This window comes from Pantoea sp. F_5 (assembly GCF_008631595.1).
In the GTDB taxonomy this organism is placed as follows: domain Bacteria; phylum Pseudomonadota; class Gammaproteobacteria; order Enterobacterales; family Enterobacteriaceae; genus Pantoea; species Pantoea gossypiicola.
In genome coordinates this window covers 1-56,429 of sequence record NZ_VWUO01000008.1, presented here as the reverse complement: position 1 = coordinate 56,429, position 56,429 = coordinate 1, and the positions used below count along the sequence as shown (strand labels likewise).

The 56,429-nt window shown below is 55.5% G+C and carries 56 protein-coding genes, 2 tRNA genes and 1 pseudogene; 34 read left to right on the top strand and 25 right to left on the bottom strand.

Annotated features, from left to right (window positions below; all coding sequences use genetic code 11):
• The first annotated feature begins 81 nt into the window (after positions 1–81).
• Positions 82–801: a monofunctional biosynthetic peptidoglycan transglycosylase gene (mtgA, locus tag F3I44_RS12370; RefSeq protein WP_150011849.1), complete on the top strand. Its 720-nt coding sequence runs from the start codon at positions 82–84 to the stop codon at positions 799–801.
• A 3-nt stretch (positions 802–804) separates the two neighbouring features.
• On the opposite strand, the gene npr is transcribed toward mtgA, so the two are convergent.
• The 11 genes from npr to F3I44_RS12315 form a co-directional block, all read right to left on the bottom strand.
• The gene (gene npr, locus F3I44_RS12365; protein WP_010251923.1) at positions 805–1,077 is read right to left on the bottom strand and encodes a PTS phosphocarrier protein NPr; all 273 of its coding nucleotides are present in this window, start codon (positions 1,075–1,077) and stop codon (positions 805–807) included.
• Positions 1,074–1,928: an RNase adapter RapZ gene (rapZ, locus tag F3I44_RS12360; RefSeq protein WP_010251920.1), complete on the bottom strand. Its 855-nt coding sequence runs from the start codon at positions 1,926–1,928 to the stop codon at positions 1,074–1,076. The genes npr and rapZ overlap by 4 nt, the downstream gene beginning before the upstream one ends.
• A gap of 47 nt (positions 1,929–1,975) precedes the next feature.
• Positions 1,976–2,455: a PTS IIA-like nitrogen regulatory protein PtsN gene (gene ptsN / locus F3I44_RS12355; protein WP_013359876.1), complete on the bottom strand. Its 480-nt coding sequence runs from the start codon at positions 2,453–2,455 to the stop codon at positions 1,976–1,978.
• Positions 2,456–2,605: 150 nt separating this feature from the next.
• Positions 2,606–2,893, bottom strand: a complete 288-nt coding sequence (gene hpf, locus F3I44_RS12350) for a ribosome hibernation promoting factor (RefSeq protein ID WP_013359877.1) — start codon at positions 2,891–2,893, stop codon at positions 2,606–2,608.
• Between the two features lie 21 nt (positions 2,894–2,914).
• Complete coding sequence (rpoN, locus tag F3I44_RS12345; RefSeq protein WP_150011847.1) at positions 2,915–4,348, bottom strand: RNA polymerase factor sigma-54; 1,434 nt, start codon at positions 4,346–4,348, stop codon at positions 2,915–2,917.
• Positions 4,349–4,396: 48 nt separating this feature from the next.
• Positions 4,397–5,122 carry an LPS export ABC transporter ATP-binding protein gene (gene lptB / locus F3I44_RS12340; protein WP_009092467.1) on the bottom strand — a complete coding sequence of 242 codons (726 nt, stop codon included), beginning with the start codon at positions 5,120–5,122 and terminating at the stop codon, positions 4,397–4,399.
• Between the two features lie 5 nt (positions 5,123–5,127).
• Positions 5,128–5,679 carry a lipopolysaccharide ABC transporter substrate-binding protein LptA gene (gene lptA / locus F3I44_RS12335; protein WP_033731276.1) on the bottom strand — a complete coding sequence of 184 codons (552 nt, stop codon included), beginning with the start codon at positions 5,677–5,679 and terminating at the stop codon, positions 5,128–5,130.
• Complete coding sequence (gene lptC, locus F3I44_RS12330; protein ID WP_013359880.1) at positions 5,654–6,226, bottom strand: LPS export ABC transporter periplasmic protein LptC; 573 nt, start codon at positions 6,224–6,226, stop codon at positions 5,654–5,656. Before lptC ends, lptA begins: the two co-directional genes overlap by 26 nt.
• Positions 6,223–6,789, bottom strand: coding sequence for a 3-deoxy-manno-octulosonate-8-phosphatase KdsC (gene kdsC, locus F3I44_RS12325; protein ID WP_150011845.1), 567 nt, complete (start codon positions 6,787–6,789; stop codon positions 6,223–6,225). Before kdsC ends, lptC begins: the two co-directional genes overlap by 4 nt.
• Before the next feature lie 13 nt (positions 6,790–6,802).
• Complete coding sequence (kdsD, locus tag F3I44_RS12320; protein ID WP_150011843.1) at positions 6,803–7,786, bottom strand: arabinose-5-phosphate isomerase KdsD; 984 nt, start codon at positions 7,784–7,786, stop codon at positions 6,803–6,805.
• Between the two features lie 16 nt (positions 7,787–7,802).
• The gene (locus tag F3I44_RS12315) at positions 7,803–8,783 is read right to left on the bottom strand and encodes a calcium/sodium antiporter (RefSeq protein ID WP_150011841.1); all 981 of its coding nucleotides are present in this window, start codon (positions 8,781–8,783) and stop codon (positions 7,803–7,805) included.
• A gap of 227 nt (positions 8,784–9,010) precedes the next feature.
• Here F3I44_RS12315 and mlaF point away from each other — a divergent pair, with 227 nt between their 5' ends.
• The 7 genes from mlaF to murA all read left to right on the top strand — a co-directional run bounded on the left by mlaF (position 9,011) and on the right by murA (position 13,817).
• Positions 9,011–9,826 (top strand): phospholipid ABC transporter ATP-binding protein MlaF, encoded by an 816-nt coding sequence (gene mlaF / locus F3I44_RS12310; protein WP_150011839.1) that lies wholly within the window; start codon positions 9,011–9,013, stop codon positions 9,824–9,826.
• A gap of 4 nt (positions 9,827–9,830) precedes the next feature.
• Positions 9,831–10,613 carry a lipid asymmetry maintenance ABC transporter permease subunit MlaE gene (gene mlaE, locus F3I44_RS12305; protein ID WP_033731283.1) on the top strand — a complete coding sequence of 261 codons (783 nt, stop codon included), beginning with the start codon at positions 9,831–9,833 and terminating at the stop codon, positions 10,611–10,613.
• 4 nt (positions 10,614–10,617) lie between these two features.
• A complete protein-coding gene (gene mlaD, locus F3I44_RS12300) occupies positions 10,618–11,163 on the top strand; it encodes an outer membrane lipid asymmetry maintenance protein MlaD (RefSeq protein WP_033731989.1) in 546 nt (181 codons plus the stop codon).
• A gap of 15 nt (positions 11,164–11,178) precedes the next feature.
• Entirely contained in the window at positions 11,179–11,814 is a 636-nt protein-coding gene (mlaC, locus tag F3I44_RS12295; protein WP_033731285.1) for a phospholipid-binding protein MlaC, read from the top strand.
• Positions 11,814–12,119 (top strand): lipid asymmetry maintenance protein MlaB, encoded by a 306-nt coding sequence (gene mlaB / locus F3I44_RS12290; RefSeq protein WP_010251883.1) that lies wholly within the window; start codon positions 11,814–11,816, stop codon positions 12,117–12,119. Before mlaC ends, mlaB begins: the two co-directional genes overlap by 1 nt.
• Positions 12,120–12,232: 113 nt before the next feature.
• Positions 12,233–12,490, top strand: coding sequence for a BolA family iron metabolism protein IbaG (ibaG, locus tag F3I44_RS12285; RefSeq protein ID WP_003851098.1), 258 nt, complete (start codon positions 12,233–12,235; stop codon positions 12,488–12,490).
• Positions 12,491–12,557: 67 nt separating this feature from the next.
• A complete protein-coding gene (gene murA, locus F3I44_RS12280; protein WP_009092454.1) occupies positions 12,558–13,817 on the top strand; it encodes a UDP-N-acetylglucosamine 1-carboxyvinyltransferase in 1,260 nt (419 codons plus the stop codon).
• A 72-nt stretch (positions 13,818–13,889) separates the two neighbouring features.
• Here murA and F3I44_RS12275 read toward each other — a convergent pair whose 3' ends face one another.
• Together F3I44_RS12275 and ispB are read right to left on the bottom strand one after the other, a co-directional pair.
• Entirely contained in the window at positions 13,890–14,174 is a 285-nt protein-coding gene (locus F3I44_RS12275) for a helix-turn-helix transcriptional regulator (RefSeq protein WP_150011837.1), read from the bottom strand.
• 237 nt (positions 14,175–14,411) lie between these two features.
• Positions 14,412–15,383, bottom strand: a complete 972-nt coding sequence (ispB, locus tag F3I44_RS12270) for an octaprenyl diphosphate synthase (protein ID WP_008925415.1) — start codon at positions 15,381–15,383, stop codon at positions 14,412–14,414.
• Between the two features lie 256 nt (positions 15,384–15,639).
• Between ispB and rplU the strand changes: the two genes are divergently transcribed.
• From rplU to cgtA, 3 genes are all read left to right on the top strand, one after another.
• Complete coding sequence (gene rplU / locus F3I44_RS12265; protein WP_008925416.1) at positions 15,640–15,951, top strand: 50S ribosomal protein L21; 312 nt, start codon at positions 15,640–15,642, stop codon at positions 15,949–15,951.
• Positions 15,952–15,966: 15 nt separating this feature from the next.
• Positions 15,967–16,224, top strand: coding sequence for a 50S ribosomal protein L27 (gene rpmA / locus F3I44_RS12260; protein ID WP_150011835.1), 258 nt, complete (start codon positions 15,967–15,969; stop codon positions 16,222–16,224).
• A gap of 244 nt (positions 16,225–16,468) precedes the next feature.
• Entirely contained in the window at positions 16,469–17,641 is a 1,173-nt protein-coding gene (gene cgtA / locus F3I44_RS12255; protein ID WP_013359890.1) for an Obg family GTPase CgtA, read from the top strand.
• Between the two features lie 72 nt (positions 17,642–17,713).
• Here cgtA and F3I44_RS12250 read toward each other — a convergent pair whose 3' ends face one another.
• Genes F3I44_RS12250 through F3I44_RS12230 form a run of 5 tightly spaced genes read right to left on the bottom strand, consistent with a single transcriptional unit; the run spans position 17,714 to position 22,578 of the window.
• Positions 17,714–18,133 (bottom strand): hotdog fold thioesterase, encoded by a 420-nt coding sequence (locus tag F3I44_RS12250; RefSeq protein WP_190285941.1) that lies wholly within the window; start codon positions 18,131–18,133, stop codon positions 17,714–17,716.
• A 2-nt stretch (positions 18,134–18,135) separates the two neighbouring features.
• The gene (dhbA, locus tag F3I44_RS12245) at positions 18,136–18,894 is read right to left on the bottom strand and encodes a 2,3-dihydro-2,3-dihydroxybenzoate dehydrogenase (RefSeq protein ID WP_150011831.1); all 759 of its coding nucleotides are present in this window, start codon (positions 18,892–18,894) and stop codon (positions 18,136–18,138) included.
• Positions 18,891–19,745 carry an isochorismatase family protein gene (locus tag F3I44_RS12240; protein ID WP_150011829.1) on the bottom strand — a complete coding sequence of 285 codons (855 nt, stop codon included), beginning with the start codon at positions 19,743–19,745 and terminating at the stop codon, positions 18,891–18,893. The genes dhbA and F3I44_RS12240 overlap by 4 nt, the downstream gene beginning before the upstream one ends.
• An 18-nt stretch (positions 19,746–19,763) precedes the next feature.
• Complete coding sequence (locus tag F3I44_RS12235; protein WP_150011827.1) at positions 19,764–21,380, bottom strand: (2,3-dihydroxybenzoyl)adenylate synthase; 1,617 nt, start codon at positions 21,378–21,380, stop codon at positions 19,764–19,766.
• 19 nt (positions 21,381–21,399) lie between these two features.
• Positions 21,400–22,578 (bottom strand): isochorismate synthase, encoded by a 1,179-nt coding sequence (locus tag F3I44_RS12230; RefSeq protein ID WP_150011825.1) that lies wholly within the window; start codon positions 22,576–22,578, stop codon positions 21,400–21,402.
• Positions 22,579–22,754: 176 nt separating this feature from the next.
• On the opposite strand from F3I44_RS12230, the gene fepB reads away from it, so the two are divergent.
• Complete coding sequence (gene fepB / locus F3I44_RS12225; RefSeq protein WP_150011823.1) at positions 22,755–23,723, top strand: Fe2+-enterobactin ABC transporter substrate-binding protein; 969 nt, start codon at positions 22,755–22,757, stop codon at positions 23,721–23,723.
• Here the strand turns inward: fepB and F3I44_RS12220 are convergent.
• Positions 23,718–24,612, bottom strand: a pseudogene (locus tag F3I44_RS12220) (MFS transporter). The gene fepB and the pseudogene F3I44_RS12220 sit on opposite strands and share 6 nt — an antisense overlap.
• Before the next feature lie 148 nt (positions 24,613–24,760).
• Between F3I44_RS12220 and fepD the strand changes: the two are divergent.
• Genes fepD through F3I44_RS12205 form a run of 3 tightly spaced genes read left to right on the top strand, consistent with a single transcriptional unit; the run spans position 24,761 to position 27,515 of the window.
• A complete protein-coding gene (gene fepD, locus F3I44_RS12215; protein WP_150011821.1) occupies positions 24,761–25,750 on the top strand; it encodes a Fe(3+)-siderophore ABC transporter permease in 990 nt (329 codons plus the stop codon).
• Positions 25,747–26,727, top strand: coding sequence for an iron-enterobactin ABC transporter permease (fepG, locus tag F3I44_RS12210; RefSeq protein WP_150011819.1), 981 nt, complete (start codon positions 25,747–25,749; stop codon positions 26,725–26,727). Before fepD ends, fepG begins: the two co-directional genes overlap by 4 nt.
• Positions 26,724–27,515 carry an ATP-binding cassette domain-containing protein gene (locus F3I44_RS12205; RefSeq protein WP_150011817.1) on the top strand — a complete coding sequence of 264 codons (792 nt, stop codon included), beginning with the start codon at positions 26,724–26,726 and terminating at the stop codon, positions 27,513–27,515. Before fepG ends, F3I44_RS12205 begins: the two co-directional genes overlap by 4 nt.
• A gap of 41 nt (positions 27,516–27,556) precedes the next feature.
• On the opposite strand, the gene F3I44_RS12200 is transcribed toward F3I44_RS12205, so the two are convergent.
• From F3I44_RS12200 to fes, 3 genes are all read right to left on the bottom strand, one after another.
• Positions 27,557–31,486, bottom strand: coding sequence for an enterobactin synthase subunit F (locus F3I44_RS12200; protein ID WP_150019430.1), 3,930 nt, complete (start codon positions 31,484–31,486; stop codon positions 27,557–27,559).
• Positions 31,479–31,700, bottom strand: a complete 222-nt coding sequence (locus tag F3I44_RS12195) for an MbtH family protein (RefSeq protein ID WP_150011813.1) — start codon at positions 31,698–31,700, stop codon at positions 31,479–31,481. Before F3I44_RS12195 ends, F3I44_RS12200 begins: the two co-directional genes overlap by 8 nt.
• A gap of 96 nt (positions 31,701–31,796) precedes the next feature.
• Entirely contained in the window at positions 31,797–33,008 is a 1,212-nt protein-coding gene (gene fes, locus F3I44_RS12190; protein WP_150011811.1) for an enterochelin esterase, read from the bottom strand.
• Positions 33,009–33,259: 251 nt separating this feature from the next.
• On the opposite strand from fes, the gene F3I44_RS12185 reads away from it, so the two are divergent.
• Positions 33,260–35,524 (top strand): TonB-dependent siderophore receptor, encoded by a 2,265-nt coding sequence (locus F3I44_RS12185; RefSeq protein ID WP_150011809.1) that lies wholly within the window; start codon positions 33,260–33,262, stop codon positions 35,522–35,524.
• 62 nt (positions 35,525–35,586) lie between these two features.
• Here F3I44_RS12185 and dacB read toward each other — a convergent pair whose 3' ends face one another.
• On the bottom strand, positions 35,587–37,020 hold the full coding sequence (gene dacB / locus F3I44_RS12180; protein WP_150011807.1) for a serine-type D-Ala-D-Ala carboxypeptidase: 1,434 nt from the start codon (positions 37,018–37,020) through the stop codon (positions 35,587–35,589).
• Positions 37,021–37,268: 248 nt separating this feature from the next.
• On the opposite strand from dacB, the gene greA reads away from it, so the two are divergent.
• Positions 37,269–37,745: a transcription elongation factor GreA gene (gene greA, locus F3I44_RS12175; RefSeq protein WP_150011805.1), complete on the top strand. Its 477-nt coding sequence runs from the start codon at positions 37,269–37,271 to the stop codon at positions 37,743–37,745.
• Between the two features lie 106 nt (positions 37,746–37,851).
• Here the strand turns inward: greA and yhbY are convergent, their stop codons facing one another.
• Positions 37,852–38,145 (bottom strand): ribosome assembly RNA-binding protein YhbY, encoded by a 294-nt coding sequence (gene yhbY / locus F3I44_RS12170; protein WP_010251809.1) that lies wholly within the window; start codon positions 38,143–38,145, stop codon positions 37,852–37,854.
• 127 nt (positions 38,146–38,272) lie between these two features.
• Between yhbY and rlmE the strand changes: the two genes are divergently transcribed.
• The 17 genes from rlmE (at position 38,273) to F3I44_RS12085 (ending at position 56,255) form a co-directional block, all read left to right on the top strand.
• Positions 38,273–38,902 (top strand): 23S rRNA (uridine(2552)-2'-O)-methyltransferase RlmE, encoded by a 630-nt coding sequence (gene rlmE, locus F3I44_RS12165; RefSeq protein WP_013359905.1) that lies wholly within the window; start codon positions 38,273–38,275, stop codon positions 38,900–38,902.
• Between the two features lie 113 nt (positions 38,903–39,015).
• Positions 39,016–40,941 carry an ATP-dependent zinc metalloprotease FtsH gene (gene ftsH, locus F3I44_RS12160; RefSeq protein ID WP_150011803.1) on the top strand — a complete coding sequence of 642 codons (1,926 nt, stop codon included), beginning with the start codon at positions 39,016–39,018 and terminating at the stop codon, positions 40,939–40,941.
• A gap of 79 nt (positions 40,942–41,020) precedes the next feature.
• Positions 41,021–41,854, top strand: a complete 834-nt coding sequence (folP, locus tag F3I44_RS12155) for a dihydropteroate synthase (protein ID WP_009092417.1) — start codon at positions 41,021–41,023, stop codon at positions 41,852–41,854.
• 2 nt (positions 41,855–41,856) lie between these two features.
• Positions 41,857–43,191: a phosphoglucosamine mutase gene (gene glmM, locus F3I44_RS12150; RefSeq protein ID WP_150011801.1), complete on the top strand. Its 1,335-nt coding sequence runs from the start codon at positions 41,857–41,859 to the stop codon at positions 43,189–43,191.
• A gap of 217 nt (positions 43,192–43,408) precedes the next feature.
• Complete coding sequence (gene secG, locus F3I44_RS12145; RefSeq protein ID WP_003851074.1) at positions 43,409–43,747, top strand: preprotein translocase subunit SecG; 339 nt, start codon at positions 43,409–43,411, stop codon at positions 43,745–43,747.
• Positions 43,748–43,784: 37 nt separating this feature from the next.
• Positions 43,785–43,871: transfer RNA gene (locus F3I44_RS12140), tRNA-Leu, on the top strand.
• Positions 43,872–43,930: 59 nt separating this feature from the next.
• A tRNA-Met gene (locus F3I44_RS12135) sits at positions 43,931–44,007 on the top strand.
• A gap of 211 nt (positions 44,008–44,218) precedes the next feature.
• Positions 44,219–44,671 (top strand): ribosome maturation factor RimP, encoded by a 453-nt coding sequence (rimP, locus tag F3I44_RS12130; protein WP_010251795.1) that lies wholly within the window; start codon positions 44,219–44,221, stop codon positions 44,669–44,671.
• A gap of 24 nt (positions 44,672–44,695) precedes the next feature.
• Positions 44,696–46,183, top strand: coding sequence for a transcription termination factor NusA (gene nusA, locus F3I44_RS12125; RefSeq protein WP_150011799.1), 1,488 nt, complete (start codon positions 44,696–44,698; stop codon positions 46,181–46,183).
• 17 nt (positions 46,184–46,200) lie between these two features.
• On the top strand, positions 46,201–48,894 hold the full coding sequence (infB, locus tag F3I44_RS12120) for a translation initiation factor IF-2 (RefSeq protein ID WP_150011797.1): 2,694 nt from the start codon (positions 46,201–46,203) through the stop codon (positions 48,892–48,894).
• Between the two features lie 65 nt (positions 48,895–48,959).
• Positions 48,960–49,367 (top strand): 30S ribosome-binding factor RbfA, encoded by a 408-nt coding sequence (rbfA, locus tag F3I44_RS12115; protein ID WP_033731320.1) that lies wholly within the window; start codon positions 48,960–48,962, stop codon positions 49,365–49,367.
• Positions 49,367–50,311, top strand: coding sequence for a tRNA pseudouridine(55) synthase TruB (gene truB, locus F3I44_RS12110; protein WP_150011795.1), 945 nt, complete (start codon positions 49,367–49,369; stop codon positions 50,309–50,311). Before rbfA ends, truB begins: the two co-directional genes overlap by 1 nt.
• 131 nt (positions 50,312–50,442) lie before the next feature.
• Positions 50,443–50,712, top strand: coding sequence for a 30S ribosomal protein S15 (gene rpsO, locus F3I44_RS12105; RefSeq protein WP_003851063.1), 270 nt, complete (start codon positions 50,443–50,445; stop codon positions 50,710–50,712).
• 310 nt (positions 50,713–51,022) lie between these two features.
• Positions 51,023–53,158, top strand: coding sequence for a polyribonucleotide nucleotidyltransferase (gene pnp, locus F3I44_RS12100; RefSeq protein ID WP_150011793.1), 2,136 nt, complete (start codon positions 51,023–51,025; stop codon positions 53,156–53,158).
• 129 nt (positions 53,159–53,287) lie between these two features.
• Positions 53,288–54,172 (top strand): lipoprotein NlpI, encoded by an 885-nt coding sequence (nlpI, locus tag F3I44_RS12095; RefSeq protein ID WP_150011791.1) that lies wholly within the window; start codon positions 53,288–53,290, stop codon positions 54,170–54,172.
• A gap of 105 nt (positions 54,173–54,277) precedes the next feature.
• Positions 54,278–54,334 carry a protein YrbN gene (gene yrbN / locus F3I44_RS24265; protein WP_098053093.1) on the top strand — a complete coding sequence of 19 codons (57 nt, stop codon included), beginning with the start codon at positions 54,278–54,280 and terminating at the stop codon, positions 54,332–54,334.
• A gap of 16 nt (positions 54,335–54,350) precedes the next feature.
• Positions 54,351–56,255: a DEAD/DEAH family ATP-dependent RNA helicase gene (locus F3I44_RS12085; RefSeq protein WP_150011789.1), complete on the top strand. Its 1,905-nt coding sequence runs from the start codon at positions 54,351–54,353 to the stop codon at positions 56,253–56,255.
• Between the two features lie 47 nt (positions 56,256–56,302).
• Here F3I44_RS12085 and F3I44_RS12080 read toward each other — a convergent pair.
• A partial coding sequence (locus F3I44_RS12080) for an integrase core domain-containing protein (RefSeq protein ID WP_150019289.1) occupies positions 56,303–56,429 on the bottom strand: 127 nt, incomplete at its 5' end.

Here is a 56,429-nt window from a genome sequence, read left to right as displayed (position 1 = left end):
GAAATTTGTGAAAAAGCTGCTTTTCTGGCAGTGATTACATGAGTGATTGATTAACGTCTGAAACAAGTGTGGGAAGATTGCATGAACAAGCATAAAGAAAGCGTCGGACAGCGTATCAGACGTATTATTGGCCGTATCCTGCTGGTGTGGCTGGGCGTATGGCTGGCGGGAATATTACTCTTTTCGTTCTTACCGGTACCGTTTTCAGCGGTGATGGCTGAACGACAGATTGGTGCCTGGTTACACGGTGACTTTAGTTATGTCGCCCATTCTGACTGGGTCGGACATGATGAGATTTCGCCATGGATGGGGCTGGCCGTTATCGCCTCAGAAGATCAAAAGTTTCCGGACCACTGGGGGTTCGATGTCGCGGCCATTGAATCTGTACTGGATAACAGCGATAGCCGGATGCGTGGGGCGTCCACACTGTCACAACAGACAGCCAAGAATCTGTTTCTGTGGGATGGCCGCAGCTGGGTGCGCAAAGGTCTGGAAGCGGGGCTGACAGTTGGGATTGAGACAGTCTGGACGAAGCGACGTATTCTGACCGTCTATCTTAATATTGCAGAGTTCGGGCCGGGTATCTTTGGTGTTGAGGCAGCTTCACAGCGTTATTTCCACAAGCCAGCCAGCCGGCTTACTGCAGCCGATGCTGCTTTACTGGCGGCAGTTTTGCCTAATCCTATCCGCTATCGTGCTGCTGCACCTTCAGGCTATGTCAGAGAGCGGCAGCAGTGGATAATGCGTCAGATGCGCCAGCTTGGCGGGGAAGGCTTCCTGCAGCGTAACAAGCTCGACTAAGCCTTAGTCCTCATCAAAACCCGCTTCAAACAGCTCAATGACCGCTGCCAGCGCCGGAATTTCCTCCGGGCCGCTGGCTTCAATCTCTATGTGGCCGCCTTTAGCCGAGTCGAGCATGAGCAGCGCAATCACGCTGCTGGCCTCGGCTTCCGTGCCCGCTTCGTTGCGCAGCAATACTTCGGCATCGAAGCTCTGCACCAGCTCAAATAACTTCATCGCCGGACGGGCGTGCATACCCAGCTTATTTTTGATTTCTACAGTTTGTCTGACGGTCATGATTTGCGCTTTTCCAGCGTGCGATGGCGTGACTGTACATTCTTACCGCGCGAACGGAAGTAATCCGCCAGCTGTTCTGCAATATAAACTGAGCGGTGTTTGCCACCAGTACAGCCAATTGCCACGGTAAGATAGCTGCGGTTATTGGTCTCCAGCATCGGCAGCCAGAGTTCAAGATAGCTGCGTGTCTGGTAGATAAAGTTGTGCACTTCAGTGTGGCGGTCAAGGAATGCCGCCACCGGACGATCAAGGCCGGTCATCGGGCGCAGCTTAGGATCCCAGTGGGGATTGGGCAGAAAGCGCACGTCAAAGACATAATCAGCGTCTATAGGAATGCCATGTTTGAAGCCAAAGGATTCAAATACCATGGTCAGTTCGCGTTCACGCTTGCCCAGCAGACGGGTACGCAGCATCTCGGCCAGCTCATGTACCGACATCTCTGAGGTGTCGATGATCAGATCGGCACGCGAACGCAGCGGCTCCAGCAGATCGCTCTCTTCATCGATGGCGCTCTCCAGTGACAGATTTTTGCTGGAGAGGGGATGCAGACGGCGCGTATCGCTGTAACGACGAATCAGGGTATTGCGATCGGCGTCGAGAAACAGCAACTGAGGTGAAAATGTGTCAGGCAGATTATTCAGCGCGGTTTCAAAAATTTCCGGGGATTCAGGCATATTACGAACGTCGATGCTGACCGCCGCCGAAATATTGCGTTCCGCCAGCGAGTTGGCTAACTCAGGCAGCAACACGACCGGCAGGTTATCAACGCAGTAGAACCCCATATCTTCCAGCGCACGGAGCGCCACTGACTTCCCCGAGCCTGAACGACCGCTAACGATCATCAGCACCATGACCTTCTCTCCCGTTTTAAAACCGGCACCGGGCCGGTAAAGCCGCGTTACTGCTCTGTCTGGACTTCCGTAATAATGGCATAGAGCTCTTCATCACTCTGCGCAGCACGCAGACGACGGCAAACCGTTTTATCTGCCAGACGTTTTGCCACCAGTGAAAGGGTGTGCAGGTGTGTTTTGCACTGATCAGCCGGAACCAGTAATGCAAACAGCAGATCGACCGGCTGGTTGTCGACGGCATCAAACGCAATCGGCTGCTCAAGGCTGATAAATACTCCTACCGCACGCAATGTATCCTCTTCCAGCTTGCCGTGAGGAATGGCTATTCCGTTACCTATACCGGTACTGCCCATACGTTCGCGGGTCAGAATCGCTTCGAAAAGCGTCTGGTGCGGCAGGTTGAGCTGCTTAGCGGCCAGTTCGCTGATGATTTCCAGCGCACGTTTTTTGCTCTGGCAGTGTACGCCGCTGCGGGTGCAGTCTGGCGAAAGCACTGTGCTCAATTCCAGTGTAAGATCGTTGTTCATTATCGTTTCACTTGCGTGTTCACCAGGCCATTCACCGCCAGCGCCCTGATATGTGCGACAAACGGCGCTTGCTCAGATGACAAAACGGGGCGGATTATCCGCCCCATACTGTCGGCTCTGCGCGCCAGGCGCGCGTAGCTAGCGTGAAGGTTAGTGTTTTTTCAGTTTATCTTTGTGTTTGGTCAGCTGGCGGGCGAGTTTATCAATCAGCCCATCAATTGCCGCATACATATCTTCCGCTTCGGACGTGGCGTGCAGCTCGCCACCGTTCACGTGGAGTGTTGCGTCAGCCACCTGTGTGACTTTCTCAACCTTCAGGACAATATAGACCTGATTGATATGTTCAAAATAGTGTTCCAGTTTGGCAAATTTACCGCTGACGAATTCACGCAAAGGTGGCGTGATTTCAACATGTTGCCCGGTCAGGTTCAGCTGCATAGGTCTTCCTTCTCATTTCTGTCAAACCAGCTGTTTACGCTGGTTCGATGGCGGGATGGATAAAGACTCACGATATTTGGCGACGGTACGCCGTGCCACCATGATCCCCTGATCGGATAACATGGAGGTCAGTTTACTGTCGCTCAAGGGTTTGGCTGGATTTTCCGCCGAAATTAATTTCTTCACCAGAGCACGGATCGCGGTAGAGGAGGCTTCGCCGCCACCTTCCGTATTAACGTGACTGGAGAAAAAGTACTTCAGTTCAAAAATGCCACGCGGGCTGTGCAGATACTTCTGCGTGGTCACACGGGAAATGGTTGATTCGTGCATCTCAACGGCCTGGGCGATATCGGCCAGCACCATCGGACGCATAAATTCTTCACCCTGCTCGAAGAACGCCTGCTGCTGCTCAACGATACAGCGCGTGACTTTCAGCAGCGTATCATTACGACTTTCCAGACTCTTAATCAGCCAGCGCGCTTCCTGCAGATTACTGCGAATGAACTGGCTGTCGCTGTCATTGCGCGTTGCACCGCCCATTGCCGCGTAGTGCTGGTTAATCTTCAGACGCGGCACGCTGTCGGCATTGAGTTCAACCGTCCAGCGGTTGCCAACCTTACGCACCAGCACGTCGGGGATAACATATTCCGGCTCGCCGGTGTTGATCGACTGACCCGGACGCGGGTCCAGCGACTGAATCAGCAGCATCGCCTCTTTCAGCACCTCTTCTTTGAGGCGCGTGACGCGCATCAGGCTGCGGAAGTCGTGATTGGCCAGTAGATCGAGATGTTCGCTGACAATCAGGCGCGCTTCAGCCAGCATCGGTGTCTCTGGTGCATACTGGGAAAGCTGAACCAGCAGACAGTCACGCAAATCGCGTGCGCCCACACCAATCGGGTCAAAGCGCTGGATGCGTTTCAGCACCGCCTCAACCTCATCCGCTTCAAGCTCATCGTTGCCGATGCTGTCGAGGATCTCCTCAAGCGAGACGGTGAGATATCCGGTGTCATCGATAGCATCGACGATAGAGGTTGCAATCGCGCGGTCGGTATCGCTGAAAGGCGTCAATTCGACCTGCCACATCAGGTAATCCTGCAGTGACTGCGTGGTTTCGCCCTGATAGACCGGCAACTCATCATCCTGATAATCGGTACCGGTGCCGGAAGGGGTGCCAGCGGTGTAGATTTCATCCCAGGTGGCATCCAGCGGCAGCTCATCAGGCATCTCTTTCTGCTCAAGCGCTTCACGAGTATCCAGCGCTTCGGCTTCCGACGATTCCCGGGAGTCAATTTCGTCATGCAGATCGGTCTGCTCAAGCAGTGGATTACTTTCCAGCGCCAGCTGTAACTCCTGCTGGAGTTCAAGCGTGGAGAGTTGCAGCAGGCGAATCGCCTGCTGCAATTGTGGAGTCATTGCCAGCTGTTGGCTGAACCTGAGTTGTAAACCTTGCTTCATAGACAGGATGGTAGTTCCCAGGTAAACATCGGTATTAACGACACCTTATCAGAGTCTGAACTCTTCACCCAAATAAACCCGCTTAACCTGCTCATCCGCAAGAATTTCATTGGGTGTGCCATGCGCAATCAGGTGGCCCTGGCTGACGATATAGGCCCGCTCACAGACCGCTAACGTTTCGCGCACGTTATGGTCGGTGATCAGCACGCCGAGGCCGCTGTCACGCAGATGCTCAATGATCTTCTTGATGTCGATAACAGAGATAGGGTCAACACCGGCAAAAGGCTCATCCAGCAGAATAAACTTTGGATTGGCAGCCAGTGCGCGGGCAATCTCAACACGACGTCGTTCACCACCCGACAGCGCCTGGCCCATGCTGTCGCGCAGGTGCTCGATGTGAAACTCTTCCATCAACTCTCGGGCGCGATCCTGGCGTTGCTCTTCGGTCAGGTCATCACGAATCTGTAATACTGCCATCAGGTTATCGTAAACGCTGAGGCGACGGAAAATCGATGCTTCCTGCGGCAGATAGCCGATGCCACGGCGCGCACGCGCATGCAGCGGCAGGATGCTGATATCTTCATCATCAATGACAATGCGGCCAGCGTCACGCGGGACAATACCGACCACCATGTAAAAGGTGGTGGTCTTACCGGCACCGTTCGGGCCGAGCAGGCCGACAATCTCGCCGGACTTTACCTGAAGACTGACATCTTCTACCACGCGACGGCCTTTATATGCCTTCGCCAGGTTTTCTGCGATTAATGTGGCCATAGCTATCAGTTACTCTTCTTTCCGCTGTTGGACGAACCTTTATCCTGAAGTTGCGACGGCACCAAAACGGTGGTGACGCGCTTGTTCTGGCCCTGGCTGTAAGCCTGCATTTTCTGCTCTTTTACCAGGTAGGTAATACGATCGCCTTTGATGTTGCTGTCCTGCTGTTCAATGAACGCATTGCCGGTCAGTTCAACGAAATCGTTAGCCAGTTCGTAGTGCAGTTTTGAGGCATGGCCCTGAACCGGCTTACCGCTGTCCTGCATCTGATAGAAAGTGGCAGGATTACCGTAGGCGTCAACGATGGTTTTCTTGCTGTCGCCGCCCGGACGGGTCACCACGACTTTATCCGCCGTGATTTTGATAGAGCCCTGCGTCACGATGACATTGCCGGTAAAGGTCGCGACATTGCCTTGCAAATCCAGCGCCTGATTCTGCGAGTCAATATTGACGGGCTTGTCCGAGTCACCGGTCAGGGCCAGCGCCGGTACGCTGGTTGCCAGTAACATACTGGCCAGTAAAATCTTCAGGCTATTTTTGTTCATTTTGAATTTCATAAGAGGTTTTGACCTTCTCGATTAACTCGGCGTTTTTTGTCCGTAAATTGCCGCGCATTTTCATGCCGGTGGAGTTAAAGCTGCGGCCATACAATGTCACCTGGTCATCAGAGGTAACGTCCTGAGTAACAAGGTTAATCTGTGCGTTATCAGTTTTGATCCGCTCAAGCTGGGAATCCTGCGTCAGCGTATTCAGCTCAACATGGCCATACAGATAAAGCATACGATCTTTGGTGAGCTTTGCTTTATCCGCGCGTAACGTCCAGGTGGGAATTTTGTTCTCATCAAAGGTGGTCATTACCGGATTGTCGAACCAGCTCAGCTCGTCATCCGAGAAATAGGTCACTTTGTCAGAGACCAGTTTATATGACAGCGCGCCCTGCGGGTTATAAACCACAGTGTGAGAATCATCACTGGTATAGGTCGGCGACTGACTATCCGTACCGACTGGCGTGCCATCGCCATCCTGGTTGGTAAGATTCCAGCCGATCAAAACCAGTGCAATCAAGGTCAGAATCAGCGTTATCCAACGCCTGCTTTTACTCATACTGATTGCCCTTTGGCATCCTCAAATTTGTTCTGCGCCATTAAGATCAGGTCACATACTTCGCGTACCGCGCCGCGTCCACCCGCAATCCGCGTGACATACTGCGCACGCGGCAACAGGATCGGATGTGCATCCGCCACCGCCACGCTTAATCCCACTTTCGCCATAACCGGCCAGTCGATCAGGTCGTCACCGATGTAGGCGACCTGATCATCAGAGAGAGACAGTTTATCCAGAAGTTCACGATAGGCCAAAAGCTTATCCGATTGTCCCTGATAAAGATGACGGATGCCGAGCGTTTTGCAGCGATCTTCCATCAGACGGGCATTGCGGCCGGTAATAATAGCCACTTCCACATCGGCGGTCAGTAAACAGCGTACACCGTAACCATCCCGCACGTTGAAGGCCTTCAGCTCTTCGCCATTGTTCCCCATGTAGATCACCCCGTCGGACATGACGCCATCGACGTCGCAGATCAGCAGACGAATGTTGCTGGCGCGCGCCATGACGTCAGCACTGACTGGTCCATAGCAGGTGTCAATCGTGGGAGTTGCCTGTTGCATTTTCTTTTCCTGTTCAGACTACGCCAGCGCGCAGCATGTCATGCATATGTACCACACCGAGCAGATGGTCGTCATCGGCCACCAGAATCGAGGTAATGTTTTTGGTCTGCATCAGGTTCAGGGCTTCAACCGCCAGCATATTTGGCGGGACGCGGATGCCGCCTGGCGTCATCACTTCCCCGATGGTGGCGCGCTGAAAATCGATGCCCATATCAAAGATGCGGCGCAGGTCACCATCGGTAAAGATACCTTCAATTTTCATCAGACCATCGACGATGACCGTCAGTCCCAGATTTTTGCGGGTAATCTCCAGCAGCGCATCGCGTAGTGAGGCGTCACGGGTGACGTGCGGCAGCTCATCGCCGCTGTGCATGATATCCGCTACATGCAGCAGCAGTTTGCGGCCCAGCGCACCGCCAGGATGGGAGAGGGCAAAATCTTCCGCCGTGAATCCACGCGCTTCAAGTAACGAAACTGCCAGCGCGTCGCCCATCACCAGTGTGGCTGTGGTGCTGGTGGTTGGCGCAAGGCCTAACGGACAGGCCTCCTGTGGAACATGGACACACAGATGCACATCGGCAACCCGGCCCATGGCGCTGTCAGGCCGTCCGGTTATGCAGATCAGCGTAATGTGCTGACGTTTTAACACCGGAATCAGCGCGAGGATTTCGTTCGACTCACCGCTGTTGGAGATGGCGATCACGACATCATTTTTGCTCACCATGCCCAGGTCGCCATGGCTGGCTTCGGCCGGATGAACAAAAAAGGCGGGCGTGCCTGTACTGGCAAAGGTCGCCGCCATTTTTTTGCCGATATGGCCGGACTTACCCATCCCCATTACCACCACTTTACCCTGACAGGCGTAGATCAGGGCGCAGGCACGGGCGAAATCGTCATTAATATATTGATCGAGCTGTTCCAGTCCCTCACGCTCGATGCGCAGGACGTTTTTTCCCGCCTGCTGAAAATTAAATGCTGTTGGTTGCTGATATGACATAGTGAGTCTGTCCTTGTTAGCCGTCCATGAATGTCGGCTGCATCCACAGCAGCGTCACCCAGACGAAGAAACCACAGAGTAAAATCAGGCCATTGATGCGGCCAACGCGTCGGCGACGCAGCAGGCAGAGCAGGGCAAACAGCACGCTGACGCCCAGCATCACCCAGTAATCACGGGCAAAGGCGTGATAGTCGATACTGCCGGGGTGAATCAGCGCCGGCAGGCCCAGCACAATAGCAATATTATAAATGTTGGCACCGATCAGGTTGCCTATCGCGATATCATCTTCACCTTTCAGTGCCCCGGCAATCACCGTCGCCAGCTCAGGCAGACTGGTACCCACGGCGATAAGCGTCAGGCCCATCACCAGTTCGCTGACGCCAAAATAGTCGGCAAAGGCGGTGGCATTGTCGATCACCATCCGGGTCGACATCGGCAGGATAATCAGCGCGACGGCCAGCCAGAGAAAGGCCACCGTGTTTCCGCTCTCTTCGCGGGGCAGCTCGGCCAGTTGCTCGCGCGTCAGGGTGTCGTTGTTGTCCCGTTCTGCTTTACGCGCAATGCGAATCACCACCATCAGATAAATAGCGGCGATGGCGATCAGGCCAATTCCATCCAGTCGACTAAGCTGATTGTCAAACAGCATGAATCCGCTGAGCAGGGTAACCAGCAACATCAACGGCAGTTCACGACGTATCAGATTAGAATGGACGCTGAGTGGATGCATTAGCGCAGCGGCACCCAGAATGAGTAAAATGTTGGTAATATTCGAGCCGATCGCGGTACCAACAGCCAGATCCATCTGACCATGCTGGGCCGCAGAAAAGGAGAGGATCATTTCTGGCAGCGAGGTGCCTATGCTGACCACGGTCATACCAATGATCAGTGGCGGGATGCCAAACGATCGACACAATATAGAGGCGCTAAACACCAGACGATCGGCACCATATGCCAGTAAAAGCAAACCGATAATCAGCAGTGCAGAAGCTACGAACATGAAAAATCCTTGCGTAAAAACCCGGGCCGGCAATACCTTTCCCGACCGGTTTAAGGTTCTGTTTGGCGAGACAGCCGCTGATTTTGACCGTCTGAACGGCAAAAGTAAATTTAATGACCATTTTCGCCAAATCTTAGCGGTAAGTTTCTGTAAAGCTATCGTGAATCAGGACCGAACACGCTACCATCGTACCCCATGTTTACGCCCGATCCTTACAAGAGGTAATAATGATCCAGCAGCAAACGAATCTGGTTGAGGTTCGTGGCGTGAGTTTTTCGCGCGGAGATCGCACCATCTTCGACGACATTTCGCTGACTGTGCCGAAAGGCAAAGTGACGGCGATAATGGGACCGTCAGGAATAGGGAAAACCACTCTGCTACGCTTGATTGGGGGTCAACTTCAGCCAACCAGCGGGGAAATCTTTTTCCGTGGCGAAAACATTCCGTCATTGTCTCGCGCTAAATTGTATGAAGCGCGCAAAAAGATGAGCATGCTATTCCAGTCTGGCGCGCTATTTACTGACTTAACGGTTTATGAAAATGTCGCCTGGCCGCTGCGCGAACATACCCGCCTTCCCGCACCTATTCTGCACAGCACGGTATTAATGAAGCTGGAAGCCGTGGGGCTGCGTGGTGCAGCTCAACTTAAACCGGCTGAGCTGTCGGGCGGAATGGCGCGTCGTGTGGCGCTGGCGCGCGCGATTGCGCTTGAACCGGAGCTGATCATGTTCGACGAACCTTTTGTCGGTCAGGATCCCATTACTATGGGCGTACTGGTAAAATTGATCGACGAACTTAACCATGCTCTGGGCCTGACCTGTATTGTGGTCTCGCACGACGTACCGGAAGTACTGAGTATCGCGGACTATGCCTACATCGTGGCCGGACAAAAAATTATCGCACACGGCACCACGCCGGAACTGCGAGAGAATAATGACCCGCGTGTCCGCCAGTTCATTGATGGCGATGCGGATGGTCCGGTTCCCTTCCGTTTTCCTGCCGGCGACTATCTCGCTGATTTAACCGGCTCAGGGAGTAACTAAACAGATGGTCTTGAAGGCGCTGGCGTCATTCGGTCGTCAGGGAATTGAAACGTGCGCCAGTTTTGGACGCGCAGGATTAATGCTGTTTCACGCGCTGGTAGGAAAACCCGCGTTTCGCAGACATTCGCCGCTACTGATTAAACAGCTCTATAGTGTCGGCGTGTTGTCGTTACTGATTATTGTGGTGTCTGGCCTGTTTATCGGGATGGTACTCGGGCTTCAGGGTTATCTGGTACTGACCACTTACGGTGCTGAAACCAGTCTGGGTATGCTGGTGGCACTGTCGTTGCTGCGTGAGCTGGGTCCGGTCGTGACCGCGCTGCTGTTTGCCGGACGGGCAGGCTCGGCTCTCACGGCTGAAATCGGTTTGATGAAAGCCACTGAACAGCTCTCCAGTATGGAGATGATGGCGGTGGATCCGTTGCGTCGCGTCGTTTCGCCGCGCTTCTGGGCCGGTTTTATTAGCATGCCGCTACTCGCACTGATCTTTACTGCCGTTGGCATCGCTGGCGGTGCACTGGTTGGCGTGAGCTGGAAGGGAATCGATCCTGGTTTCTTCTGGTCAGCCATGCAGAACGCGGTTGATTTCCGCACCGACGTTGTTAACTGCATCATCAAAAGCGCCGTCTTTGCCGTGACGGTGACCTGGATTGCTCTTTTTAATGGCTATGACGCGATTCCCACTTCCGAAGGGATCAGTCGCGCGACAACGCGTACCGTAGTACATGCTTCACTGGCGGTGCTCGGGTTGGATTTTGTGCTGACAGCACTGATGTTTGGGAATTGATGCAATGCAAAGCAAAAAAAGCGAAATCTGGGTTGGCATTTTTATGATTATGGCGTTGATCGCCGCATTGTTTCTCTGTCTGCGCGTCGCCGATTTAAAGTCGATGGGCACAGAGCCAACGTGGAAACTCTACGCCACGTTTGACAATATCGGTGGTCTGAAAGCCAGTTCGCCAGTCAAAATCGGCGGTGTGGTGATTGGCCGGGTAACGGACATTGAGCTTGAACCGAAAACGCTGCTGCCACGTGTCACGATGGAGATCAGCGATCAGTATGCGAATAAAATTTCAGACACCAGCTCGCTGGCGATTCGCACGCAGGGACTGCTGGGTGAGCAGTTCCTGGCGCTCAACTTAGGCTTTGACGATCCTGAACTCGGTTCGGCGATGCTGAAAGATGGCGATACGCTACGCGATACCAAGTCAGCCATGGTGCTCGAAGACCTGATTGGCCAGTTCCTTTATAAGAGCGGCGATAACAAACAAAACAGTGACAACAAGGATGCGCAGGAAGGCGACAGTGCTGCGCCTGCGGCACCGGCTCAACCTTAAAGAAGAGGGTATACCATGTTTAAACGTTTACTGATGATTGCCATGCTGGTGGTGGCCGTACCGCTGACGGCGACAGCGGCCGATCAAAGCAATCCCTACAAGCTGATGAACGAAGCGGCGGAAAAGACCTTTACCCGTCTTAAAAATGAGCAGCCTAAAATCAAGCAGGATCCAAACTACCTGCGTCAGATTGTGCGTCAGGAGCTGCTGCCCTATGTACAGATCAAATATGCGGGCGCGTTAGTGCTGGGCCGCTACTATCGTGATTCGACTCCGGCGCAGCGTGAAGCCTACTTCAGCGCCTTTGGTGACTATCTGGCCCAGGCTTATGGTCAGGCACTGGCACTCTATAACGGTCAGAGCTACCAGATTCAGCCTGAGCAGCCATTGGGCGATGCTCAGATTGTCGCCATTCGGGTCTCCATTATCGATCCTAATGGTCGCCCGCCGGTTCGCCTCGACTTCCAGTGGCGTAAAAACAGCCAGACCGGTAACTGGCAGGCTTATGACATGATCGCTGAAGGCGTCAGCATGATCACCACTAAACAAAATGAGTGGAGCGATCTGTTGCGTACTAAAGGTATCGATGGTCTGACAGCGCAACTGAAATCCTCTGCGGCACAGCCCATCACGCTGGATAAACAAAAATAATGCACGAATCGTTACGCTGGGAGCGGGAAGCCAGCACGCTATTATTGAAAGGCGAACTGGATCGCGACACGTTAATGAGCCTGTGGCAGCAACGTGAGACGCTGATCAAAGATGTCGATACCATCGATGTCGCGGCGCTGGAGCGTGTGGACTCTTCCGGACTTGCCCTGCTGGTGCACCTGCGGGAAATCGCCCGGGCACAGGGGATTACGCCACGCTTTACGGGTATCAGCGACAAACTGCACTCACTGATTACGCTTTACAATCTGCAACAGATTATTGTTTCTGCGGATAAAAGCGCCTGATTTCCGGTTGTTATGCTAAGCCCCTGTTTTCAACAGGGGCTTTTGCGTATTTAAGAGTCAGCCGCTTTCCTCTACTATGTCAGCCTTATTATTATTAAGTGAAGTTAAGCCCAATGGAAAACAGTGAAATTCAGGCCGTGCTGATGGCCGCATTGCCTTTAGACGAAGTTCATGTGATGAGCAACGATGGCAGCCATTTTCAGGTGATCGCCGTAGGCGAACTGTTTGGCGAACTGAGCCGCGTGAAAAAACAGCAGGCTGTCTACGCGCCGCTGATGGAATTCATTGCGGATAACCGCATGCATGCTGTCTCTATCAAAACCTATACTCCCGCTGAATGGGCGCGTGACCGTAAACTCAACGGTTTCTGATCCCACAGCGTGGTGAACTCGCCGTGGGCGAGTCCAATTTTTAGCTAGTTAATTGAGAGCCGTGTTAATGGACAAATTTCGTGTGCAAGGCCCCACCCGCTTAAGTGGTGAAGTAACCATTTCCGGGGCAAAGAACGCCGCGCTTCCTATTCTGTTTGCTGCCCTGCTGGCTGAAGAGCCGGTAGAGATCCAGAATGTGCCAAAGCTGCGCGACATTGATACCACCATGAAGCTGCTGAGCCAGCTGGGTGCAAAGGTGGAGCGCAACGGTTCTGTGCATGTCGATGCCAGCGCGGTAGATGTATTCTGTGCGCCTTACGATCTGGTCAAAACCATGCGTGCCTCAATCTGGGCGCTGGGCCCACTGGTCGCACGTTTTGGTCAGGGGCAGGTTTCGCTACCGGGTGGCTGCGCAATTGGCGCGCGTCCGGTTGACCTGCACATTACCGGTCTGGAGCAACTGGGTGCCGAGATCAAGCTGGAAGAGGGCTATGTTAAAGCGTCAGTCAATGGCCGCCTGAAGGGCGCACTGATTGTCATGGACAAAATCAGCGTTGGCGCAACCGTGACCATTATGAGTGCTGCGACGCTGGCGACGGGTACTACCGTAATCGAGAATGCGGCGCGTGAGCCGGAAATTGTCGATACAGCCAACTTCCTGAACACGCTGGGTGCCCGCATCAGCGGTGCAGGCACTGATAAGATCACCATCGAAGGCGTCGAGCGTCTGGGCGGCGGTGTGTACCGCGTTCTGCCGGACCGCATCGAAGCCGGCACCTTCCTGGTGGCAGCCGCCATTTCAGGCGGCAAAGTGATGTGCCACAAAGCTCAGCCCGATACGATGGATGCGGTTCTCTCTAAACTGCGTGATGCGGGTGCCGATATCGAAACCGGTGAAGACTGGATCAGTCTGGATATGCACGGCAAGCGACCAAAAGCGGTCAACGTGCGCACCGCACCTCATCCGGGTTTCCCGACCGATATGCAGGCGCAGTTCACTCTGTTAAACATGGTTGCGGAAGGCACGGGCGTGATTACCGAGACCATTTTTGAAAACCGTTTCATGCATATCCCGGAACTGATTCGTATGGGCGGACATGCTGAGATTGAGAGCAACACAGCGATCTGTCACGGGGTTGAAACTCTGTCAGGTGCGCAGGTGATGGCGACCGATTTGCGTGCGTCTGCCAGCCTGGTTCTGGCTGGTTGCATTGCGGAAGGCACGACGTTCGTTGATCGCATTTATCATATTGATCGTGGCTATGAGCACATCGAAGATAAGCTGAAAGCGATGGGCGCGAACATTGAGCGCGTCAGCGAAGAGTAATTCTGCAGAGGCGCTGAAATAGCCAGCCCCCGCGGGGGCTGGTTTTTTTTCGTCTGAGGATCGCCTGGAATCTCAGGCGTTATTCGTCTGATCGGCAGGCGTCCGGATACGTTTTCTGCGATCCAGCAGACAGTTTGTATCGGGATCGTAATAGCGGCTGGGCCAGATCTCACTGGGATGAACCTGGATCGCGTCGGCAATCAGCCATTCGCCTTTGGGCCATGGACGCGTCAGTGCATTAGCCAGCGTTGATGAACTCAGTCCTGCTGCGCGTGACAGCGCCGCCAGGGTCATACCACGCTTATGCAGTGCCGCGATAATGTCAGCCGGGTGCCAGTCTTCCTTTCTTTCTTGCATAACCTGTTCTCCTTTTCCTTGTCATTGCATCGTCCAGCGAGACGCTGGCTTTCCTTTTACCACTATCTGGAAATAGCTGGAATTTTATAGCAAATATTTCCTGTTAATTTCCAGTAATATTTGGATCCAGCGCCTGGTCTGTGTAGTGGCACGCAGCAGGAGTGCAATAGCTAAGAGGGAACAAAAAGAAGTGAGAGCAGGATCGTAAAAACGGAGCCCGGCAGGCTCCGGGAGGGATCAGAAGTCGCGCTGAACTGACATGTGCGCCAGCGACTCCAGCGCGCTGCGCCAGGGGGATTCGGGCAGAATCCGCAAGGCTTCAATCGCTTTATCCGCTTCCTGTTCCGCGCGGCTGCGCGTCCATTCCAGCGAACCACACTGATTCATCGCTTCCAGCACCGGCTCAAGCAGATGGCGGCCATTTCCCTGCTCAATGGCTTCACGGATCATCTTCGCCTGTTCAGGCGAGCCGTGCTGCATGGCATGCAGCAGCGGCAGCGTCGGTTTGCCTTCGCTCAGGTCATCGCCGGTATTTTTACCCAGCGTCTCGCCGTCAGCACTGTAATCCAGCAAATCGTCAATTAACTGGAAAGCGGTACCCAGATAGCGCCCATAATCCTGTAGCGCTTTTTCCTCTTCAGGTGTGGCTTCAGCCAGTATCGCCGAGGCCTGCGAAGCTGCTTCAAACAGGCGTGCGGTCTTACTGTAAATCACGCGCATGTAGCTCTCTTCGGTGATATCAGGATCGTTAACGTTCATCAGCTGCAGGACTTCGCCCTCAGCAATGACGTTTACTGCCTCTGACATCAGCGCCAGGATACGCAGCGACCCCATGCTGGTCATCATCTGGAAAGCGCGGGTGTAAATAAAATCACCGACCAGCACGCTTGCCGCATTGCCAAACGCCGCGTTCGCGGTCGCTTTGCCACGACGCATATCGGATTCATCCACAACGTCGTCATGCAGCAGCGTGGCGGTGTGGATAAATTCGATCAGCGCCGCATTGGTCACGTGCAGGTCGCCCTTGTAGCCCATGGCACGTGCGGATAGCACGGCAATCATGGGGCGGATACGCTTGCCCCCACCACTGATGATGTAGTAGCCCAACTGGTTGATGAGCGAGACATCTGAATTCAGCTGGTCGAGGATGGTCTGGTTAACGGCAGCCATATCCTGTGCGGTTAATTCATTAATCTGTTCTAAGTTCATTCGTCTTTTCAGCTATGACTCGTTATCTCTGCCATGGTAAGTGGTTTACCCAGCCAGCGTTCAGGTAATCTGTTACTGATTGTACTTGAATTTTGTGCCTGAGAAACGGTTGCATTCAGCCTGTGTTTTTTTTCTGCAAGAGTGTGCAAAGTGCTCTTGTCTTCTTCTGGAGTTTTGCGTAGAATTCGCGCCCTATTGTGAATATTTAGCGCGCCGCCTGATGAACTAAAAGGCAAGCGCAGAAGCGGAGTTTTATATGTACGCGGTTTTCCAAAGTGGTGGTAAACAACACCGAGTAAGCGAAGGTCAGACCGTTCGCCTGGAAAAGCTGGACATCGCAACCGGTGAAACGATTGAGTTTGACCAGGTTCTGATGATTGCTAATGGCGAAGACGTGAAAATCGGCGCGCCACTGGTTTCAGGCGGAATGATCAAGGCAGAAGTTGTTGCTCACGGTCGTGGCGAAAAAATTAAGATCGTTAAGTTTCGTCGTCGTAAGCACTACCGTAAGCAGGCTGGCCATCGCCAGTGGTTCACTGATGTGAAAATCACTGGTATCACGGCGTAAGAGGAGATCTGACAAATGGCACATAAAAAGGCTGGTGGCTCGACTCGAAATGGTCGTGACTCCAATGCAAAACGTCTGGGTGTAAAACGTTTCGGTGGCGAATCTGTTCTGGCAGGTAGCATCATCGTTCGTCAGCGTGGCACCAAATTCCACGCCGGTACCAATGTAGGTTGTGGTCGTGACCACACCCTGTTTGCTACCGTAGACGGTAAAGTACAGTTCGAAGTTAAAGGTCCGAACAACCGTAAATACATCAGCATCGTTGCTGAGTAAGGTTGTCGTGACGCAGACGTCTGACGTCTGAACGCACGAATTGAAGGCCCCGCAGCTCCTGCGGGGCTTTTTACATTCTGCGGTCTGTCGCGGTAAAAGCGACGCATCACAAAAGTTTGCTGTACACTTTGTGTACGCACTGGCGAAAGCCAATTCTGATTTATCCGCCGCTGGTCAGCGCAGAAGACCCTGGCGGACCCGTCTGCAGAGTGCTGCAGACGATTGTGTGACGGAGATTTAAATAATGAAGTTTGTTGATGAAGCGACAATTCTGGTCGTCGCCGGCGATGGCGGTAATGGTTGCGTCAGCTTCCGCCGCGAAAAATATATCCCGAGAGGCGGCCCTGACGGGGGCGATGGTGGTGACGGCGGTGACGTTTATCTGATCGCTGATGAAAACCTCAATACCCTTATCGATTATCGTTTCGAAAAATCTTTCCGCGCCGAGCGTGGACAGAACGGCCAGAGCCGCGACTGTACCGGTAAACGTGGTAAAGATATTGAAGTTAAAGTGCCGGTCGGCACCCGGGTTATCGACCAGGGTACCGGTGAGACACTCGGCGACATGACGCGCCACGGCCAGAAACTGATGGTCGGTAAAGGCGGCTGGCATGGCCTGGGCAACACCCGTTTCAAATCGTCAGTGAACCGCAGTCCGCGCCAGAAAACCATGGGTACCCCAGGTGAAAAGCGTGACCTGCAGCTGGAGCTGATGCTGCTGGCAGACGTCGGGATGCTGGGCTTACCGAATGCCGGCAAATCGACCTTTATTCGTGCCGTCTCGGCAGCCAAACCTAAAGTAGCGGACTATCCGTTTACCACCCTGGTACCAAGCCTGGGCGTAGTGCGCATGGATAGCGAGCAGAGCTTCGTCGTGGCCGATATCCCGGGTCTGATTGAAGGTGCAGCAGAGGGCGCTGGCCTGGGTATTCGCTTCCTGAAGCACCTTGAACGCTGCCGCGTGTTGCTTCACCTGATCGACATCGACCCCATTGATGAAAGCGATCCGGTTGAAAATGCCCGTATCATCCTCGGCGAGCTGGAAAAATATAGCGAGAAGCTGTTCAACAAACCACGCTGGCTGGTCTTCAACAAAATTGATCTCATCAGTGAAGAAGAAGCGCAGTCACGGGCTAAAGCGGTTGCTGAAGCGCTGGGCTGGGAAGATAAGTATTACCTGATCTCTGCCGCAAGCCAGACCGGCGTCAAAGAACTCTGCTGGGACGTGATGAGCTTCATCAACGCTAACCCGAAAGAAGCGGAGCTCGAAGAGAAGCAGCCAGAGAAAGTGGAATTCATGTGGGATGATTACCACAAAGAAACCATTGAAAACACGGTCGAAGTGGAAGATGAAGAGTGGGATGACGACTGGGATGATGAAGACGACGAAGGCGTTGAAATTATCTATCAGCGTTAACAGAACGCCTGCTACTGCGTGATAAGCGATGCCCTCTTTTAGTGCTGAAAGAGGGCATCGTTCTTTCTGCCGCTAGCGCATGACCGCTACGCTCAATCGCGCGCTGCAGCACAGCTGATCCCGACTGTTCCGAATCTCAATCTGCCAGCTCTGACTGCGTTTACCCAGATGCAGTGGACGGCAGGTCCCCCGCACCCGTCCCGCTGACACCGCACGATGATGGCTGGCGTTCACTTCAACACCGACCACGCTGCTGCCCTCTTCAACCGCCAGATACCCGGCAATCGAACCCATCGACTCCGCCAGCACCACGGAGGCGCCGCCATGCAGCAACCCGAACGGCTGCTGCGTCCGGGCATCGACTGGCATCGTCGCTTCCAGATAATCGTCACCGATTGCGGTAAAAACGATCCCCAGATGCGCCACCAGTGAGTGCTCACCCAGCGCGTTCAGTGCAGGAAGATCAAGGGATCGTTTCCAGATCGCTGTCATCATCAGGCCCCCAGGGTTGCGCCGCCATCGACCACAATATCCTGCAGCGTTACATGGCTGGCAAGATCTGATGCGAGAAACAGAACGGTGGCCGCAATTTCCTGCGGCTGCGCGATCTTGCCCAGCGGAATACCCAGCTTAAACTGATCCGGGAAGCCCGCAATCATCTCCTGCTCGCCGGTTGGTGTGTGCCACAGGCTGCGCTGCATAGCGGTGTCGGTGGAGCCAGGCGAAACAATATTACAGCGCACGCCGTAAGGCGCCATTTCCAGACCCACAGTCAGACAGAGGCTGCGCAGCGCGGCTTTTGACGCACCATAAGCGGACATGCCAATACGTGGGGCATGCGCTGAATTCGAGGCGACAGTCACGATGGCACCGGTGCGCTGTTCACGAAAGCGCGGCAGCGTCTGCTGGAACAGATTAAACGCACCGCCTGCATTGACGTTAAGACAGGCCTGCCAGTCAGCAAATGACAGCGCATCGGTGGCACCAGTACGCAGAATACCGGCTGCGTTGACCAGCACATCGATGCGCGGCTGGGCGGTCAGCACCCGCTGACACACTGATTTTACCTGCGTCGGATCGGCAATATCCATGGTGTGACAGGAAAACGGATAGTCATGATCCTGGAACCGCAGATCAAACGCCTCTACCTGCGCGCCTGCCTGATGAAAGGCCAGCGCTGTGTGATAGCCAATGCCCTGACCGGCACCGGTCACCCAGACGATTTTACCGCTGAAGTCGGTTACATGGCTCATTCAGCAGGCTCCCGCGACAGCAGCGCCCACCAGCCGTCGATGCTCGGGTTCTTGGCCAGGCTGACAAAATCGATATCACGATGTACCTGACGCCAGCGTGCCGCCAGCGCCATCACGCGTACTGAATCCAGCCCGTAGTCGATCAGGTTTTCATCATCGTCCGGCACCTCATCATCTTCCAGCAGCGGCAGGATCAGCGCGCGCAGTTCGTCTTTGCTGAGCGGTACAGGCATCAGATCGGCGGTCATCACCACTTTTCCGCTGCGACCCGCGGTGTAGGTCAGCGCCATCATATGTTCATCACGGCTGAAGTCAGCCAGCGCATCAGCCACCATAAACGGCTGAATATTACGCATAAACGCATCCGTGGCGGTAGTCAGGCAGCCGATATGGGCATAGACGCCGGTAATAATCAGCTGATCGCGGCCCATCTCCTGCAGGATCGCCTCCAGCGGCGAGCGGTGAAACGCACTGTAGCGCCACTTGGTCAGGACCTGATCGTGCTCATCCGGTGCCAGCGCCTCCACGATCTTCTGCTGATCGGGGTGTTTATTCAGGCCAGGTCCCCACATATCGTTGAGCAGCGCACGATCTTCATCGCTCTGCGCGTTGGGCTGAGCGGTGTAAAACACTGGAATACCCTGCGCTTTGCAGTAGCGTCGCAGGCGGACAATATTGTTAACGACCTGCTCAACCAGCGGGCTGTTATCGCCCCAGAAGTTAAGGAAATAGCGCTGCATATCGTGGATCAGCAGGGCAGCACGGCCTGGCTCCAGTGTCCATTTCACCTTGTTGTTCGGCAGCTCAGTGGCGTCAGGCAGCGGATAAGAGGTCAGTTGTGGGATAGCCATTAAAATTCTCCGGACAGATCAGGCTTGCGCGCGTTGATCGGCAAGTTGTTGGCGCAGACGTTTTTTATCCACCTTGCCGACCGCGGTCAGCGGCAGAGCATCTACGCAGGTAATACGGTCGGGCAGCTTAAATTCGGCGACGCCCAGTTCACGCAGGTGACGACGCAGCGCCACCGGTTTCACCGGCTGACGCGTGACAATAAACGCGCAGCTCTTTTCACCCATCAGTTCGTCGCTCATAGAGACCAGCGCCGCGTGGATCACATCCGCATGGCGCTGCAGAAGGTTTTCGATCTCTTCAGCTGCGATCTTTTCGCCGCCCCGGTTGATCTGATCTTTTTCCCGACCCTGCACAATGATGTTGCCAGCGGGGGTAATTTCGACCAGATCGCCAGAGCAGTAGAAGCCCTGGTCATCAAAGCTGGTGGCGTTATGTTCGGGACTGTTGTAGTAGCCACGGAACGTATAAGGACCGCGCGTCATCAGGCGACCAATGGCACCGACCGGGAGCGGATGTCCCTGTTCGTCGGCAACCCATACCTCATCATCCGGAGAGATAGGGCGTCCCTGCGTAGTGAGAATGGTCTGTTCATCGTCATCCAGCCGGGTGTAATTCACCAGACCTTCCGCCATCCCAAACACCTGCTGAAGGGTACAGCCGATCTCGTTCTGGATGCGCGCGGCCAGCGTTTCGCCCAGCTTTGCGCCACCGACCTGAATACGTTGCAGTGAGGCCAGCGCGGCATTGCTGCCCCCTTCCTGAATCGCCTGCAGCCAGAGACTGGCCGCGGGTGGAACCAGGCCGGTATCAGTAACCTGATGCTTTTCAATCAGCGGGAAACAGAGGGTCGCGCTGGGATCGGCCGCTAAGATCACCTGGCCGCCCGCGTAAAAGACGCCCAGCGCGCCCGGAGAACTCATCGGGAAATTATGCGCAGCGGGCAGGGCAATCAGGTAACGGGTATCTGCGTTGACCCCGCAGATCACGTCACTTTCCCGGATGCTGTAGTAGTAATCATTGTGGGTACGCGGGATCAGTTTCGGGGTGCCGGTACTGCCGCCTGACAGCTGGAAAAAAGCGACTTCATCGCCTGCGGTCGGGGTTGCCCTGAAGTCATCTGCGGGTTCTGCCAGCAGGGCGTTGAGACTGTTTTCCGCATGAGCATCATTACGCAGGATCACCTGCTGCAGTGAAGGCTGCTCACGGCGAAGCTGCGTAATAAAGGCGTCATCGGTGAACAGGGGATGGCTGCGATCGGCAATCAACAGGCGCGGCGCGATCTGACTGGCATAGGCGGCCAGTTCGGTACGCTGATGGCTGAGCAGCGCGTTAACCGGGGCGACGCCGATTTTGAACAGCGCAAACAGCGTCAGGTAAAATTCTGCCACGTTCCCAAGCTGTACCAGCGCCGTATCGCCGGGTTTCAGGCCACGTCGCTGCAGTGCCGCTGCCAGATTGTCACTCAGTGAGGCCAGCTGGCGATAGGTAAATTGCCGGTCGCCATCAATCACCGCCAGGCATTCGCTGTCGCGGTGACGATCCAGGATGTCGGTCATCGGCAGATCCAGCCAGAACCCTTTTTCACGGTAACGAGCAGCCAGATCGTCCGGCCAGCGGCTGTAAGAAATCGTCATACAGGTTCCTTTATCGCAATTATTGCAATCCAAAAGCGCGAAGCATGGTGTCGAGTTTGACGCCGGTCTCGCGCCACTCTGATTCAGGTTGTGAGTCCGCCACGATCCCCGCGCCAGCAAACAGTCGGATCCGTGGACCATTCACCGTGCCGCAGCGAATGGTAACGACCCATTCGCCATCACCCTGATCGTCACACCAGCCGACGATGCCACCAAACAGCTGACGCTCAAAGGGTTCAAGTTGCTGAATCAGCGCCTGAGCACGCTGATGCGGAAAGCCGCTGAGCGCTGGTGTCGGATGCAGCAGGCAGGCCAGTGACAGCGCATTTTCGCGATCGTCCAGTACTTCGCCCCGAATCTGCGTAGCGAGGTGCCACAGCGTCGCGGTGGTCAGCAGAGAAGGGGTTTCCGGGACCGACAGCAGGCGACTGCGTGGCTGCAGCGTCATGCGCATCGCATCCGTCACCAGCTTATGTTCATGCCGGTCTTTGGCTGACTGCATCAGGCTGTCACCTGAGGCCAGGTCACGCTGTGGATCGCTGTTGCGCGGCGCTGAACCGGCCAGCGGACAGGAGCTGAACTGGCGGCCCTGCTTACGGATCATCAGTTCAGGGCTGGCACCCACCAGCGCGCCGCCATCGGGCAGCGGCAGATGAAAGTGATAGCTGTCAGGGTTCTGCGCCACGATGCGCTGCATCAGGGCGGCCGTATCAACCGGCTGTTCCGCCACAATTTCCATCAGCCGCGACAGCACCACTTTATCCGGATCGCCGCGCTGCGTGGCTGCCACGGCCTGCGCAACGATGTCAGTGAAGGTGTCGTGATCCGGCAGCGCCGTACGGCGACGAACTTCTGGCAGATCGCTTTCAGCCGATGAGGCGCGGGCTTTCAGATCGTCACGCTGAAAGGTCTGATACGACTCAGGGATAAACAGTGCTGCGGGCTGATCCACATCGAACGGGATCGCACCCACCAGAATGGGATGGGCTATGCCCTGTTTTCTGGCCGAGGCAAAATGATGCTGTAGTTGTTGCTGAAACTCTCCGGTCAGCTGCTCGCCCTGGTTTACCGGGGCAGTGAGTGTCGTAAAACAGCCCTGAGTCGTCAGACTTCGCCAGGGAGAGGTAAACAGGAAGCCACGACAGAGTGCCGGAAAATCCTGCAGCAGGGGATGTTCAAATGCCAGCGATTCCACCATAATTGCACCTATAAATGATAAGATAACTAATAATGATTATCATTTGTATTATGTTGCAGTAACCTACGTCGATTAGCCAAAGGTGTCAATAAATACGCGGTGATTCGGCAGGTTTAGTTGGTCAAATCAGCACAAGTTGTCGCCCGGATTACCGGAGAGTAAAAGGATGAAAACAAATGACTAAACAGGGGGTAACGTCGGCATTAGTGCTGTTTTTCCTGAGTATCACGCTGTTCAGCGTGACCGCTGTTGCACAGAGCGGCTGGCCGCGAACCATCGCCGGGGCAAAAGGTCAGGTCACCCTGGCTCAGGCACCGACTCGCATTGTCTCGACCAGTGTTACCCTGACCGGATCGCTGCTGGCAATTGATGCACCGGTCGTCGCCAGTGGCGCAACCGCACCTGGCAGCCGGCTGGCTGATGAGCAGGGATTCTTCCGGCAGTGGAGTCGTGTGGCAAAACAGCGTGGCGTAAAGCGGCTCTATATTGGTGAACCCAATGCTGAAGCGATTGCTGCAGAAGCGCCAGACCTGATTGTGGTCAGCGCCACCGGTAATGATTCAGCGATCAAACTGGCCGATCAGCTCTCAGCTATTGCGCCGGTACTGGTCGTCAACTATGACGATAAAAGCTGGCAGCAGCTGGTGACACTGCTGGGTGAGGCGACCGGACATGAGGCGGATGCTGCTGCCCGGATAAGCGAGTCCGACGCGCGTGAAAAGGCGCTGAAAGTAAAGCTGACCCTGCCTCCGCAACCGGTTTCTGCGATGGTGTGGAACGGGGATGGTCGGGCAGTGAATCTTTGGACAGAGGCATCGGCACAGGGGAAGTTACTGCAGGAGCTGGGCTTCACGTTGGCAACGCCACCAGCGACGCTTCCGTCCGGTCACAGCATGGGACAGCGTAAAGATATTCTTCAGCTGTCAGGTGAAAATCTGGCGGCAGGCCTGAATGGACGGACTTATCTGCTGTTTGCCGCCGAAGATAACACTGCTGCGCAGGTGATGAGTAACCCTTTCCTGGCGCAAACCCCGGCGGTGCGCGCTAAAGCGGTCTATGCGCTGGGGCTGGATAGCTTTCGTCTCGACTACTACAGCGCCAGTAATTTGCTGTCACGGCTGGAAGCGCTGTTCGTGAAATCATGATGTGGCCTCGGCGGGGGCAGGCAGTTGATAGCGTCGCAGGCGGGCCATGAGCAGCCACATGACGATACCCAGCACGGTGGCTGCCAGAGCAGAGAGGGCGGCTGCCTGCTGCGGCAACAGCAGTGAACCCATCGCGCCAATGATTGCTGCACCTGTCGCATCGCCGGTGACATTCTGCGCTGTCCAGAGGCTGTTGATCCTGCCAGGCAGTGCATCGGGCGTCAGCGTCTGAATCATCGCATACTGCACCAGGCTGCTGATGGCACTGACCAAAGGCCATGAGGCAGATCAGACTCAGGCTGAACCACGGCATCAGGCTGAACAGAGCCAGTGCGACGAAGGTCGCGATGGCTCTGGCCTGACTCAGACCGCCCGGCTGTGGCGACTGCGCCAGCCGTCCGCTTGTCAGCGCACCCGTCGCAGCACCCAGCGGCACGGCACCGTACATCAGCCCCAGCGCTGATGGCATCCGCCTTCATCAGAATCTCACGCCCGACCAGCGCCGTGACGCCTGTCGCGCCGAAAAAGCCATTCCAGAGTCCTGGCACGAAGACGGCGATGACCGACGGTTAAGGGAGCAGGGCATTAATGCACAACGCGGCAAAGCCCAGACCAGAGGTGGATCGGGCAAACAGGATCAGGCGACGGCGCTTAAGGCGATCGGCCAGCACGCAGCCGGTCAGCAGGCCGATAAACATACCGGCTTCGGCCAGCGTCAACGCCAGTCCTGCCAGTAGCGGCGATTGCGTCAGTTGCTGAATCTGAACCGGGACCGTCAGCGCCAGCATGCCGGGAGCGCTAATCGAGATAAAGCGGACGATAAACAGGGCGCGAAAGGCGGGATGGGTTTCAGCAGAGTAAGCTCGATAAAGTGGGATGGTTTGTTCATAGCGTCGCTTTTATCCACCCATTTTCTTCATTATTGACTCTGAGAGTCATGGTAACATACAAAAAAACAGCCAATAACGATAACAAGTATCATTATCATAAAGACTCGCAATTGCGAGCTATGTTGAATCCGTGAAGGTTTAAATGTTATGCGTCCACTCCATGCAATAGCCGGTTCAGGGATAGTGCTATTGTTGCTTATCGCGCTCAGCCTGATGCTCGGTGCCAGATCTATCCCCTTTCATGATGTTTTACATGCTTTACTTTCCGACTGTAGCCGCGTCGATTGTGTGATCGTGCGCGATGCCCGGCTGCCGCGAACCCTGGCGGGATTGCTGTCCGGGATCAGTTTAGGTCTGGCAGGCGCACTGATGCAGAGCCTGACGCGCAATCCACTGGCCGACCCAGGCATTCTTGGTGTTAATGCCGGAGCGGGTTTTGCGGTGGTGCTCGGCATCGCCCTCTCTGGCGCAGATTCACCTGCAGAATGGCTGGGTTTTGCTTTTACGGGCGCACTGCTGGCGTCGCTGCTGGTGGCCCTGACGGGGGCGATCGGCGGCGGGCGCGTTAATCCGCTGCGTCTGACGCTGGCAGGCGTGGCGCTGGGTGCGGTGCTGGAGGGTTTAACGTCTGGACTGTCGCTGCTTAATCCCGATATTTACGATCATCTGCGTTTCTGGCACAGCGGTTCGCTGGATATCCGCAATTTCGCCATTCTGCACACTGTCTTTCCGGCGGTCGTTGCCGGAAGCCTGCTGGCGCTACTGCTGGCACCTTCGCTCAACAGCCTGAGTATGGGCGGGGATATGGCAACCGCGCTGGGCACCCGTGTGATGCGTACTCAACTGGTGGGATTGCTGGCGATTGCACTGCTGAGCGGTGCGGCGACGGCGGCAGTCGGACCCATCGCCTTTGTTGGGTTAATGACACCGCATCTGGCCCGCTGGCTGTTGGGCAACGATCATCGCTGGATGCTGCCGGGAACCCTTGTAATCACGCCCTGTCTGCTGCTGGCCGCCGATATTCTGGGACGGCTGCTGGTGCCGGGTGAACTGCGCGTGTCAATTGTTACGGCCATTCTCGGTGCGCCGATGCTGATTGTGCTGGTGCGCCGAAAGCTGGGAAGAGGGCAAATATGACACGGATGATGATCAATGCGTTACTGCTGTTGATGGCCTGCGGGGTACTGGCTTTTCTGGGCGTCACGCGCGGCACCTTACCGATCTCCGCCAGCCAGTTATGGGCACTTTTCAACGGCGAGGCGGCGCGCAATGTTCAGCTCATTGTGCTGGAGTGGCGTCTGCCGCGCGTCATGATGGCCCTGCTGATTGGTGCAGCGCTGGGCGTCAGTGGGGCGATTTTTCAGTCGCTGCTGCGGAACCCGCTGGGCAGTCCCGATATTCTGGGTTTTAACACCGGCGCTTACAGCGGCGTGCTGGTGGCGCTGGTGCTGTTCCAGCAAAACATGGAAGGGATGACGCTGGCGGCACTGGCAGGCGGGCTGCTCACGGCGGGTGTGGTCTGGCTGTTCAGCTGGCGCAACGGCGTGGAGACCTTTCGGCTGATTATTGTGGGCATCAGCGTGCGGGCGCTGCTGATGGCGCTGAACAGCTGGCTGATTATCAGTGCTTCACTGGAGGCGGCACTGAGCGCCGGGCTCTGGAGCGCCGGTTCACTTAACGGCATTACCTGGGCGAAAACCACGCCGGTGATCGCCGTGCTGCTGCTGGCGCTGCTGGCAACAGGCATGCTGGCCCGCCGCATGCGACTGCTGGAGATGGGTGATGACACGGCCTGCGCGCTGGGCGTTCCGGTTGAGCGCAGCCGCGTCATGCTGATGCTGACGGGCGTTATCCTCACCGCCGCCTCGACGGCGCTGGTCGGTCCGATCTCCTTTATTGCGCTGCTGGCACCGCAGATTGCGCGACGTCTCAGTGGTGGCACCAAAGGCGCGCTGCCGCTGGCTGCGTTGTGTGGCGCGCTGCTGTTAATCGCCGCGGATTACGCCGCGCAGCACTTTTTCCTGCCTTATCAGCTGCCGGTTGGCGTGATCACGGTCAGCCTGGGCGGACTCTATCTGATTGCGCTACTGGTGCGGGAGGCACGACGCCAATGAAAGTGACAACACGATTGCAGGGCGACGCGCTGACGCTGGGCTATGACAAAAAAATCGTGGCGGAGAATCTCTCTGTGGCGATCCCTGACGGTGAACTGACCGTGATCATCGGTCCCAACGCCTGCGGAAAATCAACGCTGCTGCGTACCTTAAGCCGCCTGGTCTCGCCGCTGCAGGGTGAGGTGCTGCTGGATGGCAATACCATTGCTCACTACGCGACCAAAGAGGTGGCACGCCGGCTAGGGCTGCTGCCGCAAAGCTCGAACGCGCCTGCAGGTATCAGCGTCAGCGAACTGGTGTCGCGCGGGCGTTATCCGCACCAGTCGTTGTTTGGGCGCTGGCGACAGGAAGATGAGGCGGCGGTGCAGCAGGCCATGCAGGCCACTGGCGTGGCCGATTTAGCGCAGCAGCAGGTTGATACGCTCTCTGGCGGTCAGCGGCAGCGGGTGTGGATTGCGATGGTGCTGGCTCAGCAGACACCGCTATTGCTGCTGGATGAACCGACCACCTGGCTGGATATTGCCCATCAGATTGAACTGCTGGAATTAATGCAGGATCTCAATCAGCAGCATGGACGAACGCTGGTGGTGGTGCTGCACGATCTTAATCAGGCGTGCCGCTACGCCAGCCACCTGATAGCGATGCGCGACGGGAAAATCGTTGCCGAAGGGAAACCGGCGGAGATTGTAACGCCGGAACTGATAGAAACGATCTATGGCCTGCGCTGCATTATCATCAGCGATCCGGTGGCCGGTACGCCGATGATTGTACCGCTGGGCAGAGGCTGACCCGCGCCCTCTCCGGCGAAAAAAGCGCAGGTCAGGACGGCTCAGGGAATCAGCGCCGCCAGACACTGCTGCAGTCGTGGGCCGATCTGCCTGAACATGCGCGGTGAGATGATTTCGACGTGCGCACAGTCCAGCGGCCAGATAGTCAGTCCGCCAACCCAGGGTGCCCAGGCGCGGCGTGCATCCTGACCGGGCTGCTGGGTCTGTTGCGCCAGGAACAGCGTGGCGTGTCCACCAAAGCGAGCACTGCGCGCCGTGGCCAGCAGGCGCACCGAACTGGCGTAGTTGGCTTCAATGGTGGCAAACAGCGCCGCCATCCCTTCACCGGCCTGCTCGCGCTGTGCCGCAATAAATTGCTCGCGCTCACGATTGACCTCTGCCAGCACCGCCGGGTCCAGCACGTGTTCACCGCGCCGTTCATCCCAGTTCTGCGTCTCTGGCGGCCAGGTATCCAGCAGCCCGAGGAAGGCGACCGTTTCACCTTCGGCCTCCAGCCGCGCGGCGATACCCTGTGCCAGCGTGCCGCCCAGCGAATAGCCCAGGAAATAGTAGGGCCCCTCTGGCTGCTGCTGGCGCACCGTCGCCAGATGTGCGTCACACACCGCATCAAGGTGCTGCGCCTGATTCAGCGGGCTGGTGATGTCAGGTGACTGAATGCCGAGCAGCGACCAGCGCGCATCCAGATAGCGCTGCAACACGCTGAACTGCCAGGCAAAACCTGAGGCGGGATGGAAGCAGAACAGCGTCGGGCCGGTAGTGCGCCGCAGTGGCAAGACCGCTTCAAATCCGGCGCGGGCAGTCTCCGCGGATTCGCTGCTAAGCAGGACGGCCAGCTTTTCTACCGTGGCGGCTACCATAATCTGACCCACCGACACCGACTGATTCAACGTCCGTCGCAGCTGCGCCGCCAGCCGCATCGCCAGCAGCGAATGGCCACCCAGCACAAAAAAATCATCCTGTGCGCTGACGGACTCACGTTCCAGCAGCGTGGCGAACGCCTGCGCCAGCGTGGTTTCCAGACCAGGGTGCGGCGCACGCCCGGCAGCCGCAGGCCGGGTTTGTGGCAGCGGCAGCGCTTTACGATCCAGCTTGCCGTTGCTGCTGAGCGGTAGTGCCGCCAGCTGAACAATCGCCACTGGTACCATATGCGCGGGCAACTGTATCGCCAGGGTCTGGCGCATGACGTCGGCATCAATCGGGCCATCTGCGACCACATAGCCGACCAGCTGGCGGGCATCACCCTGCTGGTCACTACTGCTGCCCAGTACCACCGCATGCGTCACGGCCTGCACAATGCCAGGCAGCGCAGCCATGGCATGATCGATCTCATTCAGCTCGATACGTTGTCCGCGGATTTTAAGCTGATCGTCGCTGCGGCCCAGATACTCCACTGCACCATCCGGCAGCCAGCGCGCCACATCGCCGGTGCGGTACATGCGGGAGCCGTTACCCCACGGATCGGCCACAAACCGGCTGGCCGTGAGGTCAGGACGATCCAGATAACCCTGTGCCAGCTGCACGCCGGTCAGCCAGAGATCACCCGCCACCCCAGGCGGCACCGGCTGCAGGCGCGCATCCAGAATCCGTAAGCCGGTGTTCCAGACCGGGAAGCCAATCGGCACGCTGGCACCGTCGACGGCCGCCAGCGCGGGTCCGAAAGCCGGGCAGAAGCTGACATCCACTGCCGCTTCGGTCGGGCCATACAGGTTATGCAAGGGTACCCGGGTCAGCGTCTGCCACTGGCGGGACAGCTCAGTGGGCAGCGCTTCGCCGCTGCAGAACACCTGGCGCAGGGTGGTGCACCTTGCTATCGCGTTGTCATCGTGCAGCGAGGCAACAAAAGCCGCCAGCATCGAGGGAACAAAATGGGTGGTGGTCACGCGGTAGCGGGCAAACAGCTGCTGCAGCGCTTCCGGGTCGCGGTGGGCATCAGGCGGTGCCATCACCAGCTGTGCGCCAGCGATCAATGGCCAGAAGAACTCCCACACCGAGACATCAAAGCTGCTCGGCGTTTTCTGCAGCACCACATCATCACCGCCGAGCGGATAACGATCCTGCATCCACAGCAGCCGGTTGACGATCGCCTCATGACTGACCAGCACGCCTTTTGGCCGACCGGTCGAGCCGGAGGTATAGATGATGTAGGCACCATCATGCGGACGGGGGTCCTGTGTCCGCACGCTATCAATGGGGGATAATAGAGCCTCATAAAACAGCGGCGCGACCGGTGAGAGAGCCGCCAGCCTGTCTGCCAGTTCGCGGCAGGTGATCAGCATTTTCGGCGCGGCATCTTCCAGCATCATCTTCAGCCGATCATCCGGGTAGCCGGTATCAAGCGGCAGCCAGGTTGCACCCACGCTGACAATCGCCTGTAGCGCCAGCGATAAAAAGACTGAGCGCGGCAGCGCCACGGCGACGATGTCACCCCGCGTCACACCCTGCGCAATCAGCTGTTGTCCCAGCGCGGCGACCTGCTGCTGCATCTGCTGATAAGTAAGCTCATGCGCCTCATCCGTCAGCGCCATGGCGCGCGGCGTACGCTGCGCCTGCAGCAGCAGCAGGCTGCTTAGCGTCTCTGCAGGCAGCATCACGGCAGTCTGATTGACCGCTGCCAGCTGCTGATGTTCTTCCGGCATCAGCATATCCAGCTCGCCACAGGCGCACGCTGGCCGGACGGCAAGCTGCTGAAGCAGCAGACCAAAGCGGCTGGCATGTTGCTTCAGCACGGTTTCGCTGTAGCGCTCTGCATTGGCCAGTAGTTCCAGCGTCAGGTCGCCCTGTTCGCTGAGATAGATAGCAATCTCCAGATCGCGGACCGGGCCTGACGCCAGCTGATGAGTGATGCCTTCAATGCCGGCGAAATCGAGCTGATAGTCGAACATCTTCAGGTTAATCACCGGCCCATAGAGCGGAGCGCTGTCACCCAATCGCCCCAGATCGCGCTGCACCTGTTCAGCGTCGTAACGCTGATGACGGCGCATTTTTCTGACCTCGCCCGCCAGCTGCGCGGCCAGTGCCGCCAGCGGCTGTGCCGGATCGTAATGGATGGCCACAGGCAATACGTTGATCACCGGACCGGTGGCGCAGAGCGCGGCCGAGCCGATGCGGCGCATAAAGATGAAACCAGCGGCAAAGTCGTTCTGACCGGTGAGGCGCGCCAGCCACAGCGCCACCAGCGCAAAGGCGGTGTCCGCCGCGCTGAGATTCTGCTGCTGGGTATGCGCCAGCAACGCCTGAAAGGTGTGTCGCTCCAGGGCAAATGTGTGTCGTAGCAGATCGGTGCTGGCGCTCTGACCTGCCAGCGGCAGCGCAGACAGCGAGGCGGGCGCAGGCAACTGCGCACCTTTTTCCAGCCAGAACTGGCGATCGCGCTGCCAGGCTGAAGAGTTGTGATAGCGCTGATACTCGTCGACGACCTCGCTGAACGGGACAAAGGGGCTCGGCTCCGGCGTGTCGCCGTGCTGCCAGGCGCTGTAGAGATGGGCGATACGGCGGGTCAGGGCGGTGAAGCTGAAACCATCGATCACCAGATGATGGTAGCGCTGATACCAGTACCAGTGATCCTCGCCCAGCCGAAGCAGGCTGTGATGATAGAGCGGCGCACCGCTCAGCACCCGCAGATCGCCAGACATATCCTGCTGCATCAGCGCCCGTGCGGCGGCCTCCGGATCGGCGGCATCGCGCAGATCGATCATTTCAGGCGCGCGAAAATGCTGGGGGGTAAGCCACTGCAGCGGTTCACCCTCCTGCTCGCCAAAGGCCATATTCAGCGTGTCCGCTTCCTGCATGCCGGCAACGATGGCGCGAGACAGCAGCGCGCTGTTCAGCGCACCACGCAGTTCAACGAAATGCGCCACGGCGTAGGCATTGGAATAGGGGGATAACTGCTCAGCGATCCAGATGCCGGGCTGCGCGGCCACCAGCGGCAACGTTTTTTGTTCTGTCAGCGGGTTCAGAGTGGTCTCAGACATTGCGGCTCCCGCTGTCCTGCGTCATGACCGGACGGATATCGTGCCAGTTTTCATTCAGCCAGCTCAGGCAACGGGCCTGTGGTTCGGGCCCATAAACAGGCTGCCACCCTGGCGGAACCGTACAAAAGGCGGGCCATAAGCTGTACTGCTGCTGATCGTTTTTCAGCACCTGACAATCCTGCTGTGGATCGTCGAAAGGATTGAGTTGTTGCATGTTAGTCTCCTGTCCGAAGTCGCCGGGCGCGTTAGCGGCGCTCTGCTGCGTATCCTTTTTCTTTTAATGGCGCACAGGCGGCGGGATATCAGTAGGTTATGGCGATTGCCATAGAGCTTTAAGGCCTGCCAGCAGCCCGCCGCGCCAGCATAGCGCATCGTGACCCCCTTCAACCGGGTGATAGCTGACCTGATGTCCTGCCGCGGTGAGATCGCGCTGAAACAGCTCGTTTGCCGCCAGAATCAGCCGTTCGCGCCGTCCCGCCTCCAGATAAAAGCGCCGGGAGGGTGCCTGCAGCAAACCCTGCTGTAACTGCTGCGGCAGCCAGCCATTCGGGTCGTCGCGCGCGGGCCACCAGAACGAACCGGAAAGACTGATGGCACCCGCAAAGGTTTCAGGCCAGGTCAGGGTAGCGTAAGCGGCCGAAAGGCCGCCAAAACTCTGTCCGGCCACCAGCGTGCTGTTGGCCCGAAACGGTGCCCACTGCTGAATTTGTGGTAACAGCTCATGCTGAATCGCCAGCCAGAAATCGGGATTACAGGTCAGCTCACGCGTGCGGTGTTCGCGGTCAATAATGTCGATCATGACATAGACCGCAGGAGGCAGTTCGCCTGCCTCAGTGAGTTGCTCAAGCGGACCGGCAACGGGCATGCTGAGTGTCCAGAACTGACCATCCAGCAGTAGTGCCAGCGGACGATCGGCAGCATCTGCCTCACCGGTGACACAAAGCCAGACCTGACGCTGATTGCCCAGTCGCTGGCTGCGCCAGAGATATTGCTGCAGCGGAATAGGGGTGGCGTGACCTTCATCAACTGCACGCCATACCTGCTGCTCAGGCGCGTGCGGCAGATGCAGCGGCGAGACGCTCATGCCGCGCCCGGCCGACCAGCTTCGCAGCGGATTGAGCGGATCGCTTTGTGCCTGCCGGAATTTCTGACCCCACCACTGGCGCAGCGCCTGCATATCAGCCTGCCCGGCAAACGTCTCTGTCTGGTTGTCAGGGATCAGGCAGTAGCTGCCGCGCCAGTCAGCAGGCAGGGTGGTTTGCCACCACCAGACATCGGTATCAGGAACAGGTGTTAAGGAGGACGGTGAGGCTGTGTGATGATGATCGGTTACGCCGGTAATGTTGATCCAGACGCGCCGGGTATCAGAGTGCAGCGGGTCACCCTGGGGGTCACGCCAGAAAAAAGTGACCTGACAGGTGCCCTTTTCGCCGGGTTCAATCAGGGGAATGCCCTGCTGCTGCCGCTGCTGCCACCAGCGTTCGCTGCCGGTCTCTTCGTTTAACCACGCCATTCGCGCCATGATTCAATCACACTTGCCTGGGGTCATGCATGTTACAGATAATAGTATTGATAATTATTTGCATTTGCAATAGTGTGTTTCCGCTCAACAGGGAGCGCGCGCATTTTCTCTGCCGCATTGGATTTCAGACGGACGTAACGCGGTTCTGAAGCAGGTGTAGCGGGAGGGGGTAATGCGTTGCAGGCAAGGTTATGACCTTTTTACCGGTTCGCCGGCAGTGGCACGCTCGCTGGCACTCCAGGAACAGAAAAATGAAAAAGTTATCCCGGCTTTCGTTAGCCATTATGATTGAACTGGGTTTCGCGGCCTCTCTCATTTCTGCTGGCGCAGTGGCTGCCGAAGCCCACAGCGACCCGGCAATCAGCAACACGTCAGATACGATCCACGACGGTACCATGATGGTCACCGCCGCTGAGCAGACGCTGCAGGCCCCTGGCGTGTCGACCATTACCGCCGACGAAATCAAAAAACATCCCCCTGCGCGCGACGTCGCCGAAATCATCCGCACCATGCCCGGTGTCAACCTGACCGGTAACTCCACCAGCGGCCAGCGCGGTAACAACCGTCAGATCGATATCCGTGGTATGGGGCCGGAAAATACCCTGATCCTGATCGATGGCCTGCCGGTGACCAGCCGCAATGCGGTGCGGCTGGGCTGGCGTGGCGAGCGTGACACACGCGGCGACACTAACTGGGTACCGCCAGAGATCATTGACCGGATTGACGTCATCCGCGGTCCGGCAGCGGCCCGCTACGGCAATGGCGCGGCGGGTGGTGTGGTCAATATCATCACCAAAAAAGAGATGGATAATCAGTGGCACGGCTCGTGGAGCGCCTATTATAACGTGCCGCAACACAAGGATGAGGGCGCAACGCGGCGTACCAACTTCAGTCTTGAAGGACCGCTGGGCGATGATGTCAGTTTCCGGCTCTATGGCGGTCTGGCAAAAACGCAGGCCGATGCTTACGACATCAATGAAGGTCACGCCGCAGACCGCACCGGCAGTTACGCGGGATCCTACCCGGCGGGCCGCGAAGGTTCAGTCAATAAAGATATTCATGGCCTGCTGCGCTGGGCGTTTGCACCGATGCAGGCGCTCGAAGTGGGGGCCGGTTACAGCCGTCAGGGCAACCTCTATGCTGGCGACACCCAGAACACTAATACCAACGCGCTTGTGAAAAGCAAATATGGTGACGAAACCAACCGGCTTTATCGGCAGAACTTTTCTGTTAAGTGGACCGGTGCCTGGGATAATGGCATCAGCACCACTACCTATGCGCAGTATGAAAACACCCGCAACTCGCGTCTGAATGAAGGGCTGGCGGGCGGCACTGAAGGTATATTTTCCAACAGCAACTTCAATACCATCCAGCTGGACGATGTGTTGCTGCACAGCGAGATCAGCGTGCCGTTTGAGTGGCTGGTGAATCAGACCGCAACCTTTGGCACGGAATGGAATCAGCAGCGGATGAAGGATCCTTCCTCGACGACGCAGGCCGCCAGCTACGGTTCGATTCCTGGTATTGCCACCACCGGACGCTCTCCCTATTCGCAGGCGGAAATCTTCTCACTGTTTGCGGAAGACAATATTGAGCTGACCGACAGTACCATGCTGACGCCTGGCCTGCGCTTCGATCACCATTCGATTGTCGGCGATAACTGGAGCCCGTCGCTCAACCTCTCACAGGGATTAGGCGATGAGTTCACCCTGAAAATGGGCATTGCGCGCGCTTATAAAGCGCCGAGCCTCTACCAGACTAACCCGAACTATCTGCTTTACAGCAATGGTCAGGGCTGCGCGGCCAGTGCCGGTGCCTGTTATCTGATGGGTAATGATGACCTGAAAGCGGAAAACAGCATCAACAAAGAGATTGGACTGGAATGGAAGCGCGACGGCTATCAGGCGGGCCTGACCTGGTTCCGCAACGACTATCGGAACAAAATAGAGGCAGGCACGGCCCCCACCGGCACGGCGTCTAACGGCAAAACCGATATCTACAAATGGGAAAATGTGCCAAAAGCGGTGGTTGAGGGGCTTGAAGGTACGGTTAATGTCCCGTTCTCTGATAGCGTAACGTGGAACAACAACTTCACGTATATGCTGCAAAGCAAAAATAAAGAGACCGGCGATCGCCTGTCGATTATTCCGGCGTATACGCTCAATTCTACGCTGAGCTGGCAGGCGATGCCGGATCTCTCACTCCAGACAACCCTGACCTGGTACGGTAAACAGGTGCCGAAGAAGTATGACTATAAGGGTAACGCCGTCACCGGCAGCGCGACCGATCAGGTCAGTCCCTATTCGGTGATGGGGATGAGCGGCACCTATGATGTTAATCAGTATGCCAGCGTTACGGTCGGTATCGACAACCTCTTCGACAAGCGTCATTTCCGTCAGGGCAATGCGCAGACTACCGGCAATGCCACCACCGGCGCTTATCTTTACGGCGCGGGAGCCAATACCTTTAATGAATCGGGCCGCACATTTTATATGAGCGTGAACACCCGCTTCTGATCGGTTCAGCCATAAAAAAACGCAGCAGGTTGATCGCCTGCTGCGTTTTTATCTCTGCTTTATCAGTTGTTCTGGTTGATATCGCGGTAGAGTCGGCTCTCAAAACGCACCAGCGGAATACGGCGGGTACGCTGATCCTCCGGCGGAACCGCATAGCCGGAGAGGAACTGCACAAAAGCAACCCGCGCACCGCTGGAGGTGGTGATAAAGCCCGCCAGGTTATAGACCCCCTGCAGGGAACCGGTTTTCGCCGAGACCTTGCCATCCAGTCCCGCTTCATGCAGCCCGCCGCGATACTGCAGCGTGCCGTCATAACCCGCCAGCGGCAGCATCGAAATATAATCCAGCGTGTCGTCATTCTTCGCAATGAACTGCAACACCTGCATCATGGTTTGTGGCGAAATGAGGTCATGTCGTGACAGGCCGGAACCATCGACCTGAATGCTATTACCCATATCGACATTGGCTTTGGCTTTCAGGATACGGCGGACAGCATCCTGTCCGGCGCGGAATGTGCCGGGCACGTTGAAGTAGTGATGACCAATGGTGCGGAAGACCGTGTCGGCTATCATGTTGTCTGACTTCTTCAGCATGGTGTGCAGCAGCGTGTGCAGCGGCGCAGACTGGGTCGATGCCAGTACGGTACCTGGCTCCGTGACCTGCGTCTGGCGCACCAGATGGCCACTGTAGTCAATCTCTGACGACCGCAGCTCTGCCTTAAGGATTTCACCCGCCCAGGCCGCGCCATCCTGCACAGCAAAGGCCAGCGGCAGAGGTTCGGCACGCTGGCGCATACAGCCTGTCAGGGTGTAGCGGTTCAGCTCCCCCGGAACCACATCCAGTTCACAATATTGACCTTCACCGCTGTTACGGCCGAGGGTGCGGACCTGGCTGTACATATGCGCCGGATAATAGGAGGCGATGCGCACAAACGCATTTTCACCCGGCGTATTAGCGCTGTAGAGCGACACCGAGAAGCAGTTTTTATCCACGATCGCGGCACCCGGCGGGGCGCTGAAGCACTGGGTCATATCATTCCACGGCCAGCCTGGTGCCATGTCATGGCTGGCAAAAACCGAGGTGTCGATAACCAGATTACCTTTGATATGGTTAATGCCCTGCTTCTTTATTGCCGCGACCATGTTGCGCAGATCCTGACGGCTTAACGTCGGATCACCGCCGAAACGGGCGACTAAATCGCCGTTCAGGGTGCCATCTATAATGGCACCCCGGGTCTCAAAAGTGGTCTGAAAACGAAAGTCGCCACCCAGTTCCAGTAACGCCGCCAGCGCTGTTACCACTTTCATGGTACTGGCGGGCAGGGCCATCTGTTTGCCGTGGTAATCAATGATCGGTGTTGATGCACCCACTTTCTGAACCATCAGCGCCAGATTGGCACCATCTGGCAGGTACTGCATGTATTCATCAACTGGCGCTGCGTGTGCCTGCAGCATAAATGCGCAGCTTAATCCGGTAACAAGTCGTGAAAATCGCATAATCTCGCGGTAACTGGCAGGTGAGGGCGTCAATACTACGTCGCTGGGCGGTGCAAAGTAAACGATGACCCGCAGGGAACTCTGGGGTAAAATACGTATCAAATTGCAAAACTCTTTTCTGGCCTGGAAGCATCTCCGGGTCAGGATTCTTTTATTTGCAAAAACGGGCTAATGCGCCGCAGAGCGCTTTTTCTGCGGTCACCGGTCAGGATGACATCGTTAAACAGGAAAGAGGGCGAGGAGCTTAAATGAATCAGATTCCGATGACGTTAAGAGGCGCTGAAAGATTGCGCGAAGAGCTGAACGAGCTGAAAACCGTGAAGCGCCCGCGCATTATCGCCTCTATCGCTGAAGCACGCGAACATGGCGATTTAAAAGAGAACGCGGAATATCACGCTGCGCGTGAAGAGCAGGGTTTCTGCGAAGGCCGCATTCAGGAGATTGAAGCCAAACTCTCCAATGCACAGGTTATCGATGTTACGCAGATGCCTAAAACCGGCCGCGTGATCTTCGGTGCCACGGTAACCGTGCTGAATATCGATACCGACGAAGAGGCGACTTATCGCATCGTCGGCGATGACGAGGCGGACTTTAAGCAAAATCTGATTTCGGTCAATTCGCCAATGGCGCGGGGTCTGGTGGGCAAAGAGGCGGATGATGTTGCCATCATTAAAACCCCTGGCGGCGACGTTGAGTATGAGATCCTGAAGGTGGAATACCTTTAAAGTGTTGCTACGCTTTGAAAAGCGTTAAAGCACAATGTAAAGAAAGGAAAAAGGCCGCATTGCGGCCTTTTATCTGAGGTAAGAGCATGTCACTTTCTTTGCCCACTTAGCGTGGCAGAGAAATTTTGCTCTCTTTAGAGGGGCGATACAGCACCAGCGTTTTGCCGATCACCTGTACGTTGCTGGCACCGGTCTCACGCACGATAGCCTCGACGATCAGCTGTTTCGTTTCACGATCTTCAGAGGCGATTTTCACCTTGATCAGTTCGTGATGCGACAGAGCCTGCTCGATTTCGGCCAGCACGCCTTCAGTCAGGCCATTGCCACCCAGCATAACCACTGGCTTGAGCGGATGGGCGAGGCCCTTGAGGTGCTGTTTTTGTTTGGTACTTAGATTCATCGTAGTTTTTTACTTACTCAGGGATTGAAAACGGTTCATTCTACCGCCATCTCGGGTATATCACCAAATCGGCGCAACCCACTGCGTGCAGGTTTATCGCTACGATGACGATTCAACTGGAAATATTATGACGGGTAAAAAGCGTTCGGCCAGCTCGAGCCGCTGGCTTCAGGAACACTTTAGCGATAAATATGTACTTCAGGCGCAGAAAAAAGGGTTGCGTTCGCGCGCCTGGTTTAAACTTGATGAAATACAACAGGGTGACAAGCTTTTCAAACCCGGTATGACCGTGGTAGATCTGGGTGCTGCACCCGGTGGCTGGTCGCAGTATGTTGTACAGCAAATCGGGAACAAAGGGCGCATCATTGCCTGTGATATCCTGCCAATGGATCCGATAGTCGGTGTCGATTTCCTTCAGGGCGATTTTCGTGAAGAATCGGTGATCAATGCGCTGCTTGAGCGCGTTGGCGATCAGAAAGTTCAGGTTGTCATGTCCGATATGGCACCGAATATGAGTGGTACACCTGCCGTAGATATTCCCCGGTCGATGTATTTAGTGGAACTGGCGCTGGAGATGTGTCGGGATATCCTGGCACCTGGCGGCAGTTTTGTAGTGAAAGTGTTTCAGGGAGATGGCTTCGATGAATACCTGCGGGAAATTCGCTCCCTGTTTACGAAAGTAAAAATTCGTAAGCCGGACGCTTCGCGTTCACGTTCACGTGAAGTGTACATTGTGGCGACTGGGCGCAAACTATAACCAAATTGCTGGAGACGTCCGCAGCTTTGCTGCGATTCCATGTATGCAGGATCTATAGTACCCTACGCTATCTGTTAACACCGATGTAATATGAGGTTAATCCCTTGAGTGACATGGCGAAAAACCTGATTCTCTGGTTAGTCATCGCGGTCGTGCTGATGTCAGTATTCCAGAGCTTTGGGCCCAGCGAGTCAAATGGCCGTCGGGTTGATTATTCAACCTTCCTGTCGGAAGTGAACCAGGATCAGGTCCGCGAGGCACGTATTAACGGGCGTGAAATTAACGTCATTAAAAAAGACAGCAATAAATACACGACCTACATTCCTGTCAACGATCCCAAGTTGCTTGATAACCTCTTGACCAAAAACGTCAAAGTGGTTGGCGAACCGCCGGAAGAGCCAAGCCTGTTGGCTTCCATCTTCATTTCGTGGTTCCCGATGCTGCTGCTGATCGGTGTGTGGATCTTCTTTATGCGTCAGATGCAGGGCGGCGGCGGTAAGGGCGCGATGTCCTTCGGCAAAAGCAAAGCCCGCATGCTGACGGAAGACCAGATTAAAACCACTTTCGCCGATGTAGCGGGTTGTGACGAAGCGAAAGATGAAGTGGCTGAGCTGGTGGAATATCTGCGCGAGCCGAGCCGTTTCCAGAAGCTGGGCGGTAAAATTCCAAAAGGTGTTCTGATGGTGGGGCCACCGGGTACCGGTAAAACCCTGCTGGCAAAAGCGATTGCCGGTGAAGCCAAAGTACCTTTCTTCACTATCTCCGGTTCTGACTTTGTGGAAATGTTTGTCGGTGTCGGTGCATCCCGTGTGCGCGACATGTTCGAACAGGCCAAGAAAGCCGCACCGTGCATCATCTTTATCGATGAGATTGATGCCGTGGGTCGTCAGCGTGGGGCGGGTTTAGGCGGTGGTCATGATGAACGTGAGCAGACGCTGAACCAGATGCTGGTTGAGATGGATGGTTTCGAAGGTAACGAAGGTATTATCGTTATCGCCGCAACTAACCGTCCTGACGTACTGGACCCTGCGCTGCTGCGTCCAGGCCGCTTTGACCGTCAGGTTGTGGTCGGTCTGCCAGACGTACGTGGTCGTGAGCAGATCCTGAAAGTGCATATGCGTCGTGTGCCACTGGCAACCGACATTGATGCCGCCATCATTGCACGTGGTACGCCAGGCTTCTCAGGTGCCGATCTGGCCAACCTGGTAAACGAAGCCGCGTTGTTCGCCGCTCGTTCAAACAAGCGCGTGGTGTCGATGGTTGAGTTCGAGAAAGCGAAAGACAAAATTATGATGGGTGCGGAACGTCGCTCCATGGTAATGACGGAATCGCAGAAAGAGTCAACTGCCTACCACGAAGCGGGCCACGCCATTATTGGCCGCCTGGTACCAGAGCATGATCCGGTGCATAAAGTCACGATTATTCCGCGCGGCCGTGCGCTGGGTGTAACCTTCTTCCTGCCTGAAGGCGACGCAATCAGCGCCAGCCGTCAGAAACTGGAAAGCCAGATTTCGACCCTGTACGGTGGTCGTCTGGCAGAAGAGATCATCTACGGTGCAGAACATGTTTCTACCGGTGCGTCGAACGATATTAAAGTCGCGACGAATCTGGCACGTAACATGGTGACGCAGTGGGGCTTCTCTGAAAAACTGGGTCCGTTGCTGTATGCAGAAGAAGAGGGTGAAGTATTCCTTGGACGTTCTGTCGCGAAAGCGAAACATATGTCTGATGAAACAGCCCGCATCATTGACCAGGAAGTTAAACACCTGATCGACAGCAATTACCAGCGTGCCCGCCGCATCCTGGGTGAGAACATGGACATTCTTCACGCGATGAAAGACGCGCTGATGAAGTATGAAACCATTGATGCCCCCCAGATCGACGACCTGATGGCACGCCGTGAAGTGCGTCCGCCAGCGGGCTGGGAAGATCCAGGCAGCAACTCAGACAGCAATGGTACGCCAAAAGCGCCACGTCCGGTTGATGAACCGCGTACGCCGAATCCAGGCAATACTATGTCAGAGCAGTACAACAAATAAGACGCATCACCGTCAGACAAAACCCCGGCTGGTCCGGGGTTTTTTACATCCAGATATTGATCAGCAAGGAGTTTTCACCATGAAGTTGTTTGCCCGTGATTCCCATCTCGATTTATCTTTTCCTCATGTGATGGGCATTCTGAATGTCACGCCGGACTCCTTTTCAGATGGTGGTAAACATAATGCGCTGGTCGATGCGCTGACGCATACCAATGAGATGGTGAATGCCGGCGCAACCATTATCGATGTAGGCGGCGAATCAACCCGTCCTGGCGCTGATGAGGTCAGTGTGGAGGAGGAGCTGGAGCGGGTCATTCCGGTGATCGATGCCATTGCCCAGCGTTTCGAAGTCTGGATTTCCGTGGACACCTCTAAAGCAGAGGTCATCCGCGAAGCCGCGCGAGTGGGTGCTCACATTATTAATGACGTGCGTTCGCTCTCTGAACCCGGCGCGCTGGAGGCGGCCGCGGCGACCGATCTGCCCGTCTGTCTGATGCATATGCAGGGTGAACCCCGCACCATGCAGCAGGCTCCCGCTTACGACAATATCTTAAGCGAAGTGGACACTTACTTCGCTCAGCAGATTGCGCGCTGTGAAGCGGCGGGTATCAAAAAAGAACGTCTGATACTCGACCCGGGCTTCGGTTTCGGTAAGAATCTCAGCCACAATTATGAACTGCTGGCCCATCTGGGCGATTTTCACCACTTCGGTCTGCCGCTGCTGGTGGGAATGTCCCGTAAATCAATGATTGGTCAGCTGTTAAATGTCGGCCCGTCACAGCGTTTAACCGGCAGCCTGAGTTGCGCGGTGATTGCAGCCATGCAGGGCGCGCAGATAATTCGCGTGCATGATGTGAAAGAGACGGCTGAAGCAATGCGCGTGGTCGAAGCGACCCGAAGAGCAAAAGGATAAACATGAGTAATCGCAAATATTTCGGTACAGATGGCATTCGCGGCAAAGTCGGTGAAGCCCCTATTACCCCCGATTTCGTCCTGAAGCTAGGCTGGGCCGCCGGGAAAGTGCTGGCGCGCCACGGTTCAAAGAAGATCATCATCGGAAAAGATACGCGTATCTCAGGCTACATGCTGGAATCAGCGCTGGAAGCGGGTCTCGCGGCGGCGGGGCTGACGGCGGCCTTTACCGGCCCGATGCCAACCCCTGCCATTGCCTACCTGACCCGCACCTTCCGCGCCGAGGCGGGCATTGTAATCTCTGCCTCGCACAACCCGTTTGATGACAACGGCATTAAGTTCTTCTCGTCCGAAGGGACAAAGCTGCCGGATGATGTCGAGGAAGCGATTGAGCTGGAGATGGAAAAGCCGATCACCTGCGTGGAATCAGCCCAGTTAGGCCGCGCCAGCCGCATTGTCGATGCCGCGGGACGTTACATCGAGTTCTGTAAGGGGACTTTCCCCAGCGAACTCAATCTGAATGGCCTGAAAATTGTGGTCGACTGTGCCAATGGTGCGACTTACCACATTGCGCCGAATGTCCTGCGCGAGCTGGGCGCGACCGTCATCGCAATCGGTGTCCAGCCAGACGGCATGAACATCAACAAAGAGTGCGGTGCCACCGATCTCAAACTGCTGCAGCAGCGTGTACTGGCGGAGAAGGCGGATATTGGTCTGGCCTACGATGGCGACGGCGACCGCATCATGATGATTGACCATCTGGGCGACAAAGTAGATGGCGACCAGATCCTCTATATCATTGCACGTGAAGCGCTGCGTCAGGGGCAGTTGCGCGGCGGTGTAGTGGGTACGCTGATGAGCAACATGGGCCTGGAATTAGCGCTGAAACAGCTCGGCATCCCGTTCACCCGTGCCAAAGTCGGTGACCGCTATGTGCTGGAGAAGATGCAGGAGAAGGGCTGGCGTCTTGGCGCTGAGAACTCCGGTCATGTGATCCTGCTGGATAAAACCACCACTGGTGACGGTATCGTGGCAAGTTTGCAAGTGCTCACTGCTATGGTGCGTAACCATATGAGCCTGCACGATCTCTGCAGTGGCATGAAGATGCTGCCACAGGTGCTGGTCAACGTACGCTTTGCCGGTGAGCACGATCCGCTGCAAAGCGAGGCGGTTAAAGCCGCAACGGCAGAGGCGGAAAAAGCCCTGGCGGGTCGCGGACGCGTTCTGTTGCGTAAGTCAGGCACTGAGCCACTGATTCGTGTGATGGTCGAAGGCGAAAATGAGGCGCAGGTCACCGAACTGGCTAATCGTATTGCCGATCAGGTCAAGGCGGTTTAACCGTCTTAAAGGCGGTTCTCAGAATACTGAACCGCCTGTAAAATCACCGGGATGGCGCTTTTTTCTGCAATCAGTTTGCGTAAGAGAAATTGCACTTGCAGAGATATGCGCCTTTGGTTAGTATTCACACCCGCTTCTGATGGGTGATGACGAGACGCCCCATCAATACTGGTTGAAGCTTTAACTGTACGATTATCGTGCAAGGAACAGGTTGAATATGTACGAAGCTCTTTTAGTTGTTTTCCTTATTGTAGCTATCGCCCTCGTGGGTATGATCATGCTGCAGCAAGGCAAAGGCGCTGATATGGGAGCCTCATTCGGTGCAGGCGCATCCGGTACGGTGTTTGGTTCTTCGGGTTCAGGTAATTTCATGACCCGTACGACTGGCATCTTAGCGGCACTGTTCTTCATCATCAGCCTGGTTCTGGGTAATCTGAACAGCAATAAAGCCTCGAAAGGAAGTGAGTGGGAAAATCTCTCTGCGCCGGCGCAGTCTTCTCAACAGACTGAAAAGCCAGCTCAACCGGTTACACCGGGCAGCGATATTCCTAAGTAAGGTCGTCAGCACAACGAATCGTTGTGGTCAGTGCAGTGCCGTGGTGGTGGAATTGGTAGACACGCTACCTTGAGGTGGTAGTGCCCGATTGGGCTTACGGGTTCAAGTCCCGTCCTCGGTACCAAATCGTAGTATCGCTTGCATTTTATGCAGGTCTGGCGTATTATTCGCCACGTTTTCGGACGCGGGGTGGAGCAGCCTGGTAGCTCGTCGGGCTCATAACCCGAAGGTCGTCGGTTCAAATCCGGCCCCCGCAACCACTTTCCCTTTGAGTTCTTTTTCAAATATACTGTATGCATCGACGGACGCATTCACGGCTATTTTTTGAAAGAAAATTCTTAGGATGGAGTCCGGGCCGCGTTGCGGCATACAGGGTCCAGTGATTAAAAGCCCCGAATATTCGGGGTTTTTTGTTATTAGCGAATCGTAATACTGGGCTATAGGCCCTTTTTTTATGTCTTGGGGGTGGGCTTGTCCACATTAGAGCAAAAATTGACAGAGTTGGTATCGGCTCCCGTAGAAGCGCTGGGTTACGAACTGGTTGGCATTGAATTCGTTCGTAGTCGCACATCTATCCTGCGCATCTATATTGATAGTGAAGATGGCATCAATGTCGATGATTGCGCCGATGTCAGCCACCAGGTAAGTGCGGTAATGGATGTTGAAGATCCGATTACGGTACCTTACAACCTTGAAGTCTCTTCACCGGGACTCGATCGTCCTCTGTTCACCGCAGAACACTACACCCGTTTTATGGGGGAAGAAGTGAGTCTGGTGTTGCGTATGGCCGTTCAGAACCGCCGTAAATGGCAGGGAACCATTAAGTCAGTTGATGGCGAGATGATCACGGTGCACGTTGAGGGTAGCGATGAAGTGTTCGCACTGAGTAATATTCAGAAAGCGAACCTGGTCCCCCACTTTTAAAAGTCCGGATTGAGGCTAACCAGGATGAACAAAGAGATCTTAGCTGTTGTAGAAGCCGTTTCTAACGAAAAAGCCCTGCCGCGTGAGAAAATCTTCGAAGCGCTGGAGAGCGCGCTGGCGACTGCGACCAAGAAAAAGTACGAACAGGAAATTGAAGTACGCGTCAGCATTGATCGCCGCAGTGGCGATTTCGATACTTTCCGCCGCTGGGAAATCGTAGAAGAGGTGACTCAGCCGACGCGCGAGATCACGCTGGATGCGGCCCGCTTCGAAGATGAAGCATTCAATCTGGGCGATTATGTCGAAGATCAGATTGAATCGGTCACCTTTGACCGTATCACCACCCAGACTGCGAAGCAGGTCATCGTGCAGAAAGTGCGCGAAGCTGAGCGCGCAATGGTGGTTGATCAGTTCCGTGAGCAGGAAGGCGAAATCATCACGGGCGTGGTGAAGAAAGTTAACCGCGACAACATCTCCCTCGACTTAGGCAACAATGCTGAAGCGGTCATTCTGCGCGAAGACATGCTGCCGCGTGAAAACTTCCGTCCAGGCGACCGTATTCGTGGCGTACTCTATTCTGTACGTCCGGAAGCGCGTGGCGCGCAGCTGTTTGTGACGCGTTCCAAACCGGAAATGCTGATTGAACTGTTCCGCATTGAGGTGCCAGAAATTGGCGAAGAACTGATTGAAATTAAAGCCGCTGCCCGTGATCCGGGTTCCCGCGCTAAAATTGCAGTCAAAACCAACGACAAACGTATCGATCCGGTGGGTGCCTGTGTGGGCATGCGCGGCGCGCGTGTTCAGGCAGTTTCCAGTGAACTGGGCGGCGAGCGTATCGATATCGTGCTGTGGGACGACAACCCGGCACAGTTTGTTATTAACGCCATGGCTCCGGCTGATGTGGCGTCAATCGTGGTTGATGAAGATAATCACACCATGGATATCGCCGTAGAAGCTGGCAATCTGGCTCAGGCGATCGGCCGTAACGGCCAAAACGTGCGTCTCGCTTCGCAGCTGAGTGGCTGGGAGCTGAACGTGATGACCGTCGATGATCTGCAGGCTAAGCATCAGGCTGAAGCGCATGCAGCGATCGATATGTTCACTAAACATCTCGACATCGACGAAGAGTTCGCCACCGTACTGGTGGAAGAGGGCTTCTCCTCGCTGGAAGAGCTGGCATACGTGCCAATCAACGAGCTGCTGGAAGTCGACGGCCTTGACGAAGAGACCATTGAAGCCCTGCGTGAACGAGCAAAAAATGCGTTAACCACCCTGGCACTGGCGAAAGAAGAGAGTCTTGGAAATCAGGAGCCCGCTCCGGATCTTCTGAATCTTGAAGGCCTCGATCGTGCGCTGGCGTTCCGCCTGGCGTCAAAAGGCGTTTGCACGCTGGAAGATCTCGCTGAGCAAGGTGTTGACGATCTGACGGATATTGAAGGCCTGTCTGATGAGCAAGCCGGCGCGCTGATTATGGCCGCACGTAATATCTGCTGGTTCGGCGATGACGCGTAATAACAGGAAGGAACAGCATGACAGATGTAACCGTAAAATCGCTGGCCGCAGAAATTCAGACTCCGGTCGATCGCCTGGTACAGCAATTTGCTGATGCGGGGATCCCCAAGTCTGAAAACGACGCGGTGACCCAGCAAGAGAAAGAAACCTTACTATCTCATCTGAACCGTGAACACGGTCAGGTCGGTTCAGCTAAGCTGACGCTGCAGCGTAAAACGCGCAGCACCTTGAATATTCCAGGCACCGGGGGTAAAAGTAAGTCGGTGCAAATTGAAGTCCGCAAAAAGCGTACCTATGTGAAGGGTGATGCAGAGGCTGAGCAAGCTCAGGCAGAAGCTGAAGCCGAGGCGCAGCGTGAAGCGGAAGAGCAGGCGCAACGCGAGGCTGAAGAGAAAGCCCGTCGCGAAGCTGAACAGAAAGCGCAACGTGAAGCCGAAGATAAAGCCAGGCGCGAAGCCGCTGAGAAGGCCAAACGTGCAGCAGCGGAAAATGACAAAGTGACAAATCAACCTACCGACGAAGTGACCAGGGCTGCGCAGTCTGACAAAGCCCGTCGCGAAGCTGAAGCAGCTGAACTGAAGCGTAAAGCGGAAGAAGAAGCTCGCCGTAAGCTCGAAGAGGCGGCCCGCCTCGTAGCCGAAGAAGCCCGCCGTCTGGCTGAAGAGAAATCAGCTGAGTGGGAAAAACCGGAAGAAGAGGATAAAGGCGACTATCACGTCACCACTTCGACACACGCCCGTCAGGCAGAAGACGAAAACGACCGCCAGGTTGAAGCAGGCCGTGCGCGTGCGCGTACGACTGCTAAAGCTGCGCGTCCTGCGAAAAAAGGCAACAAACATTCCGAAGCTAAAACTGACCGTGAAGAAGCGCGTGCGCAGGTTCGTGGCGGTAAAGGCGGTAAGCATCGCAAACCTAGCGCACTGCAGCAGGGTTTCAACAAGCCAGCGCAGGCTGTTAACCGCGATGTTGTGATTGGCGAAACCATTACCGTAGCCGAACTGGCGAACAAAATGGCGGTGAAAGGTTCACTGGTCATCAAAGCGATGATGAAGATGGGCGCTATGGCGACTATCAACCAGGTCATCGATCAGGAAACTGCACAGCTCGTAGCCGAAGAGATGGGCCACAAAGTGACCCTGCGTCGTGAGAACGAGCTGGAAGAAGCGGTAATGGACGATCGCGATACCGATGCGGCACAGGAGTCTCGTGCGCCGGTTGTGACCATCATGGGCCACGTCGACCACGGTAAAACCTCTCTGCTGGACTATATCCGCTCCACTAAAATCGCCTCTGGCGAAGCGGGCGGTATTACACAGCACATCGGTGCTTACCACGTCGAAACCGACAACGGTATGGTCACCTTCCTGGATACCCCGGGCCACGCCGCGTTTACCGCAATGCGTGCACGTGGTGCACAGGCGACAGATATCGTTATCCTGGTCGTTGCCGCAGACGATGGCGTGATGCCGCAGACTATCGAAGCTATTCAGCACGCCAAAGCCGCTAAAGTGCCGGTTGTGGTTGCGGTGAACAAGTGCGATAAGCCAGAAGCGGATCCGGATCGCGTTAAAAACGAACTCACCCAGTACGGAATCATTCCGGAAGAGTGGGGCGGCGAAAACATGTTCGTTAATGTCTCTGCGAAAGCGGGTACCGGCATTGATGACCTGCTTAACGCTATCCTGCTGCAGGCGGAAGTCCTGGAGCTGACAGCTATCCGTGCCGGTATGGCGAGCGGTGTGGTTATCGAATCGTTCCTCGACAAAGGTCGTGGTCCGGTTGCAACCGTGCTGGTGCGTGAAGGTACGCTGAACAAAGGCGACATCGTCCTGTGTGGCTTCGAATATGGCCGTGTTCGTGCAATGCGCGATGAACTGGGTCGTGAGGTCATGGAAGCGGGTCCGTCTATTCCGGTTGAGATTCTGGGTCTGTCCGGCGTGCCGGCTGCGGGTGATGAAGCGACCGTGGTACGTGACGAGAAGAAAGCACGTGAAGTGGCGCTTTATCGTCAGGGCAAATTCCGCGAAGTTAAACTGGCTCGCCAGCAGAAATCTAAGCTTGAGAACATGTTTGCTAACATGACTGAAGGCGAAGTGTCTGAACTGAACATCGTTCTGAAAGCTGACGTTCAGGGTTCTGTGGAAGCCATCTCTGATTCCCTGCAGAAACTCTCCACCGACGAAGTGAAGGTGAAGATTGTGGGTTCAGGCGTAGGCGGGATTACCGAGACCGATGCAACCCTGGCGGCGGCTTCTAACGCCATTATCCTGGGCTTCAACGTGCGTGCCGATGCCTCTGCGCGTCGCGTCATTGACGCAGAAAGCCTGGATCTGCGCTACTACTCAGTCATCTATAACCTGATTGACGAAGTTAAAGCAGCGATGAGCGGCATGCTGGCACCAGAGTACAAACAGCAGATTATTGGTCTGGCTGCAGTGCGCGATGTGTTCAAATCACCGAAGTTTGGCGCGATTGCCGGTTGTATGGTGACCGAAGGTAACATCAAACGTCACAATCCAATCCGTGTCCTGCGTGACAACGTGGTGATTTACGAAGGCGAGCTGGAATCTCTGCGTCGCTTTAAAGATGACGTCAACGAAGTGCGTAACGGCATGGAGTGCGGTATCGGCGTGAAGAACTACAACGACGTTCGCGTTGGCGACATGATCGAAGTGTTTGAAATCATCGAAATTAAACGCACCATCGAGTAATAGACTGCTGATGTGTTGCAATTTGGGAGGCCTCTGGCCTCCCGAATTATTTGGGAGAAATAATGATGGCGAAAGAATTTGGTCGCCCGCAGCGCGTGTCACAAGAGCTGCAAAAAGAGATTGCGATGATCCTGCAGCGTGAGATTAAAGATCCACGCCTTGGCATGATGGTCACCGTATCCGGCGTTGAAGTGTCACGCGATCTTGCTTACGCAAAAGTGTTCGTGACGTTCCTCAACGACAAAGATGAAGATGCGATTAAGCATGGCCTGAAAGCGCTGAAAGAAGCGTCAGGTTACATTCGCATTCTGCTCGGCAAAGCGATGCGCCTGCGTATCGTGCCTGAGCTGACGTTCTTCTACGATAACTCGTTAGTTGAAGGGATGCGCATGTCTAACCTCGTTACCAGCGTCGTGAAGAACGATGCAGAGCGCCGTGGTCCGGATGCCACCGGCGATGACGAGGAGGCGTAATGAGTCGTCCGCGTCGTCGCGGTCGCGACGTCCATGGCGTGTTGTTGCTGGATAAGCCACAAGGCGTTTCGTCGAATGATGTCCTGCAGAAAGTGAAGCGTATCTTTAACGCCAATCGCGCAGGCCATACCGGCGCGCTTGACCCGCTGGCAACCGGCATGCTGCCGATCTGCCTGGGTGAAGCGACCAAGTTTTCACAGTATCTGCTCGATTCCGATAAACGCTATCGTGTGATTGCCCGACTGGGCGAGCGCACTGACACGTCAGATGCCGATGGCAACATCGTGCAGACGCGTCCGGTCAGCTTCAGTCAGGCCGATCTGGATAGCGTCCTTGAGAGCTTTCGCGGCGACACGCTGCAGGTGCCATCAATGTTTTCGGCGCTGAAGCATCAGGGTCGTCCGCTGTATGAATATGCGCGTCAGGGCATTGTGATTGAGCGTGAACCGCGCCCGATCACAGTCTATGAGCTGCAGTTTATTCGCTGGCAGGATAATGAGCTGGAGCTGGAAATCCACTGCTCCAAAGGCACCTATATCCGTACCATCATCGATGATCTGGGTGAAAAGCTGGGATGCGGTGCACATGTGATCATGCTGCGACGTGTACAGGTTGCCCGTTATCCGTATGAACGGATGGTGACGCTGGAACAGCTCAACACGCTGCTGGCGGAAGCCACAGAAGCGGGTATTTCACTGGAAACGCAGCTCGATCCGCTGTTGTTACCGATGGACAGCCCCGCCTCTGATTTCCCTGAAGTGAATATCCCGCCCGCCGTGGCAGATTTTTTCCGCCAGGGACAGCCGGTGCAGGCCAGCAATGCGCCTGCGCATGGGCTGGTCAGGGTATCGGAAGGCGAAGCGCGTAAGTTTATCGGTATGGCAGAAATTGCCGATGATGGCCGTCTTGCGCCACGTCGTTTAGTGGTTGAGTATCAGGATTAAGCCAGGCATTTACTTTTCGCTGATGGGGCATTTGCGTTGCTATCAGGCGCAGAGTAGAATAGCGCGGCTTTAAAGCGGGATGCTGAATTAGAGATCGGCACCCATACATTCATTTATTACTGGAGTTTATTATGTCTCTAAGCGTAGAAGCTAAAGCAGAGATCGTTGCTAAATATGGCCGTGGTGCTAACGACAGCGGTTCAACTGAAGTTCAGGTTGCCCTGTTGACCGCGCAGATTACCCATCTGCAGGGTCACTTCTCTGAGCACAAAAAAGACCATCACAGCCGCCGCGGTCTGCTGCGCATGGTATCTCAGCGTCGTAAGCTGCTGGACTACCTGAAGCGTAAAGACGTTGCACGCTACAGCAGCCTGATCGAAAGTCTCGGTCTGCGTCGCTAAGTCTGAAGAATCTGATCGTCGGGGCATTATGCGGGCTTTTGCACTGTGTGCAGCTTACGATCAGATTTGTGCGAGTTTCGTGAAGAGGGGGCCTTTATGGCCCCTTTTTTCGAGCAATCGGCAGCAATCCGGTCCAAACTGATGTATTGTTGCTTAGTGTGATCTTTAGTTTGCAGAATTTCGCGCGGCTAATGAGAGGCTTTACCGCAGGGGCGGTCGAGGGTTGTCATTAGTCGCGAGGATGCAGCTGAAGATTGGTAATCAATGGCAGGCTACAGATAGCCATGCCCCGAAGTTAAGGACTTTGATTTTGCTGAATCCGATCGTACGCAAATTCCAATATGGTCAACATACCGTCACGCTGGAAACCGGCATGATGGCTCGCCAGGCGACAGCCGCTGTGATGGTGAGCATGGACGATACTGCAGTGTTCGTCACTGTCGTAGGTCAGAAAAAATCTAAACCAGGTCAGGACTTCTTCCCACTGACCGTGAACTATCAGGAGCGTACCTACGCTGCTGGTCGTATCCCAGGCAGCTTCTTCCGTCGTGAAGGCCGTCCAAGCGAAGGCGAAACCCTGATTGCGCGTCTGATTGACCGCCCGATTCGCCCCCTGTTCCCGGAAGGTTTTGTTAACGAAGTTCAGGTTATTGCCACCGTGGTGTCTGTAAACCCACAGGTTCACCCTGACATTGTTGCCATGATCGGTGCCTCTGCGGCCCTGTCACTCTCAGGTCTGCCGTTCAATGGCCCGATTGGCTCTGCACGCGTAGGTTACATCAACGATCAGTATGTTCTGAACCCAACTGCAGATGAGCTGAAACAGTCTCGTCTGGATCTGGTCGTTGCCGGTACGCAGAATGCCGTACTGATGGTTGAATCTGAAGCTGAGATCCTGTCAGAAGAGCAGATGCTGGGAGCCGTGGTCTTTGGCCACGATCAACAGCAGATCGTTATCGAAAATATCAATGCGCTGGTTGCTGAAGCCGGTAAACCACGCTGGGACTGGCAGCCTGAAGCGGCTAATACCCCGCTGATTTCTCGCGTTGCTGCTCTGGCAGAAGCGCGCATCAGCGATGCTTACCGCATCACTGACAAGCAGGAGCGTTACACACAGGTTGGCGTCATCAAAGACGAAACTATCGCTACGCTGCTGGCTGAAGATGAAACACTGGATAGCGCCGAAATTGGCGATATCGTACATAGTCTTGAGAAGAACGTCGTTCGTACCCGCATCCTGAATGGCGAGCCACGCATCGATGGTCGTGAAAAAGATATGATCCGCGGTCTGGATGTCCGTACCGGCGTGTTGCCACGTACTCACGGTTCATCACTGTTCACCCGTGGTGAGACGCAGGCACTGGTTACGGCAACGCTGGGTACTACCCGCGATGCACAGAATCTGGATGAGCTGATGGGCGAACGTACCGACAGCTTCCTGTTCCATTACAACTTCCCTCCATACTCTGTCGGTGAAACCGGCATGGTCGGTTCGCCGAAGCGTCGTGAGATTGGTCACGGTCGTCTGGCGAAGCGTGGTGTGTTAGCGGTAATGCCTAAAGCGGAAGATTTCCCTTACACCGTGCGTGTGGTGTCTGAAATCACCGAATCTAACGGCTCTTCTTCGATGGCCTCTGTCTGTGGTGCCTCGCTGGCCCTGATGGATGCAGGTGTGCCAATCAAAGCCGCCGTTGCCGGTATCGCAATGGGTCTGGTGAAAGAAGATGAGAAGTTTGTGGTTCTGTCTGACATCCTGGGCGACGAAGATCACCTGGGCGACATGGACTTCAAGGTAGCCGGTAGCCGTGAAGGTATCACCGCGCTGCAGATGGACATCAAAATCGAAGGCATCACGCGTGAAATCATGCAGGAAGCCCTGAACCAGGCCAAGGGTGCGCGTCTGCACATTCTGGGCGTTATGGAACAGGCTATCAGCACCCCGCGTACCGAGATTTCTGAATTTGCTCCACGCATCTACACCATCAAAATCAGCTCTGACAAGATCAAAGATGTGATCGGTAAAGGCGGCTCAGTGATTCGTGCACTGACCGAAGAGACCGGCACGACGATTGAAATCGAAGATGACGGCACCGTGAAAATCGCTGCGACGGATGGTCTGAAAGCGAAAGAAGCCATTCGTCGTATCGAAGAGATCACTGCAGAAATCGAAGTGGGCCGCATTTACAGTGGTAAAGTGACCCGTATCGTTGACTTCGGTGCCTTTGTTGCTATCGGCGGCGGTAAAGAAGGTCTGGTTCACATTTCACAAATCGCTGATAAGCGCGTTGAGAAAGTGACTGACTACCTGCAGATGGGTCAGGAAGTGCCGGTTAAGGTGATGGAAGTTGATCGCCAGGGCCGCGTACGTCTGAGCATCAAAGAAGCGACAGAATCTAAGCCGCAGACTGAAGAAGCTGCAGCGGTGACCACGCCTGACGCTGAATAAGTCATTGCTGATTTGCCCCTCTTTGCCTGGCAGAGAGGGGCGTTTGTATCATCGCGAGGGCGGGAATCCTTGTGCACAGCAGGCGGATGACAGGATAGTTATCCCAATGTTTGTATTCGGGAGTGGGAAATGAAGCCTTTTCTGCGCTGGTGTTTTGTTGCGACAGCTTTGACGCTGGCAGGATGCAGCAACTCCAATTGGCGTAAGAACGAAGTTCTTGCAGTGCCTCTACAGCCCACACTGCAGCAGGAAGTGATACTGGCGCGCATGGAACAAATTCTTGCCAGTCGCGCTCTCACCGATGATGAACGCGCACAGCTGTTATATGAGCGCGGAGTGTTGTATGATAGTTTAGGTCTGCGGGCATTAGCGCGGAACGATTTTTCGCAAGCGCTGTCTATAAGACCAGATATGCCCGAAGTGTTTAACTACTTAGGCATATATTTAACGCAGGCGGGCAACTTTGATGCCGCCTATGAAGCGTTTGATTCTGTACTTGAGCTTGATCCAACTTACAACTATGCGCATTTAAACCGTGGTATCGCCCTCTATTACGGCGGTCGATACAAGTTAGCGCAAGATGATCTGCTGGCGTTTTATCAAGACGATCCTAACGATCCTTTCCGCAGTCTGTGGCTCTATCTCGTTGAACGCGAGATGGATGTCGACAAGGCAAAAGTTGCGCTTCAACAGCGTCACGACAAAGCGGTCAGAGACCAATGGGGATGGAATATTGTCGAGTTCTACCTTGGAGATATCAACGAGAAAACGTTGATGGAAAGTCTCAGGGCGGACGCAACGGATAACACCTCGCTCGCTGAACATCTCAGTGAAACCAACTTCTATTTAGGTAAGTACTACCTAAGTCTGGGGGAGAAGGACGACGCGAAAGCGTTGTTCAAACTGGCGGTGGCCAACAACGTTAACAACTTTGTTGAACACCGATACGCATTGTTGGAACTGGCGCAACTCGGCCAGGCACAAGACGATTTATCAGAATCTGACCAGCAATAGCTGACGAACTTAATTTGCCTGTAAAACCTGTTAAGTCATCATCTTAAGGGATGAAGGCTTTTCTGTTCGTCAAAACTTCTAATTTGAGCCGGTTCACACTTTTTGATGAAAATGACTGAAAGTTTTCACGACGAGTTATGTAGACTGGCCGCCGCAATCTAAGAGGCACGTGTACTACATGACTGATATTCAAACCACTTTTGCTGACCTTGGCCTGAACGCCGACATCCTTGAATCACTGAATGGCATGGGCTACGTAAAGCCATCCCCAATCCAGGCTGAGTGTATTCCTCACCTGCTGGCGGGCCGTGACGTGTTAGGCATGGCGCAGACCGGGAGTGGTAAAACTGCGGCGTTCTCACTGCCGCTGTTAAACAACATTGACCCGACTGTTAAAGCACCTCAGATCCTGGTGCTGGCACCGACCCGCGAACTGGCGGTACAGGTTGCTGAAGCAGTCACTGAATTCTCTAAACATATGCGCGGCCTGAACGTGGTTGCCCTTTACGGCGGCCAGCGTTATGACGTGCAGCTGCGTGCTCTGCGTCAGGGACCACAGGTTGTTGTGGGTACGCCTGGTCGTCTGCTTGACCACCTGAAACGCGGCACGTTAGACCTTTCTAACCTGCGCGGTCTGGTGCTGGACGAAGCAGATGAAATGCTGCGTATGGGCTTCATCGAAGACGTTGAAACCATCATGGCTCAGATCCCAGCTGGTCATCAGACTGCGCTGTTCTCTGCAACCATGCCGGAAGCGATTCGTCGTATTACTAAACGCTTCATGAAAGATCCACAGGAAGTGCGTATTCAGTCAAGCATGACGACGCGTCCTGACATCAGCCAGAGCTACTGGACCGCTTACGGTCGTAAAACAGACGCATTGGTTCGCTTCCTGGAAGCAGAAGACTTTGATGCTGCCATCATCTTCGTGCGTACCAAAAACGCAACGCTGGAAGTGGCAGAAGCGCTGGAGCGTAGTGGCTACAACAGCGCCGCGTTGAACGGTGATATGAACCAGGCACTGCGTGAGCAGACGCTGGAGCGCCTGAAAGATGGTCGTCTGGACATCCTGATTGCCACCGACGTGGCGGCCCGTGGTCTGGACGTTGAGCGTATCAGCCTGGTTGTGAACTATGACATCCCGATGGATGCAGAATCTTACGTTCACCGTATTGGTCGTACCGGTCGTGCAGGTCGTGCTGGCCGTGCGCTGCTGTTCGTTGAGAACCGCGAGCGTCGTCTGCTGCGCAATATCGAACGTACGATGAAGCTGACTATCCCTGAAGTCGAACTGCCTAACGCAGAACTGCTGGGTGAGCGTCGTCTGGCTAAGTTTGCTGCTAAAGTTCAGCAGCAGCTGGAAAGCAGCGATCTGGATCAGTACCGTGCTCTGCTGACTAAAATGCAGCCGGAAGATGAACTGGATCTGGAAACACTGGCAGCCGCACTGCTGAAAATGGCACAGGGTGAACGTCCTCTGATTCTGCCACCAGAAGCACCGCGTCCGGCACGTCGCGAATATCGCGATCGTGACGATCGTGATGGCCGTCGTGACAGCCGTGAAGCGCGTGGCGATCGTGGTCCACGTGAAAGCCGTGATGGCGATCGTCCACGTCGTGAACGTCGTGATGTTGGCGAAATGCAGCTGTACCGCATCGAAGTGGGCCGTGATGATGGTGTTGAAGTTCGTCACATCGTTGGCGCTATCGCTAACGAAGGCGACATCAGCAGCCGTTACATCGGTAATATCAAGCTGTTCGGTAACCACTCGACTATCGAGCTGCCGAAAGGCATGCCAGGCGATGTGCTGCAGCACTTTACCCGTACACGTATTCTGAACAAACCGATGAATATGCAGCTACTGGGTGATGCACAGCCAAACGAAGGCCGTGGCGATCGTCGTCCAGCGGGCGGTGAGCGTCGTAGCGGTCCTGGCGCAGCCAACCGTGAAGGTGGTCGTCGCTTCTCTTCAGAGCGTCGTGAAGGTGGTCGTGAAGGCGGCGGACGCAGCTTTAACCGTGAAGGCAGCCGTGGTCCACGTCGTGAAGATGGCGCAGCCGCTCCACGTCGCCGTGATGCATAACGATTTAGTGTCTGACTAGTCCTGGCATAGGTTGACACGTTATGCCGTTAAAACGCCTGATGCACTGCATCAGGCGTTTTGTATTTCAGCGACAGATGTGGCCGCTGACTGTTATAGATTTCTACTGACTCTGCCACCATCCTCCCTGCCTGAGCAACATCTTCCGGCCGGGTT

Excerpts from the sequence above, each read along its gene's own strand:
- kdsD (WP_150011843.1), bottom strand. The coding sequence starts at position 7,786 with ATGTCATATCAGCAACCAACAGCATTTAATTTTCAGCAGGCGGGAAAA.
- mlaE (WP_033731283.1), top strand. The coding sequence starts at position 9,831 with ATGGTCTTGAAGGCGCTGGCGTCATTCGGTCGTCAGGGAATTGAAACG.
- ptsN (WP_013359876.1), bottom strand. The coding sequence starts at position 2,455 with ATGAACAACGATCTTACACTGGAATTGAGCACAGTGCTTTCGCCAGAC.
- rpoN (WP_150011847.1), bottom strand. The coding sequence starts at position 4,348 with ATGAAGCAAGGTTTACAACTCAGGTTCAGCCAACAGCTGGCAATGACT.
- mlaF (WP_150011839.1), top strand. The coding sequence starts at position 9,011 with ATGATCCAGCAGCAAACGAATCTGGTTGAGGTTCGTGGCGTGAGTTTT.
- mlaB (WP_010251883.1), top strand. The coding sequence starts at position 11,814 with ATGCACGAATCGTTACGCTGGGAGCGGGAAGCCAGCACGCTATTATTG.
- mtgA (WP_150011849.1), top strand. The coding sequence starts at position 82 with ATGAACAAGCATAAAGAAAGCGTCGGACAGCGTATCAGACGTATTATT.
- F3I44_RS12195 (WP_150011813.1), bottom strand. The coding sequence starts at position 31,700 with ATGCAACAACTCAATCCTTTCGACGATCCACAGCAGGATTGTCAGGTG.
- nusA (WP_150011799.1), top strand. The coding sequence starts at position 44,696 with ATGAACAAAGAGATCTTAGCTGTTGTAGAAGCCGTTTCTAACGAAAAA.
- rbfA (WP_033731320.1), top strand. The coding sequence starts at position 48,960 with ATGGCGAAAGAATTTGGTCGCCCGCAGCGCGTGTCACAAGAGCTGCAA.
- F3I44_RS12250 (WP_190285941.1), bottom strand. The coding sequence starts at position 18,133 with ATGACAGCGATCTGGAAACGATCCCTTGATCTTCCTGCACTGAACGCG.
- npr (WP_010251923.1), bottom strand. The coding sequence starts at position 1,077 with ATGACCGTCAGACAAACTGTAGAAATCAAAAATAAGCTGGGTATGCAC.
- rpsO (WP_003851063.1), top strand. The coding sequence starts at position 50,443 with ATGTCTCTAAGCGTAGAAGCTAAAGCAGAGATCGTTGCTAAATATGGC.
- rlmE (WP_013359905.1), top strand. The coding sequence starts at position 38,273 with ATGACGGGTAAAAAGCGTTCGGCCAGCTCGAGCCGCTGGCTTCAGGAA.
- hpf (WP_013359877.1), bottom strand. The coding sequence starts at position 2,893 with ATGCAGCTGAACCTGACCGGGCAACATGTTGAAATCACGCCACCTTTG.
- lptC (WP_013359880.1), bottom strand. The coding sequence starts at position 6,226 with ATGAGTAAAAGCAGGCGTTGGATAACGCTGATTCTGACCTTGATTGCA.
- cgtA (WP_013359890.1), top strand. The coding sequence starts at position 16,469 with ATGAAGTTTGTTGATGAAGCGACAATTCTGGTCGTCGCCGGCGATGGC.
- secG (WP_003851074.1), top strand. The coding sequence starts at position 43,409 with ATGTACGAAGCTCTTTTAGTTGTTTTCCTTATTGTAGCTATCGCCCTC.
- rpmA (WP_150011835.1), top strand. The coding sequence starts at position 15,967 with ATGGCACATAAAAAGGCTGGTGGCTCGACTCGAAATGGTCGTGACTCC.
- F3I44_RS12315 (WP_150011841.1), bottom strand. The coding sequence starts at position 8,783 with ATGTTCGTAGCTTCTGCACTGCTGATTATCGGTTTGCTTTTACTGGCA.
- dacB (WP_150011807.1), bottom strand. The coding sequence starts at position 37,020 with ATGCGATTTTCACGACTTGTTACCGGATTAAGCTGCGCATTTATGCTG.
- dhbA (WP_150011831.1), bottom strand. The coding sequence starts at position 18,894 with ATGAGCCATGTAACCGACTTCAGCGGTAAAATCGTCTGGGTGACCGGT.
- mlaC (WP_033731285.1), top strand. The coding sequence starts at position 11,179 with ATGTTTAAACGTTTACTGATGATTGCCATGCTGGTGGTGGCCGTACCG.
- nlpI (WP_150011791.1), top strand. The coding sequence starts at position 53,288 with ATGAAGCCTTTTCTGCGCTGGTGTTTTGTTGCGACAGCTTTGACGCTG.
- fes (WP_150011811.1), bottom strand. The coding sequence starts at position 33,008 with ATGGCGCGAATGGCGTGGTTAAACGAAGAGACCGGCAGCGAACGCTGG.
- infB (WP_150011797.1), top strand. The coding sequence starts at position 46,201 with ATGACAGATGTAACCGTAAAATCGCTGGCCGCAGAAATTCAGACTCCG.
- rapZ (WP_010251920.1), bottom strand. The coding sequence starts at position 1,928 with ATGGTGCTGATGATCGTTAGCGGTCGTTCAGGCTCGGGGAAGTCAGTG.
- ftsH (WP_150011803.1), top strand. The coding sequence starts at position 39,016 with ATGGCGAAAAACCTGATTCTCTGGTTAGTCATCGCGGTCGTGCTGATG.
- fepG (WP_150011819.1), top strand. The coding sequence starts at position 25,747 with ATGACACGGATGATGATCAATGCGTTACTGCTGTTGATGGCCTGCGGG.
- glmM (WP_150011801.1), top strand. The coding sequence starts at position 41,857 with ATGAGTAATCGCAAATATTTCGGTACAGATGGCATTCGCGGCAAAGTC.
- lptB (WP_009092467.1), bottom strand. The coding sequence starts at position 5,122 with ATGGCCACATTAATCGCAGAAAACCTGGCGAAGGCATATAAAGGCCGT.
- F3I44_RS12200 (WP_150019430.1), bottom strand. The coding sequence starts at position 31,486 with ATGTCTGAGACCACTCTGAACCCGCTGACAGAACAAAAAACGTTGCCG.
- fepD (WP_150011821.1), top strand. The coding sequence starts at position 24,761 with ATGCGTCCACTCCATGCAATAGCCGGTTCAGGGATAGTGCTATTGTTG.
- F3I44_RS12085 (WP_150011789.1), top strand. The coding sequence starts at position 54,351 with ATGACTGATATTCAAACCACTTTTGCTGACCTTGGCCTGAACGCCGAC.
- rplU (WP_008925416.1), top strand. The coding sequence starts at position 15,640 with ATGTACGCGGTTTTCCAAAGTGGTGGTAAACAACACCGAGTAAGCGAA.
- kdsC (WP_150011845.1), bottom strand. The coding sequence starts at position 6,789 with ATGCAACAGGCAACTCCCACGATTGACACCTGCTATGGACCAGTCAGT.
- mlaD (WP_033731989.1), top strand. The coding sequence starts at position 10,618 with ATGCAAAGCAAAAAAAGCGAAATCTGGGTTGGCATTTTTATGATTATG.
- F3I44_RS12235 (WP_150011827.1), bottom strand. The coding sequence starts at position 21,380 with ATGACGATTTCTTACAGCCGCTGGCCGGACGATCTGGCTGCTCGTTAC.
- ibaG (WP_003851098.1), top strand. The coding sequence starts at position 12,233 with ATGGAAAACAGTGAAATTCAGGCCGTGCTGATGGCCGCATTGCCTTTA.
- ispB (WP_008925415.1), bottom strand. The coding sequence starts at position 15,383 with ATGAACTTAGAACAGATTAATGAATTAACCGCACAGGATATGGCTGCC.
- folP (WP_009092417.1), top strand. The coding sequence starts at position 41,021 with ATGAAGTTGTTTGCCCGTGATTCCCATCTCGATTTATCTTTTCCTCAT.
- F3I44_RS12185 (WP_150011809.1), top strand. The coding sequence starts at position 33,260 with ATGAAAAAGTTATCCCGGCTTTCGTTAGCCATTATGATTGAACTGGGT.
- truB (WP_150011795.1), top strand. The coding sequence starts at position 49,367 with ATGAGTCGTCCGCGTCGTCGCGGTCGCGACGTCCATGGCGTGTTGTTG.
- F3I44_RS12205 (WP_150011817.1), top strand. The coding sequence starts at position 26,724 with ATGAAAGTGACAACACGATTGCAGGGCGACGCGCTGACGCTGGGCTAT.
- murA (WP_009092454.1), top strand. The coding sequence starts at position 12,558 with ATGGACAAATTTCGTGTGCAAGGCCCCACCCGCTTAAGTGGTGAAGTA.
- fepB (WP_150011823.1), top strand. The coding sequence starts at position 22,755 with ATGACTAAACAGGGGGTAACGTCGGCATTAGTGCTGTTTTTCCTGAGT.
- lptA (WP_033731276.1), bottom strand. The coding sequence starts at position 5,679 with ATGAAATTCAAAATGAACAAAAATAGCCTGAAGATTTTACTGGCCAGT.
- F3I44_RS12240 (WP_150011829.1), bottom strand. The coding sequence starts at position 19,745 with ATGGCTATCCCACAACTGACCTCTTATCCGCTGCCTGACGCCACTGAG.
- F3I44_RS12275 (WP_150011837.1), bottom strand. The coding sequence starts at position 14,174 with ATGCAAGAAAGAAAGGAAGACTGGCACCCGGCTGACATTATCGCGGCA.
- F3I44_RS12230 (WP_150011825.1), bottom strand. The coding sequence starts at position 22,578 with ATGGTGGAATCGCTGGCATTTGAACATCCCCTGCTGCAGGATTTTCCG.
- yhbY (WP_010251809.1), bottom strand. The coding sequence starts at position 38,145 with ATGAATCTAAGTACCAAACAAAAACAGCACCTCAAGGGCCTCGCCCAT.
- greA (WP_150011805.1), top strand. The coding sequence starts at position 37,269 with ATGAATCAGATTCCGATGACGTTAAGAGGCGCTGAAAGATTGCGCGAA.